Origin of the sequence: Candidatus Pandoraea novymonadis (assembly GCF_003004665.1) — a bacterium.
In the GTDB taxonomy this organism is placed as follows: Bacteria; Pseudomonadota; Gammaproteobacteria; order Burkholderiales; family Burkholderiaceae; genus Pandoraea; species Pandoraea novymonadis.
This window is the reverse complement of record NZ_MUHY01000002.1, coordinates 1-57,671: the sequence shown is the minus strand read 5'-3', so window position 1 is coordinate 57,671 and position 57,671 is coordinate 1. Positions and strand designations below refer to the sequence as shown.

Annotated in this window: 43 protein-coding genes, 1 tRNA gene and 1 pseudogene (1 of these 45 running past the window's edge); 20 read left to right on the top strand and 25 right to left on the bottom strand. The window is 44.2% G+C overall.

What is annotated here, in order from left to right:
- The 6 genes and pseudogenes from lipA to BZL35_RS03745 all read right to left on the bottom strand — a co-directional run.
- A protein-coding gene (gene lipA, locus BZL35_RS03770; RefSeq protein WP_106182921.1) for a lipoyl synthase crosses the window boundary here: on the bottom strand, window positions 1-383 show its 5' portion. The gene continues 628 nt to the left of window position 1, outside the view; only the first 383 of its 1,011 coding nucleotides appear in the window; it begins with the start codon at window positions 381-383; the stop codon falls past the left edge of the window.
- Window positions 380-1,078, bottom strand: a complete 699-nt coding sequence (gene lipB, locus BZL35_RS03765; protein ID WP_106182920.1) for a lipoyl(octanoyl) transferase LipB — start codon at window positions 1,076-1,078, stop codon at window positions 380-382. Before lipB ends, lipA begins: the two co-directional genes overlap by 4 nt.
- A 358-nt stretch (window positions 1,079-1,436) precedes the next feature.
- Window positions 1,437-1,685 carry a DUF493 family protein gene (locus BZL35_RS03760; protein ID WP_338032348.1) on the bottom strand — a complete coding sequence of 83 codons (249 nt, stop codon included), beginning with the start codon at window positions 1,683-1,685 and terminating at the stop codon, window positions 1,437-1,439.
- Between the two features lie 299 nt (window positions 1,686-1,984).
- On the bottom strand, window positions 1,985-3,175 hold the full coding sequence (locus tag BZL35_RS03755; protein ID WP_106182919.1) for a D-alanyl-D-alanine carboxypeptidase family protein: 1,191 nt from the start codon (window positions 3,173-3,175) through the stop codon (window positions 1,985-1,987).
- Between the two features lie 209 nt (window positions 3,176-3,384).
- Entirely contained in the window at window positions 3,385-4,026 is a 642-nt protein-coding gene (locus BZL35_RS03750) for an alpha/beta hydrolase (RefSeq protein WP_106182918.1), read from the bottom strand.
- A gap of 6 nt (window positions 4,027-4,032) precedes the next feature.
- A pseudogene (locus BZL35_RS03745) lies at window positions 4,033-4,358 on the bottom strand ((2Fe-2S) ferredoxin domain-containing protein).
- 594 nt (window positions 4,359-4,952) lie between these two features.
- Here BZL35_RS03745 and BZL35_RS03740 point away from each other — a divergent pair.
- Window positions 4,953-5,888, top strand: a complete 936-nt coding sequence (locus tag BZL35_RS03740) for a biotin--[acetyl-CoA-carboxylase] ligase (RefSeq protein WP_181276553.1) — start codon at window positions 4,953-4,955, stop codon at window positions 5,886-5,888.
- On the top strand, window positions 5,885-6,844 hold the full coding sequence (locus tag BZL35_RS03735; protein ID WP_106182916.1) for a type III pantothenate kinase: 960 nt from the start codon (window positions 5,885-5,887) through the stop codon (window positions 6,842-6,844). The genes BZL35_RS03740 and BZL35_RS03735 overlap by 4 nt, the downstream gene beginning before the upstream one ends.
- A gap of 391 nt (window positions 6,845-7,235) precedes the next feature.
- Here the strand turns inward: BZL35_RS03735 and BZL35_RS03730 are convergent, their stop codons facing one another.
- Complete coding sequence (locus BZL35_RS03730; RefSeq protein WP_106182915.1) at window positions 7,236-8,120, bottom strand: ferritin family protein; 885 nt, start codon at window positions 8,118-8,120, stop codon at window positions 7,236-7,238.
- 1,106 nt (window positions 8,121-9,226) lie between these two features.
- Here BZL35_RS03730 and argS point away from each other — a divergent pair.
- The 13 genes from argS to BZL35_RS03660 all read left to right on the top strand — a co-directional run bounded on the left by argS (window position 9,227) and on the right by BZL35_RS03660 (window position 26,726).
- Window positions 9,227-10,981 (top strand): arginine--tRNA ligase, encoded by a 1,755-nt coding sequence (gene argS, locus BZL35_RS03725; protein WP_106182914.1) that lies wholly within the window; start codon window positions 9,227-9,229, stop codon window positions 10,979-10,981.
- Window positions 10,982-11,053: 72 nt separating this feature from the next.
- A complete protein-coding gene (locus tag BZL35_RS03720) occupies window positions 11,054-11,716 on the top strand; it encodes an SPOR domain-containing protein (RefSeq protein WP_106182913.1) in 663 nt (220 codons plus the stop codon).
- A gap of 110 nt (window positions 11,717-11,826) precedes the next feature.
- Window positions 11,827-12,510, top strand: coding sequence for a thiol:disulfide interchange protein DsbA/DsbL (locus BZL35_RS03715; protein WP_106182912.1), 684 nt, complete (start codon window positions 11,827-11,829; stop codon window positions 12,508-12,510).
- A 616-nt stretch (window positions 12,511-13,126) separates the two neighbouring features.
- The gene (gene can, locus BZL35_RS03710) at window positions 13,127-13,798 is read left to right on the top strand and encodes a carbonate dehydratase (protein ID WP_106182911.1); all 672 of its coding nucleotides are present in this window, start codon (window positions 13,127-13,129) and stop codon (window positions 13,796-13,798) included.
- 575 nt (window positions 13,799-14,373) lie between these two features.
- Window positions 14,374-15,441, top strand: a complete 1,068-nt coding sequence (gene bioB, locus BZL35_RS03705; protein ID WP_106182910.1) for a biotin synthase BioB — start codon at window positions 14,374-14,376, stop codon at window positions 15,439-15,441.
- A 1,040-nt stretch (window positions 15,442-16,481) separates the two neighbouring features.
- The gene (miaB, locus tag BZL35_RS03700; RefSeq protein WP_106182909.1) at window positions 16,482-17,825 is read left to right on the top strand and encodes a tRNA (N6-isopentenyl adenosine(37)-C2)-methylthiotransferase MiaB; all 1,344 of its coding nucleotides are present in this window, start codon (window positions 16,482-16,484) and stop codon (window positions 17,823-17,825) included.
- Between the two features lie 51 nt (window positions 17,826-17,876).
- Window positions 17,877-18,920 (top strand): PhoH family protein, encoded by a 1,044-nt coding sequence (locus BZL35_RS03695; protein WP_106182969.1) that lies wholly within the window; start codon window positions 17,877-17,879, stop codon window positions 18,918-18,920.
- Between the two features lie 2 nt (window positions 18,921-18,922).
- A complete protein-coding gene (ybeY, locus tag BZL35_RS03690; RefSeq protein WP_106182908.1) occupies window positions 18,923-19,390 on the top strand; it encodes an rRNA maturation RNase YbeY in 468 nt (155 codons plus the stop codon).
- A 273-nt stretch (window positions 19,391-19,663) separates the two neighbouring features.
- Entirely contained in the window at window positions 19,664-20,536 is an 873-nt protein-coding gene (locus BZL35_RS03685) for an HlyC/CorC family transporter (RefSeq protein WP_106182907.1), read from the top strand.
- 167 nt (window positions 20,537-20,703) lie between these two features.
- Entirely contained in the window at window positions 20,704-22,302 is a 1,599-nt protein-coding gene (lnt, locus tag BZL35_RS03680) for an apolipoprotein N-acyltransferase (protein WP_245916345.1), read from the top strand.
- 77 nt (window positions 22,303-22,379) lie between these two features.
- Entirely contained in the window at window positions 22,380-23,327 is a 948-nt protein-coding gene (glyQ, locus tag BZL35_RS03675; RefSeq protein ID WP_106182968.1) for a glycine--tRNA ligase subunit alpha, read from the top strand.
- Complete coding sequence (gene glyS / locus BZL35_RS03670; protein ID WP_106182905.1) at window positions 23,327-25,441, top strand: glycine--tRNA ligase subunit beta; 2,115 nt, start codon at window positions 23,327-23,329, stop codon at window positions 25,439-25,441. The genes glyQ and glyS overlap by 1 nt, the downstream gene beginning before the upstream one ends.
- A gap of 547 nt (window positions 25,442-25,988) precedes the next feature.
- Complete coding sequence (locus BZL35_RS03660) at window positions 25,989-26,726, top strand: lysophospholipid acyltransferase family protein (protein WP_106182903.1); 738 nt, start codon at window positions 25,989-25,991, stop codon at window positions 26,724-26,726.
- Window positions 26,727-26,876: 150 nt separating this feature from the next.
- Here the strand turns inward: BZL35_RS03660 and rsmA are convergent, their stop codons facing one another.
- Genes rsmA through BZL35_RS03640 form a run of 4 tightly spaced genes read right to left on the bottom strand, consistent with a single transcriptional unit; the run spans window position 26,877 to window position 32,563 of the window.
- Window positions 26,877-27,722, bottom strand: coding sequence for a 16S rRNA (adenine(1518)-N(6)/adenine(1519)-N(6))-dimethyltransferase RsmA (gene rsmA / locus BZL35_RS03655; RefSeq protein WP_181276552.1), 846 nt, complete (start codon window positions 27,720-27,722; stop codon window positions 26,877-26,879).
- Window positions 27,723-27,780: 58 nt separating this feature from the next.
- The gene (gene pdxA / locus BZL35_RS03650; protein WP_106182902.1) at window positions 27,781-28,836 is read right to left on the bottom strand and encodes a 4-hydroxythreonine-4-phosphate dehydrogenase PdxA; all 1,056 of its coding nucleotides are present in this window, start codon (window positions 28,834-28,836) and stop codon (window positions 27,781-27,783) included.
- Between the two features lie 27 nt (window positions 28,837-28,863).
- Complete coding sequence (locus tag BZL35_RS03645; RefSeq protein ID WP_106182901.1) at window positions 28,864-30,231, bottom strand: peptidylprolyl isomerase; 1,368 nt, start codon at window positions 30,229-30,231, stop codon at window positions 28,864-28,866.
- On the bottom strand, window positions 30,224-32,563 hold the full coding sequence (locus BZL35_RS03640; RefSeq protein ID WP_106182900.1) for an LPS-assembly protein LptD: 2,340 nt from the start codon (window positions 32,561-32,563) through the stop codon (window positions 30,224-30,226). Before BZL35_RS03640 ends, BZL35_RS03645 begins: the two co-directional genes overlap by 8 nt.
- Before the next feature lie 1,187 nt (window positions 32,564-33,750).
- Here BZL35_RS03640 and BZL35_RS03635 point away from each other — a divergent pair.
- The 4 genes from BZL35_RS03635 (at window position 33,751) to purH (ending at window position 38,110) form a co-directional block, all read left to right on the top strand.
- Window positions 33,751-35,040: a UbiH/UbiF/VisC/COQ6 family ubiquinone biosynthesis hydroxylase gene (locus tag BZL35_RS03635; protein ID WP_420837021.1), complete on the top strand. Its 1,290-nt coding sequence runs from the start codon at window positions 33,751-33,753 to the stop codon at window positions 35,038-35,040.
- Window positions 35,041-35,181: 141 nt separating this feature from the next.
- Window positions 35,182-36,210, top strand: a complete 1,029-nt coding sequence (gene dusB / locus BZL35_RS03630; RefSeq protein WP_106182898.1) for a tRNA dihydrouridine synthase DusB — start codon at window positions 35,182-35,184, stop codon at window positions 36,208-36,210.
- Complete coding sequence (locus BZL35_RS03625; protein ID WP_106182897.1) at window positions 36,207-36,440, top strand: Fis family transcriptional regulator; 234 nt, start codon at window positions 36,207-36,209, stop codon at window positions 36,438-36,440. The genes dusB and BZL35_RS03625 overlap by 4 nt, the downstream gene beginning before the upstream one ends.
- A gap of 107 nt (window positions 36,441-36,547) precedes the next feature.
- On the top strand, window positions 36,548-38,110 hold the full coding sequence (gene purH / locus BZL35_RS03620) for a bifunctional phosphoribosylaminoimidazolecarboxamide formyltransferase/IMP cyclohydrolase (RefSeq protein ID WP_106182896.1): 1,563 nt from the start codon (window positions 36,548-36,550) through the stop codon (window positions 38,108-38,110).
- A 576-nt stretch (window positions 38,111-38,686) separates the two neighbouring features.
- On the opposite strand, the gene holA is transcribed toward purH, so the two are convergent.
- From holA to rpoB, 7 genes are all read right to left on the bottom strand, one after another.
- Window positions 38,687-39,748: a DNA polymerase III subunit delta gene (gene holA, locus BZL35_RS03615; RefSeq protein WP_106182895.1), complete on the bottom strand. Its 1,062-nt coding sequence runs from the start codon at window positions 39,746-39,748 to the stop codon at window positions 38,687-38,689.
- Window positions 39,749-39,766: 18 nt separating this feature from the next.
- Entirely contained in the window at window positions 39,767-40,303 is a 537-nt protein-coding gene (locus BZL35_RS03610) for an LPS-assembly lipoprotein LptE (protein ID WP_106182894.1), read from the bottom strand.
- A gap of 11 nt (window positions 40,304-40,314) precedes the next feature.
- Window positions 40,315-42,912 (bottom strand): leucine--tRNA ligase, encoded by a 2,598-nt coding sequence (gene leuS, locus BZL35_RS03605; protein WP_106182893.1) that lies wholly within the window; start codon window positions 42,910-42,912, stop codon window positions 40,315-40,317.
- A 200-nt stretch (window positions 42,913-43,112) separates the two neighbouring features.
- Window positions 43,113-43,910, bottom strand: coding sequence for a 4-hydroxy-tetrahydrodipicolinate reductase (gene dapB / locus BZL35_RS03600; RefSeq protein WP_106182966.1), 798 nt, complete (start codon window positions 43,908-43,910; stop codon window positions 43,113-43,115).
- A gap of 123 nt (window positions 43,911-44,033) precedes the next feature.
- Entirely contained in the window at window positions 44,034-44,381 is a 348-nt protein-coding gene (locus BZL35_RS03595; RefSeq protein ID WP_106182892.1) for an outer membrane protein assembly factor BamE, read from the bottom strand.
- A gap of 909 nt (window positions 44,382-45,290) precedes the next feature.
- Window positions 45,291-49,502 carry a DNA-directed RNA polymerase subunit beta' gene (rpoC, locus tag BZL35_RS03590; RefSeq protein WP_106182891.1) on the bottom strand — a complete coding sequence of 1,404 codons (4,212 nt, stop codon included), beginning with the start codon at window positions 49,500-49,502 and terminating at the stop codon, window positions 45,291-45,293.
- 27 nt (window positions 49,503-49,529) lie between these two features.
- Entirely contained in the window at window positions 49,530-53,636 is a 4,107-nt protein-coding gene (gene rpoB / locus BZL35_RS03585; RefSeq protein WP_106182890.1) for a DNA-directed RNA polymerase subunit beta, read from the bottom strand.
- Between the two features lie 46 nt (window positions 53,637-53,682).
- On the opposite strand from rpoB, the gene BZL35_RS04990 reads away from it, so the two are divergent.
- Entirely contained in the window at window positions 53,683-53,874 is a 192-nt protein-coding gene (locus tag BZL35_RS04990) for a hypothetical protein (RefSeq protein WP_146128575.1), read from the top strand.
- 180 nt (window positions 53,875-54,054) lie between these two features.
- Here BZL35_RS04990 and rplL read toward each other — a convergent pair whose 3' ends face one another.
- From rplL to BZL35_RS03550, 7 genes are all read right to left on the bottom strand, one after another.
- Window positions 54,055-54,429, bottom strand: a complete 375-nt coding sequence (gene rplL / locus BZL35_RS03580) for a 50S ribosomal protein L7/L12 (protein ID WP_106182889.1) — start codon at window positions 54,427-54,429, stop codon at window positions 54,055-54,057.
- Window positions 54,430-54,495: 66 nt separating this feature from the next.
- Window positions 54,496-54,993: a 50S ribosomal protein L10 gene (gene rplJ, locus BZL35_RS03575; RefSeq protein ID WP_106182888.1), complete on the bottom strand. Its 498-nt coding sequence runs from the start codon at window positions 54,991-54,993 to the stop codon at window positions 54,496-54,498.
- A gap of 306 nt (window positions 54,994-55,299) precedes the next feature.
- Entirely contained in the window at window positions 55,300-56,004 is a 705-nt protein-coding gene (gene rplA, locus BZL35_RS03570; protein WP_106182887.1) for a 50S ribosomal protein L1, read from the bottom strand.
- A gap of 2 nt (window positions 56,005-56,006) precedes the next feature.
- A complete protein-coding gene (gene rplK, locus BZL35_RS03565; protein ID WP_106182886.1) occupies window positions 56,007-56,438 on the bottom strand; it encodes a 50S ribosomal protein L11 in 432 nt (143 codons plus the stop codon).
- A gap of 144 nt (window positions 56,439-56,582) precedes the next feature.
- Window positions 56,583-57,137: a transcription termination/antitermination protein NusG gene (gene nusG / locus BZL35_RS03560; protein WP_106182885.1), complete on the bottom strand. Its 555-nt coding sequence runs from the start codon at window positions 57,135-57,137 to the stop codon at window positions 56,583-56,585.
- Window position 57,138: 1 nt separating this feature from the next.
- Entirely contained in the window at window positions 57,139-57,519 is a 381-nt protein-coding gene (secE, locus tag BZL35_RS03555) for a preprotein translocase subunit SecE (RefSeq protein ID WP_106182884.1), read from the bottom strand.
- Window positions 57,520-57,543: 24 nt separating this feature from the next.
- Window positions 57,544-57,619: transfer RNA gene (locus BZL35_RS03550), tRNA-Trp, on the bottom strand.
- Window positions 57,620-57,671 lie beyond the last annotated feature (52 nt).

Sequence of the window (57,671 nt, the reverse complement as noted above, 5' to 3'; positions counted from 1 at the left end):
GGCTCATCGATATCAAGTGGATCAGGACGACCATGTCCGACATCACAAAACGGACAACGGCGTGTACATTTATCGCCCATAATCATAAACGTCGCAGTACCCTTACCAAAGCATTCACCAATGTTTGGGCAGCTAGCTTCCTCACAAACCGTGTGTAAGTTATGCACTCGAAGGAGTTGTTTGATCTCTTGGAATCTTAAATTATTATGAGTTGCCATCTTGACACGAATCCATTCTGGCTTTTTGAGTCGCTCGATGGGAATCACCTTAATGGGGATACGCGCTGTCTTCGCTTGTGATTTTTGCTTCACAGTTGGATCATATTTACCATCGAGAACATTTGTTTTTTCGGAACCGGGTTCGGGGATAATAGTTGTGGTCATGAAGGCTTTCCAGTTAGGAGGTAGGGGCTATCGTTTTTCCACACACATTGCTGTTCGAGATGATATCTGAGTTGTTGCGATAGCCGTTCAGCAACTTCGTCCCAGAGAACGAAAACCCCAAGAGTTGCCATATCTACAGTTTTTAGGCCAGAATAGCCGCATGGATTAATCCAATCAAACGGTCGTAAATCCATAGCAACGTTCATGCTTACTCCATGATAGCTACAACCACCCCGTATTTTTAAACCGAGAGCAGCAATTTTTGCACCTGCGTGAGACGCTGCAGAAACCGCCCTCTGGCTTACATAGATACCTGGAGCACCAGAACGACGCTCAACTTCAAGATTATACGCTGCCAGGGTATCAATAGAGGCTTGCTCGATCAACGTGATCATTTCACGTACTCCCAGCTTTCGGCGACGTAGGTCGAGTAGACAATAAATAACTACTTGACCAGGACCGTGATAGGTAATTTGACCACCTCTGTCAACTTTAACTAATGGGATGCCACTATTGTTTACCAGTAAATGTGTAGAGTCTCCAGCTAATCCAAGTGTATAGACCGGTGGATGCTCCACAATCCATAGTTGATCCGACGTGTTGGAGCTGCGCATATCAGTCATGATGCGCATTGCCTTAAACGTTGTAGTGTAGTCCTCGATACCACGCCAGTAGATTTCAATAGGTATGTTCATAGCTATCTATATCAGTTCACCTAGAGCGGCACCATTCTACAGAGAATATGGTTTTATCAGCTATATTTTCTAGTTCGCAGTTTTTTATACTGTTCCTCCTCGTACGTTTTCTTATCGATAAAGATTGATTCACTGAAAGTAGCGATTTGGATACAGTGCGTCTAGAATTGAAGTGTTTACTATCATAACTAAAGGATTTTTTATCAACACTCGAGAGATATTATTGTTTCCTCATAAAGAGGATTAACTATTCCACGTAGTATCGAAAAGCACCTCGTTTTTTCTCTCAAGAAAACCATCAAAATAACTATAGAACCACAAGTATATGAATACCATGTTTCTTAATATTTTTGGCTCTTCATAACACCACAAGCACCATTGGATGTCTCGATAGACACGAATATATGTCATCCAGGTGAGATTGGCTAAAGGCACGTATAGTAACTGTCAAGCCAATATAGTTACCCGCTCGAGATGAGCGCATTTCCACACATTTCGGATCAAACTCCGCATTAAATGCTTCTAGTAATCCAATTATCGTCTTGGCAAAATCAGCATGCATTCTGCCCATGATCTTTATAGGAAAATCGGCCGGAAATTCCAGCAACGGCTTTGACTTCTGATCGACGCTTTTGATACGACCTCCTTGACCGCATTCATACCCAGCGCTGTCCAAAATAAAAAAGACTATATTTATGATTTTCCTGCTGTGATCATTATTTAATATATCTATCCATAATCCATAGGTTATGCCTCAACCTTATTACATTCTTTTCGCCAAGTACGTCATCTGAAAATAAAAATCATTTAAAGAATTAGATCATTGCGCAGCAAAAAGAATATTTACTCTTTTCTATATCTTAGAAAGCATGAACATTGAGAAGAAATCTAAATAAGACTGTTAAATTATTTTTTGATAAACATCAAGCGTAAAGAATCCCAAGTTCGACCGAGGATACCTGCTTGAACGACTCCAGTTAGTGCAACAACAGGAAATTCTGTTAATTTTTTACCATTAGTAAACACTTTAATGGTGCCGACGATAGCGCCATCAGTTAATGGAGCGATTAACGGGCCATGAAACTCCAGCTCGGATTTTATTTTATCTGCTGTGCCCTTTGGAACTGTAATAAACTGATCATGCTTGGTACCTACTTGCAACTTACCAACCTTGCCTTTCCAAAGTTTTGGCATTGCCACCACCTGATTGGCTCTGTAGATGCGCCGTGTATCAAAATTTTGGTAAGCGTAATTGATTGCTAACAGGCTATCTTGTACACGCGCATGCTCAGTTGGTTCTCCAACTACTATCGACAATATGCGACGAGTTAGTCCAGATTCATTCAACAATGGACGCGAGGCTGAGGATACGAGGCAATATCCCGCCTCTTTTGTATGGCCTGTCTTGAGACCATCAACTGTTGGATCGAGTGTGAGTAAACGATTCCGGTTTGGCTGCCAAATATTATTATAGGTGAAACTCTTCAACGCATGAATGGAATAGTACTCGGGAAAATCTTTAATGATATGGGTCGCCAGTACCGACAGATCAGATACGCTAGTGTAGTGCCGCGGATCTGTTAGACCATCAACATTTGTGTAATTAGTGTTTTTTAAACCTAATCTTTTTGCACAGCGGTTCATTAGCTCCACAAAATTCGCTTGAGAACCACCCACCAGTTCTGCTAAAGCAACTGAGGCATCGTTACCCGACTGGATGACCATTCCGTAGACGAGGTCATCTACTCTCACAGGCTTACCAACTTCAATGAAGGTTCGCGATTCATCCCGACCTACTTTACGCACCGACTCGCTTGGCAGCACAAGCTGCTCCATTGAAATACGTTTATCTTTGAGTGCCTCAAATACGAGGTACGTCGTCATGATCTTAGTCAGCGAGGCGGGCTCAACACGTAAGTCAAAATTTTCTGCGGCTAGAACTTGACCACTGGTTACATCAACAATAGCCCAAGCCTTCGCCATTATTGGTGGTGGCAATATCTCTGAGCGTGTAGATAATGGAAAAAGAGAAAAGAAAGCTGCAAATAAAAAAACTGCAGTACCAATAGAACGATGCAAAGAGAAGGAAAGTTTCATCGAAAAATTCGTAAGCGTTGAAGCATTTAGAAGACGTGATTGTAGGTAACGTTATAAACCCATAATGTATGGGAAACATCAAAATGTGGCAACTCGCGCTAAAAAAATCTTAGCAGAGGTGAAAGCCAATTATAGTCGCGAAAACATCTAAACGTTTCGTTTAAACTACTAAAGCGATATAGTTAAAAAGTGCATACCACCATATAGGATTAATTTGTATTTAATAAAGCCAAGCGATCAACGACTATTTGACGTAATAAAGGCAGCATGCCATGGAAGAAATGCCCACTGTTCGGAATCACAATAACGGGCAGCATCTGGATACGAGCCCAATCTAATACTAATTGCATCGGTACTATCTCGTCCTTCTCACCATGAATTATAACCGTATCGGGTGGTACTGGTGCAACGTTCCAATGGCTAGCAGCTGTACCGACAAAGACCAATCGGCGAGCTGGTGTACCTACATCGGAAAGTGCTTTAGCGACGTGACTTAATACAAAAGTTCCAAACGAAAAACCAGCTAATACCAATGGTAATTTTTCTAAGCCTGTCTGCTCACGTATCCAAGCAATGACATGCATGAGGTCATCTTGCTCACCAATACCTGCATCATGTACCCCCTCGGTTTTTCCAACACCTCGAAAGTTTGAGCGAATTGCTATGTAGCCCAATTGGGTCATGGCGGAAGCAAGGGTTTTTGTCACTTTATTATCGAGTGTTCCACCAAAAAGGGGATGAGGGTGAGCTACTAGACTGATGCCAATTGGAACTCCCGCAGGCCTGTTAACAGCAACCTCAATATGGCCGATGGGGCCATCAATCGTAAAACGCTCAATTTGTGCGTTCATATTCTGTTAGTTAATCTTCAAACGGTTGACCACCTTGCCATTCTTTAGATGGCAATCAACAATTTCCTGGATGTCACTTTCATCAACATAGGTGTACCAAATACCTTGAGGATAAACAACAACAGGTCCTAGCTCACAGCGACCAAGACAATTAGAGTGGGTTAATACGTACTTGACCAGAGCCAGTCAGACCGACTTGCTTCACGTACTGCTTCGCATATACTTGCATCGCTATTCGAACAATAGCTTGCACATGAAGGACGTGCGGCTTCAGGCTCTCGCTGATTCAAACAAAAAAATAGGTGATGAAAATAAAATGGAGAAGTGCTCATCGTAATACAAAAAAATCACTTGATTTTAACTCACATTAAAGACAAGTAGAGCATCCCCAGAATTCTGATTATATTGGTAAATCATACTGCAGATGAATTAGCGATGCTCCCAAATTTGAAAACATAGATTTATTAAGTGTCATGAGAAAATAGCCTCAGGAGGCTCCATTATCAATAGGGTGATCGCTACCTACCTTACCTATTCACCGTGATAATTTAATATCAAAAGCCACAACATTGATATCGTGACGCACGTGAATACTATACCCAACGCTCGATGTTATAAATTGAAAGTTTTCATGAGTAGAAAATCGGATTTTTACTACCGCTGACTTTGAAATTTTTTTGATTTCATCAATGAGAATTGAGAACCGTATAGAGAATCACTACCTTATAAAAATTTTTAATAATTCAAATTCAATATTAAAAAAAGTGTAAGTACTATTAAAAAATAACTCTGAGTTTTTAATCATTGCACGACATGTTGCATTTCCACCTATTTCAAGTTGATGACTCCCAATAAATCTCCGAAAGATAAATTTTGGCCATTCAAGATCAAATTTAGCTCGTTACAATACGCATATGACAATCAGTATGACTACCACTTCGACTTTCATCGGTGCAACCGATTACGAATCTAGTATGCTCAACCCTCGATGTGTCGATACGACCCAACTTGCCAAGAGGCTTTCAAAGAATGTTCGTACTTGGCAAATTACAATTGTCGAAGCAACGGGTTCATCCAATACCGACTTGCTTTTACATTTGCGTAAAAATGGATCAACGCTGATGCCACCGATCGTTCGCCTGGCTTATACACAAACTGCGGGCCGAGGGCAGCGTGGAAGAACTTGGTTAGGTATGCGTGGCGATAGCCTCATGTTTTCTCTTGCCTATCATATGCCAAGAAGTTCAGCCCAACTAGCAGGACTTTCATTAGCGACTGGCGTAGCTGTTGTCCATGCATTAAGTGATTTACCGTTGACATATCCACAAGCTTTAGGGTTGAAGTGGCCAAACGACGTCCTTTTGTCAGGCCGGAAACTAGGTGGGATCCTCATTGAAACGGTTCCATCGGCAGCAACTCACATTAGTGTTGTCATTGGTATTGGAATTAATTTGCGCCGAGCTGATGAGGTAGTGACTGAGCAGATTATTGATCTTGCGAGAGCAGAGAAAACAATGACGTCTGCCACAGCAATACCGGCAGCGCTCGAAGAAATACTGATTGAACCTGACATGACCATCGTGCTCGCCGCAGTGCTCAATCGGCTCGAAACCATGCTAACGCGATTTGCTATCAATGGTTTTTTGCCATTCCAAAAGGACTGGGAAAATATGCATGTGTTCGCTAACGCACCAATATTTTTAATCGAGAGAGGTCAAAATCTCCTACAAGGCATTGCACTCGGCATCGACTCCCAAGGACGGTTACGAATTTCAACCCAAGAAGGGCATCGCATCGTCGTTAGCGGCGATGTTTCGGTGCGTTCAGTAGAACCGAAACACGTGTATGGAGACAAGAAATGAGCACTCCTTGTCTACTAATTGATTCTGGCAACAGCCGCATCAAGTGGGCATTTGCCCCTGGCATCCTCCCAACCAATTGGTCTGCTTCACAGCCCAGATTCCTCGCAAGTGGTTCCATTATGCATGATAATTGGAGCAATCTTGCCAACGATATTGGCATACAATGGCTTACATTAACGGCCAATACGATACAACCTGATATATCAAAACATCCGACCAGAGAGTGCGCTATTGCTGAAACCAATAGTTTCCGAACGGAAGTTAAACCTTCCATGTGTTCTGTGCCACACGGGATATGGTTATCAAACGTTGCAGGCAAGCTTGCAGAGCAGACTGTGCGAATGGCCCTTCGTACGCTCTGGGGAAGAGCTGCGCATGATCATTTGCAGGTTATTCATTCAAGTGCCGAAGCGGCATGTGTCATCAATCACTATACTCCACCATCATGCTTAGGAACAGATCGCTGGGCAAGCTTAATTGGTGCTCATGCTGCTTACCGCGGCGAACATCTGTTAATAGTCACATTAGGCACAACTACCACACTTGATTACTTGAGCGCTACCGGCGAATTTTTAGGGGGTGTCATTGCACCGGGACCCGCCATGATGCTATCTTCACTCGCACAAGGTACGGCACAATTACCATATATAAATATCGAGAATAAGAAAATAGAGCCTTGGCTTCGATTTGCAAAAAACACTCACGATGCCTTAATTGCTGGCTGTCTTGGCGCACAGGCTGGGTTGATCGAGCGGAGCCATGCGGCACTTCAACGTGACCTTGGTGGTCCTGTGCGTTGCATTCTATCTGGTGGTGCCAGAAGCATGATTACGCAGTTGTTATCTATAAAATTTACAGAACACGACTCTCTTGTGCTCGCGGGCCTCTATCAACTTGCAAGTAAACGATTCGATTCGGAAAACATTTTAAGCAAAAGTATTACTGCTGTGCGCTGAACTCTAGACTTCGTGCTTTTTATCAAGTCCACCTTCATCAAAGCAGAGTGAATCCGCCCTTGCTAAGATTGTAATTCTTTATCGTTTCTTCAGAATTACAAAAAACTGAACTGTGAACACAACTAGATATGCTGTGGGGAAATTATATGCACGATAAATGACTGTCGTAGAAGATGGCGTGCAAACACTGTTGATTGATAAAACATTGGTGGATTCATCTTCTCATAGGTCTGCGCAAAACCCTAATCACATAAAAATTAAAAAACAGAACTCCGCAGTTCCTTTTATCACCAGTTGAATTGCAAAAAAATCCTAGACGCGTTTCTCATAAAAAGAACTCTAAAATTTTAAAAACTTGTGGAGTTTTCTCATCCCATGAGAACACCATGAACTAACCCTGTGCATTGATAGGTACACCGACTGTCGTTTTTGATACAGTTAAATGTGAGGTAACTTCCTTCCGATAGCGATTGAGATCCCGTGCTGTGGTGAATGTGCGCTCAAACAACAGTGACAGATTATGAAGAATTCGCTCAATAACTTTTTTCTCCCAGCCATCATCGAACTTAATTTGTTCATCAAGCCAGTGTTCAAGCCATTCGGGATCTGGTAATTTTGACTGCACAGTGTCTTTCGGGAATAAATCTTTGTTAACATGCAAATTTGTGGGATGCAAAGGCTTATCGGTTCTGCGAGCTGAGGCCATGAGTACTCCAATCTTGGCGAATGCAGCACGTGCTGTATCACCACAATGAACCATAGCCTTTTTCATATAACGTAGGTATGCGCCCCCATGACGTGCTTCATCACGCGAAATTGTTTCGTATATACGCTTGATCACGGGTTCTGTATGCCATTGAGCAGCACGCCGATACCAATGATTTAAACGGATTTCACCACAAAAGTGAAGCATTAGCGTTTCGAGTGGTGGAGCTGGATCGAATGGAAAACGCACCGCGTGTAGTTCTTCTTCTGTTGGCACCAGCCATGGCCGAAAACGACGAAGATATTCCATCAAGACCAACGAATGTTTCTGTTCCTCGAAAAACCATACGCTAATAAATGCGGAGAAGTCGCTATCATCACGATGGTCCCGCAAGAACATTTCAGTGGCAGGCAGTGCTGCCCATTCAGTAATCGCATTCATTTTAATAGTGCGCGCCTGCTCTTCCGACAACAAAGTATTGTCAAACTGCTCCCATGGAATATCTTTTTCCATATTCCATCGGGCAGCCTCAAGCGACTTATACAATTCGGGATACAACATACCGTTCATTTAATTAACTCCCAAAGTCCGAGAGACCTAAAACCGCACACTAACTTCAAAATAGTTGATTTTTAGTCTCCCTAAAAGATAGACACGCACACCTAATGGAGTTTTATCTGCGATTCCTTCGGCAAAAAGTCAGAGGTTCTTTCAAAGATCCTAACGAAAATTTACCGCCATGCGCATCCTCAGGTAGCATCATAACGCGAACCAATGTGCGTTAGCATCTATAAAATAACAACGAGTCAAGCGACAAGGCATGGTGCTCGTCACCATCAAAATGACAGAGAACGTACCCAATTAGTATGTAGAGCACTAAAATTTCTCATATACTTAAACTGAATTTTTAAAAATATGAGTCGTATTATAGTGATTTCTAGAACTAAATACGTTACGTACTTTTTATTCAAATTCCTTCCTGATAGATCAACGGCCGTAGAAAATTCAAAAAAGAGAAATATAGTTAGACCTATTTTTATCTATCATGTTTAAAAGAAACTTTTTAAACGACATAATTGTTGGCAAATCAACCTGGAAAGCATAATAAAGGCCACCTGTTTGATCTAATTGTATCCAAAGCGAATCCCATTGAGATTTTTTGTGGTGATGGAGGTGAAAAATGTTTTATACCTCCCTCTTCGTCAAAGGTATTGCTTCAGGTTTTGAAAACCTGACTGTTCATAACTTTATTAAGTTCGTATGTCGCTGCCAGGTCTTGATGGGCTCGTTATATCAAATACAGATATTTATCCAACCTAACCTATTAAATACTTTAATATTCTTCTCTCGGTCCACAATTCCATCACCATGATTTTCTCTCATAAGCACGAAAATTCTGAGCAATGGTATTGTTTTTTTCAATCGTTTTTTACTACCCTAAACATAAAAAAGTAAACCAAGTTGGTTCATAAACAATGAGAGAGTACTCGCAGCTTAAAAACAAGACGAAATATTTTGGATTGCCGCTATTGCCATGGAATCAACACATGTGATTTACATATGAGTCTCCTCGTATTAGTGTTAGCTTCGCGATTGGCATACACCTGCTAAAATGCGGTGCTCATAATTCATTATGCCATCTAGTCTTCAACAGATGATTAAGCTCTATTTCCTTAATGCTACCTACACAAAAAAACACTCTAGTGGCGCTGATTAACGATGTTGTGGATAGCCTTTTGTCTTCCACAAATAAACAGTTTCGGCCTACAGTAATACTAGAACGACCGAAAATTCTGGCGCACGGCGATTTCGCATGTAATATCGCGATGCAATTAGCTAAACACTTAAAGGTCAATGCCCGTGAGTTGGCGAAGCGTATCTCCGATCGCATACTTGCAGATGAACGTGCATATAGTTTTATCGACAGCGTTGAAATCGCGGGGCCAGGGTTTATCAATTTCCGTTTATCTATTAACACTAAGCATGCCATTGTCCCTGAAATTCTTGCACAAGGTATCAGATTTGGACGTCGTACCGACCCGGCAGGGTCCGTGATGATTGAGTTTGTATCAGCCAATCCGACTGGTCCCCTACACGTCGGTCATGGGCGTCAAGCTGTTCTTGGCGATGCCTTGGCTGAATTACTGGGAACACAAGGCTGCAAGGTCCACCGCGAATTTTACTACAACGATGCTGGTGTCCAAATTCAAACGCTCGCGGCGTCAGTGCAATCACGAGCGAAAGGCCTGAAACCTGGTGATGAAAATTGGCCTAAAATAGCCTACAATGGTGTTTATATTGCGGATATTGCTCAAGATTTTCTAGCAGGAAAAACAGTACAAGCATCTGACTGTAAAGCTGTGACTGCTAGTGGCAATACTGATGACATCGAGTCAATTCGCATATTTGCTGTCACGTATCTGCGCCGCGAACAGGATATCGATTTACAAACCTTAGGCGTCAGATTCGATCAATATTATCTGGAATCTTCCCTGTATCAAGATGGTAGCGTCGAAAACACAGTCAGTGCACTCATCGCTGCAGGCCATACTTATGAGCAAGAAGGTGCGCTTTGGCTTCGAACGACAGATTATGGTGACGATAAAGACCGCGTGATGCGAAAAACTGATGGCACATACACTTATTTTGTGCCAGATGTTGCGTATCATACAAAAAAATGGACACGTGGTTTTGATCAGGTAATAAATATTCAAGGCTCTGACCACCATAGCACTATTCTGCGCGTAAGATCTGGGCTGCAAGCCCTTGATATTGGAATTCCAAAGGGATATCCACATTATGTATTACACAAGATGGTCACTGTTATGCGAAACGGTGAAGAGATTAAAATTTCGAAACGTGCAGGAAGCTATGTAACCGTACGTGATCTCATAGAGTGGTCAGGAGGCATCTCATCAGAAATTGCTCCACTCGAATGTCTCTCGCGTGAGGAAATCATACGACGTGGCCGTGATGCTGTTCGATTCTTTTTGATTTCTCGTAAAGCTGACACCGAATTTATATTTAACGTCGACCTTGCGTTAGATCAGAATGATGAAAATCCTGTCTATTATGTGCAATATGCTCACGCACGGATTTGCTCGATTCTGACCCAATGGGGAGGTGATAAAAAAAGCCTTGCAAATGTTAATTTGTCTCCGTTGACAGGCGACCATGCCTCCGTACTATTGAAATTATTGGCTGAATACCCTGATATGTTAACGCGCGCCGCGAAAGAGTTGGCACCTCACGTGGTAGCATTCTATTTACAGAATCTGGCGAGTGCTTTTCACTCCTTCTACAAGGCAGACCGTGTGTTGGTCACTGATGAAATTGTGAAACAAGCACGTTTGGCGTTGCTTGCGGCCACCAAACAAGTTTTGCAAAATGGCTTAGTTATCTTAGGCGTTTCTGCACCAACCAAAATGTGACTAAACTCGGTATCAAAATTTAACTTTCCTTTAACATGCTAATTTCAACCCTGTAAGGATGGAATCGACTCGATGGCAAATAAACGTGGGCCAACCCGCCAATGGGGCGGTACACTCCTTGGTATTGTATTGGGCATGATTGTTGGCCTTGCCATTGCGGTAATAGTCGCCCTATACATCACCCAAACACCGCTTCCTTTCATCGAAAAAGTCCCGTCACACCAGTCGGGAAATACATTCATCGAGCAAATGCCGAGCCCGAACAAAGCACTGCAAAACAAAACACCCTTACCGAATGAGAGTTCGCTCCTTAATGATACAGAAGGGTCTGATTCGACAGTGTTCCATTCTGAACCAGCTCAAACCGCAATGCCTCCCCAATTCGACATTCTGAATGAAAAGGCAAGCATTATTACTAATAGTGGAGGCACCAAACTGACAGTACCATCAGTCGTGCCGAGCCAACCACAATTTATCGAGCCTTCAAATGAAGATAGATTAATTTATTTTCTACAAGTGGGTGCTTATAAATCAAAACTCGATGCTGAGCAGCAGCATGTTAAGCTCGCATTTCAAGGGTTTGAAACACATGTCGAACAACGAGACAATAATGGTCTTTTAATATACCGGGTCCGCACTGGGCCTTATGAAAAAATTGACGAAATGAAACAGGTTCGTCGTCGCTTGCATGATATGGGCATCGATACCGCAGTAATTCGGCTGACCAAACCATAAACTATAAAAATGAATACTGAGAATGTATTTTATATGACCTATGGTGGATAATTTCTGTGAGTCATAATTGCATCGAAGCCATTATTGAAACTCCTTTACACTCATTACTCATGAAAAAAATTCTTGGTTTTGTTCTATTCTCTTTGATATTCGTCACGACTACAGCCCGTAGTGTATCTCTCACCACTACGGAAGTTGGTACCAACTACACAAAATTATCCATACCGCAGATAACCAACTCACCCGGAAAAATCGAGGTCACAGAATTCTTTTTTTATGCCTGCAAGCATTGCCATCTACTTAATCCGCTTATTGATCAATGGGCTAAAAAGCAAAAAAAAGATGTTGTAGTCAAACATATACCTGTAACCTTCGAAGCTCGCTTCGAGCCACACGCTATTATGTATTATGCACTTTCTGCACTTGGGCGTGACACGGACTTAACCCCAAAAATTTTTAACGCTATCCATATTGAGAAAAATTATCTGCTCACAGCAGAAGCGCAAGCAAACTATCTCAATAAATTTGGCATCGACAAAAAAAACTTTCTCAATGTGTACAATGCCTTTTCGACAAAAAATCAGGTCAATCAAGCAAAAAAAATAGCATATGACTACAAGGTAGATAGCACTCCAGCGATTGTGATTCAAGGAAAATATTTATTATCGCCTGATAAGACGGCTGAATTATTAGAGAAAACTGGGAAGTACCCGAAAAATGAGCAAGAATTACTCTCAGCGATGTTATATACCGCGGATGTTATAATCCGACAGATTAGGGAGAAGAAACTCTGATTAAGAACTGATCTACATGCAGATGATGAAACTATTGATACTCCACTGTCTTAGATTAAAGAAAGTCTCTTTTTGAGACTTTCTTTAATCTAAGACATCGGTCTAGTTAACTGCGCGAATAACTGTACATCAAAATACCTTAGGGAAGTCGCACCGTTTTTTGGTTAAACCCAGGTTTCGTATTTTTCGTAAAATCGTACATCAATCACCAAGGTCTGCTTGAAACAAAGAAAAAGTGTCTCAATTGTGAACTTTTTTATATGATGAAATGCGCAGTCCGTCCTCTGAAGTAGAATTCATCACTTCTAAAAGACTATACTCTCTGCAATTAACATCAAAAATTAAATACATAAGATAACATGTTTTTTATGCGCTACTGGACATTTAACGGCGCGTCACATTCATCAACCTTCTGCTATCAATAAATAGCTAATATGCGATGTTTCGGATGCCTGAATGAATATAAATTTCGCAAGATTCTATTGAAGAAACAGCATCATCTGGATTTTTTAGTCCTTTTCCCTCTCCTTGCAATTCAACATAAGCAGAAAGCATTCTCTGTGACAGACTACATGAAATTACCTATGGTTAAATCAACAAGGTGTGTTTTGTTCTTATGAACAACGACCACCAACCTTTGATCCATCTGCTTGATAACAACCGTGCGTGGGTTGCCCGCGTGAATGCCGAGGATCCAACCTTTTTCGAATGTCTTTCTAGACAACAGGCTCCGCAGTATCTGTGGATTGGCTGCTCGGATTCGCGTGTGCCAGCAAACCAGATTACCGGACTTGCACCGGGCGAGATTTTTGTCCATCGAAATATTGCCAATATTGTCGTGCAGAGCGACCTAAACGTCCTTTCCGTACTACAGTTTGCTGTCGAAGTACTTAAGGTACGTCACATCATGGTAGTAGGTCACTATGGCTGCAGTGGTGTTGGTGCTGTACTCGATGACGCCCACCTTGGTTTGGTCGACAATTGGCTACGTCATGTACGCAATGTCCATGAACGTCACCGATCACAGATTGATATTCTCCCATCACCTGAAGCACGTCATGATCGTCTCTGTGAGCTCAATGTAATTGAACAAGTTGTTAATATCTGCCGTACCACGGTATTACAGGATGCTTGGGCTCGCCAGCAACCTGTCACCGTGCATGGATGGGTTTACGGCCTAAGAGATGGTCTGGTACGCGATTTAGGCATGTCAGTCAATACTGCAGAGGCTTTGCTTCATGTGTACAACCGGTGTGTTTCACACATTTTCCATGAACAGCACAAATAATTACTAATCCAGACTAATTTTTTCTATGTCTTCGCATTTTCACTAATTTGAGGAGGTCAAATCTTTATGTGTATCGAAAAATACAGAGTGCACCGGTACCGTTGAAAAAAATCTAGGATAGAACTTGTATGAGGCTCATGTTAGTTGTCATCTGCTAGATAGTCGTATCATGTTAAAAACATGCATTTTTCTAGTGAAGGCTCAAATTGGACTAATTCCGTTGACAATTGGAGAGTATGTCATCTGCTTATTCAATGGATTTCCTACATTTTTGCGGAATGGTTAACCCCAGAATAAGCAAAGCATTTTAACTGTATCCGGGAAATGATCACTACAACCGATGATCGAGAATGCGAGATTGAGTGCTAGTCCAACTCTCTTTTGCAACCAAAAAGACATTGACAAAAATTTTTGAACACTGCAAAACTCTTCTCGTAAGAAAATACATATTCAATGAACCACCTAAAATTAGGCTTACTCGGAGTAACTAATTCCACCAAATGTTAGGATAATTCGAGAAACGTTAACCATCCCTATATTTTCTTGAGTATCAAATCATTTTAGGACTCCATACGATGAAAAAACATCTTCACGCACCAAGCGCTTACGCTCACGATGATTCTGCACGACGCAACTCAATACCTTGGAACGTCGAAAAAATTGAAACATTGTTTGCTTTGCCATTTAATGATCTCATGCATCGCGCACAACAGGTTCACCGTGAGAATTTCGATGCCAATATAGTGCAACTGTCTACGCTGCTATCTATCAAAACTGGGGGCTGTCCCGAAGATTGCGGTTATTGTCCCCAATCGGCTCGCTACGACACAGGCATTAACGCTGAAAAACTCATGCCGCTCAACGATGTCCTCAAGGCTGCACAGAACGCTAAAAATAATGGTGCGACACGCTTTTGTATGGGTGCTGCCTGGCGCAGTCCGAAATCTCATCAAATCAATGCTATTAGCGAAATGGTGAGAGGAGTCAAGGCAATAGGACTGGAAACATGTGTCACATTAGGTATGCTACGTGACGGTCAAGCAGAACAATTACGCGATGCAGGCCTCGACTACTATAACCACAATCTCGATACATCGCCGGAGTTCTACGGAAAAATAATTACGACACGCACCTATCAGGATCGGTTAAACACTCTGTCACGTGTGCGTGACGCTGGCCTCAAAGTTTGCTGTGGTGGCATTGTCGGCTTGGGTGAATCGCGTCGTGATCGTTCAGTCCTAATTACTCAACTAGCAAACCTTGATCCTTATCCAGAATCTGTTCCAATCAACCATCTAGTCGCTGTAGAAGGTACTCCTATGGCAAACTATTCGCCGATCGATCCATTCGATTTTGTGCGTACTATCGCCGTAGCACGCATCGCCATGCCACGAGCTATGGTGCGACTGTCAGCTGGCCGAGAATCGATGAATGATGCCTTACAAGCACTATGTTTCCTTGCAGGTGCAAACTCTATGTTCTATGGAGATAAACTACTTGTTACTGACAATCCTCAAGCTGCCGATGATTGTAAATTACTGGAACGGCTGGGTATGCACATTTTAAACGAAGTACACTCTCTAACCAGTCCTGAGAAGATACCTCACGACCCTCAGTCATATGAGGAAATGTTACATGTTTAATGACATAACGCTCTAATTTTTAATTTCTCATGGGTCAATCAATATTGACGTGGCTAGACTTTTTCAAAATACACATTCTTAATGGTATGGTAATGCTTCATATCTTATCCGTTGATCCTTATTTTTCAATGAATCACAAAGACATACATTTCTTTTCATTGGCCTAGCTATACGAAAAAGTGTCACTCATGAAAAAATCAAATCCTGCACCTCTTGTTTGCAGCAGTATTACTTGGTTTTCTGAGTAATTTTTTAGTTATTTCTGTTCTATTTCAAGTGAAATAGAACAGAAATAACTACCCTATAAAGTAGTATTCTCAAAAAAATAAAATTGCATTAACTATCTATAGATGGTTAATGCAATTTTGACAGTATTTATATATTTTTTACTTTCAAAGAAGCTGCTCAAAAATGGATTTGATCTATACAGTATCTTATTATAAAGATTAATATTTATATATAGTAATAGATAATAAAGATATTTCTTTTCTGTGGATAACTCTCTAAGACTATATACAATAAGGGTTATATAGAAAAAAATTCGATAGGAAAAGGTGGTATGTTGGATGTATAAGTTTGAATAATTTTTGAAATAAAGGCAATCAAAATTAACTTATCCAAATTCAATTCATATGAAATTTATAGGCTTATCCACAAGAAAAAATGTACCCTTTCTACATTTTTAATTTCGTTAGCTAAATTAGCAGTAATGCGGTTTGGATTGACTAATTTGGTCTAACGTACTTTTTTGCGAAAGTACTCAATGAATTTTGTTAGAATGAGTCCTTGATGTGCTCAGGGTAATAAATAAGAGCAAAAGTTGGTAACGTGATCTTTTTTAGAATTTCTTCTAAGAATGAAGAAAAAAGTCCGTAGGACTAAATAGTAGAGATTCCCAATTGACTTTTCTTCGAAGAGTGTACTTCTCTTCCTGGAGAACATTGGTATCTTCTAACCAAACATCGCTGCCCTCGAAAACATTAACATTAAAAGTGAGCCTTTCAGTTTATCGATTCTGATCCACGGTCAAGGTGATATTCATGGTAAAGAAGATTTATATTAAAACGTTTGGCTGTCAGATGAATGAATATGATTCTGAGAAAATGGCAGATGTTCTCTGTGTAGCGGAAGGTGTGGAAAAAACAGAAAAACCAGAAGATGCTGATATTGTCCTTTTCAATACCTGCTCCGTGCGAGAAAAAGCTCAAGAGAAAGTTTTCTCTGATCTTGGCAGAATTAGACAACTGAAGGAAGTTAAACCGGATCTTATTATCGGTGTGGGAGGTTGTGTAGCAGCGCAAGAGGGTAAAGCAATCATCCAGCGTGCGCCATACGTCGACGTTGTATTCGGCCCACAGACACTACATCGTTTGCCACAGTTAGTGACAGCGCGTCGGAAAACTGGTCACTCACAGGTTGATATTACATTTCCGGAGATTGAAAAGTTTGACCATTTACCTCCAGCTAAGATGAATGGACCAACTGCTTTTGTATCTATTATGGAAGGGTGTTCCAAGTATTGTAGCTATTGTGTTGTGCCTTACACTCGTGGTGATGAAGTCTCGCGCCCATTCGATGACGTACTGACTGAAGTGGCTGTTCTTGCTGAGCAGGGTGTACGTGAAGTCACTTTACTTGGACAAAATGTCAATGCCTATCGTGGGTTGATGGTTGATGGTGAAATTGCTGACTTTGCTCTACTCATTGAACATGTCTCGGAAATTCGTGGTATCGAACGAATTCGTTACATGACTAGTCATCCGAAAGAATTTACACAGCGACTTATCGATACCTATGTTAGGGTGCCAAAACTTGTGAGTCATCTCCACCTGCCCGTTCAGCATGGTTCGGATCGCGTGTTGTCTGCTATGAAGCGTGGTTATACAGTACTCCAATACAAATCGATTATTCGTCGCTTGCGACAAATTCGTCCTGAGATATCTATATCATCTGATTTCATTGTCGGTTTTCCCGGAGAAACGGAAGATGATTTCAATAAACTAATGTCAATGATCGAAGGTATTGGTTACGACATCAGTTTTTCTTTCATCTATAGTCCCCGGCCAGGTACGCCTGCCGCTAACCTTCATGATGATACGCCGCATGAAGTTAAACTACGTCGTTTACAGTATCTGCAATCTACTCTCGAAACGAATGTTGTTAATATTAGTCAAAGTATGGTTGGCTCACGCCAACGTATCCTCGTCGAAGGTATATCACGCAAAGATGAAAACGAATTACAAGGCCGAACGGAAAATAACCGCGTGGTTAATTTTCCTGCTGTGCCTGAACAACATTCTCACCTTATCGGTCAAATGATTGACGTCATGATTACTTTTGCTTATTCCCATTCCCTACGAGGTGAACTAGTACTCACCCATTGATATGTTATTCTGAATAGCTTTTCACTTATTTGTCTTACGATCATTTTGAAACTGCAACAATCCTCCCAAAGTTTTATTCCTTTGCACGATGACAATCGGAGGCTCGCAAATCTTTGTGGGCCACTTGACGAGAACTTGCATCAAATCGAGCAGGTACTTGATGTGCTTATATCTCGGCGAGGAAGTCGGTTTACCGTGCGAGGTAAAAATGCCTCGGTTACTGTGCAAGTCCTTGAAAACTTTTATAATCTAGCTATCAAGCCACTTTCTATCGAGGATATTCATCTTGGGCTAGTAAAAATCCGTCATGAGTATATGCCTTCTGTTTGTATAGCCGATGGTAAGAAGTTCCTCGAGAGTAATGATGCTAATGCAAGGCAAGAATCATCATTACTACTAAGCACACGCCGTCCTGATTTGCGTGGACGAACCGCAACTCAGTGTGAATATCTCAATAAAATCCTCTCGCACGATGTTACTTTTGGAATAGGGCCTGCAGGAACAGGTAAGACGTATCTGGCAGTTGCCTGTGCTATTGATGCGCTTGAGCGCGATGTTATCAAGCGCATCATCTTAACACGTCCAGCTGTTGAAGCTGGTGAACACCTTGGTTTTTTACCTGGAGATCTTGCACAGAAAGTTGATCCGTACCTGAGACCACTTTACGATGCGCTCTACGAGCTGTGCGGTCTTGATAAGACTCAAAAATACTTCGAGAAACAAATGATTGAGATTGCACCACTTGCTTACATGCGTGGTAGAACGCTTAATCATGCATTCGTTATCCTCGATGAGGCACAAAATACTACGCCAGAACAGATGAAAATGTTTCTCACTCGTATAGGTTTTGGTTCTAAAGCCGTCGTCACTGGTGATACTACGCAAGTTGATTTGCCGCGTGGTCAGAAAAGTGGGTTACATGAATCTCAGTTTATTTTGAAAGATGTGTATGGTATCGCTTTCACTCGTTTCACTAGTGTCGATGTTGTGCGTCATCCGCTCGTCGGACGTATAGTCGAAGCTTATGATGCCCATGCACTTGCAGCAACATATGATGATACCGAGCACCAAATAAAGCACTGCCTTCGGGGGTAAATATGAAGGCAAAAAAATCTTCTCTCAAGTTGACCATACAGTTCGTCGCACCGCTTTTTACTAATCATAAGGACATATTACCGTCTACTACATTGCGCATCTGGGTGCAGACTGCACTCTTGAATGATGCAGAGTTGACGCTCCGCTTTGTTGATGAAGAAGAGGGAAAAAATCTCAACTACAGATATCGTGGTAAGGATTATGCCACCAACGTTCTAACCTTCGCGTATTCAGAAAACGAAGCTGATCCTATCAGCGGTGACATTGTTCTCTGTTGCCCTGTTGTCGAGCGCGAAGCGAGTGAGAGAAAAATTTTAATCGATGCTCATTATGCGCATCTCATTGTTCATGGTGTGCTGCATGCGCAAGGCTATGACCACAAAGAAGAGGATGAGGCTGCTGAAATGGAGTCTATCGAAATTGAAATACTTGATAGACTTGGTTTTTCGGATCCTTACCATTCTGCTTAGTCTGATCATGCAAGCAAAAAATATTCCATTAAAGAGGAATGAGACATTTGTTTTTTTATAATGTTTCCCATAGAGTGCTTATTCTAACTGGCTTGATCCCATTTGCAAAATATTTTCGCTCGATCTTTATATGTCTAATATACTACCTCGAAGCAAGACTATCTCGTTGAAATGAATGAATCTGTAATGCAAACGGTTAATAAAAGAAGACGTGCTTAGTGTATGCTTAAAAATTCTGTAACTTAGGCGTCCTCCCAAACTGGACGCGCCCTCATGAACGACTCCTATCTTAGTCGAAAATCTACTGAAAAAACTCGCTCCTTGTTTGAGCGTTTGATAGACATCATCTCTCCTGAACCGGGATCGCGCGGTGAGTTATTGGAGATGCTACAAGAGGCTCATGAACGTAACCTAATGGATTCCGATTCCATTGCGATGATCGAAGGCGTTTTCCAAGTTGCTGATTTATGTGCTCGTGACATCATGGTGCCTCGGGCTCAGATGGATGCAATCAACATCGCACATCCTCCGGAAACTTTCATGGCTTTTGTTTTGGAGCAAGGACATTCACGTTATCCAGTATATGAAACTAACCGCGACAATATTATTGGTATTTTGCTGTCGAAAGATCTTTTGCGTTTTTATGCAGGTCAGAATTTTGATGTGCGTGATATGTTACGACCAGCTATCTTTATTCCGGAGTCGAAACGTTTGAATGTCCTGCTGCACGACTTTCGCGTTAATCGGAATCACATCGCTATTGTCGTCGATGAGTATGGAGGCGTCGCTGGACTTATTACTATTGAGGATGTCCTAGAACAAATCGTCGGCGATATTGAAGATGAGTTCGATTTGGACGAGGAAGAAGATAACATCATTGCTACGCCGGACGGTACTTATCGTATTCGTGCTTTGACCGAAATCACGCAGTTTAACGAAACCTTTGGCACACATTTTCATGACGAAGAGAACGATACACTTGGTGGCATGATTACACACCAGTTTGGGCGTGTACCACGTCGCGGCGAACGTTTGCGGATCGATAACCTGTTGTTTGAGGTACTGCGTGCGGATGGCCGTCAAATCCATATGCTACTGATGTGTGATGCAGCCAAAATGAAAAAAGCACAAGCGGAATGCGTTTAAGAAATACTTTGTTGGTGTTGATATTTTTAAAAAAAGTGTCATGAGAGATGACACTTTCATATACCCATGAGGATATTTTTTTTAGCAATGGCCTTTGGGTATTGCTGCTCGTCGTATAGATATTTCAATCGATATGATGTCTTCGTACCTTAAAAATTTTATGTAAATTGAGGATATTTGACTCTACTCTGCGGATAATCAGCTGGCCGAAATGGCGCTCTTATGCGCTAGCTAGTGTTGCAGGGATTGCTCAAGCGCTCGCTTTTGCGCCACTAGAAATATGGTGGCTACAACTATTAGCACAGGCGGGCTTATTCACGCTCATTGATCGTGCCGACTCGGGTCGGCACGCTGCCTGGATAGGTGGTACTTTCGGCTTTACGAGTTTTATCTCAGGTATCTGGTGGCTTTACATTAGCATGCATACATATGGAGGCCTCTTCGCACCGATAGCCGCTGTAGCTGTTGTACTTTGCAGTCTCTATCTCTCGCTCTACATAGCCTGTGCTGCCTGGATCACTCGTGTTTTGTGCGCTACCTATCTTTGGAGTACTTGCGTATTCGCTGGTGCTTGGACTATTTTTGAATGGCTTCGTGGTGTTGTTTTCACGGGTTTTCCTTGGCTATCTTCTGGCTATGCGCATATCGATGGGCCGCTTGCAGGTTTTGCACCTGTTTTGGGTGTCTACGGGGTTGGAGGTATCGCAGCGCTCACCTCCGCGTTGTTGGGGAAAGCGCTACTTCCTATTAACGCGAGTGTTAAAACACCCTATTTTCGAATCAAAATCATTGTTGGCATTTGCGTGATCCTTATTATTGGTATTGGACTCAGGGCCCATGCGTATACCATTCCAATCGGTCAGCCTCTTACTGTACGTTTGCTGCAAGGAAATATCTCACAAGGCATGAAATTCGAGAGGGAGGGTGTTGACATCGCTATGACCTTATACCGTGATATGATTATCGCCGAACCTGCTGATTTGATTATTACCCCAGAAACAGCATTCACCGTGCTACAGCAGCATATTCCGTCCGAGATTATGACCCAGCTACATCAATTCGCGGATACAACAGGTTCTCACCTCTTAATAGGAACAGTCGGAGCAACTTTCACCCCAGAGGGCCGTGTCAGTAATCTGACCAACAGCCTCTTCGGCATTTCTCCTAAAGATTCGACGCTGTACCGATATGACAAACAACACTTAGTACCGTTCGGCGAGTTTATCCCTTGGGGATTTCGTTGGTTCGTTGATCAAATGAGTATTCCATTGGGTAATTTTCTAAGTGGTTCAATGATGTCCACTGGTTTCGCTGTATCAGGTCAACGCGCAGCCCTGGATATCTGTTACGAGGATTTATTTGGTGAAGAAATCGCCAAAACTTTACGTAATATGCGTGAACCTGCAACATTTCTTGTGAATTCGACAAATCTTGGGTGGTTTGGTAACACAATTGCCATTGACCAGCATTTGCAGATTTCCCGCATGCGTACCTTAGAGACGGGGCGCCCGATTTTGCGCGCTGCAAACACCGGCATCACTGCGATCGTCGATAGTCAAGGTCATGTGATTGCGCACTTGCCACGATTTACTACGGGTGTGTTGACTGGTTGTTTTCAGCCAACCATAGGTTTGACCCCTTACTTGCGCTTCGGTAATTTACCCTTGCTTATTTTATCCATCTTAGCCATGTTTAGTGACAAGTTTGCGGTGCGATTCGTGAACAATCCCGCAATGGGAGTAAATTCAGCTACAATATCCGATTAGTCATCTAAGTTTTTTGGATTAACAGATAGAAGTCCAATGAGTGCCGTCATACTTTACGTTATTGTCGAAAATTGATCATACTTACCTTTCAAGAAGTAATCTTGAGATTGCAGGCTTATTGGGATAAGCAAGGTTGTGCTTTACTTCAGCCTTACGACATGGAAATCGGCGCAGGCACTTCGCATACCGCTACGTTCTTGCGTGCCATCGGCCCTGAGCCGTGGCGTGCTGCTTACGTCCAACCATCACGGCGTCCCAAGGATGGCCGTTATGGGGAAAATCCTAACCGAATGCAGTGCTACTATCAGTATCAGGTTGTATTCAAACCGGCCCCAGAAAATATTCTTGATCTCTATCTCGGTTCGCTTAATGCGCTTGGCATTGACCTCACGAAAAATGATGTCCGCTTCGTGGAAGATGATTGGGAAAATCCAACCCTGGGTGCCTGGGGACTTGGTTGGGAAGTGTGGCTAAATGGTATGGAGGTAACTCAGTTTACCTATTTCCAACAGGTTGGTGGTCTCGATTGTAAACCGGTGCTGAGTGAAATTACTTATGGCATTGAGCGTTTAGCCATGTCTCTTCAGCAAGTTGAGAGTGTTTATGATCTGATATGGACAGAATGGAAAGAGAGTTCCCCTAAAGGTCTTGTCAAACGCTCTTTGAGATATGGTGATGTTTTTCATCAGAATGAAGTTGAACAATCGAAATATAATTTCGAGAATTCGAATAAGCCGATGCTGTTTGACTTCTTTAATAATTACGAGTTCGAAACGAAGCGTTTGATTGAATCTGGGCTGGTATTGCCAGCGTATGAAATGCTTTTGAAATCCGCTCACACCTTTAATCTAATGGATGCGCGTGGTGCGATTTCAGTAACGGAACGCGTAGCGTACATCGGTCGCATTCGTACTTTGTCACGTCTCATTGCAAAAGCATACTACGACTCACGTGAGAAGTTGGGCTTTCCAATGCTCGATGACTTCACTTCTGTTTCTAACTCCAAAACATCATCGATCGCATAATGAGTGTTCCACAAAATACTTTGCTCATCGAATTGCTGATGGAAGAACTACCACCTAAGACACTGTCTTGTTTGGCTGAGGCATTTGCGCATGGCATTGTTTATCATTTGCGCATGCGTGGCTTTCTGGATGCCAATGGATGTAGCACGATCACTCCTTTCGCCACTCCGCGGCGACTCGCTGTATCGATTACCAAGGTTAGTGAACGGGTACCGGACGTCGCGATTCGAGTAAAAGTCCTACCTGTCTCTGTTGCCCTTGATTCGAAAGGCAACCCAAGTCGATCCTTAGTAAAGAAATTAACAGCGTTGGGCTTTCCCAACCTTCCAGTGTCTTCACTTGAGCGTGTGATGGACGGTAAGGATGAAGCTTTTTTCTACACCTATATTACTCCGGGCGATACCCTGCATGATGCCCTACAAGCTGTGCTTGATGATACGCTTAGTAAGCTCCCTATTTCCAAGATGATGAATTATCAGCGTCCGGATGGGGAAACAGTGCAATTTGTACGACCTGTTCATGGATTGATTGCTTTGCATGGCAATTGCGTGGTGCCAGTTACCGCCCTTGGATTAACCTCGAGTAATCGCACCCAAGGTCATCGTTTTCTCTCTAGTGGCGAGGTCATCATTGCTCACGCAGATGATTATGCAGATACGTTGCTCACTGAAGGGAAAATTATTGCTAATTTTATGTGCCGCCGCGAGCTGATCCGCACACAATTGCTCGAAGTTGCTGATAACGATTGTGTTGTCATGCCTGATACTTTACTTGAAGAAGTCACTGCTTTAGTCGAATTTCCCGCTGTCTACGTTTGTAACTTTGAGCCGGAATTCCTCACATTACCACAAGAATGTCTGATTCTCACGATGCAGATGAATCAGAAATACTTCGCTCTCACGGACAAGCCCTTGATCGATGGTGGTCGGCTTATCAACCGTTTTCTAATTGTTTCTAACCTTATGACCGATGCTTCTGAGCAAATCGTGATGGGCAACGAACGTGTTGTACGATCGCGGTTGGCCGACGCCAAGTTTTTCTTTGAACAAGATAAGAAAAAATCCTTAGCTGCTCGTGTACCCCTGCTCGGGAATGTTATTTATCATAATAAGCTTGGTTCTCAGCAGCAACGATCACAGCGCCTCGAAGCCTTGGCCGGTGAAATTGCTGTCTTGATGAGTATTGATAAGGTACTTGCTAAACGGGCTGCTTTGTTGGCAAAAGCTGACTTGCTCACAGATATGGTTGGCGAATTCCCTGAGCTTCAAGGCACGATGGGTATGTACTATGCTCGCCACGATGGCGAAGTTGACGAGGTTGCTCTCGCGTGCTTTGAACACTATCAACCACGTTTTGCTGGCGACACATTGCCGACCAGCGCAATCGGCATCGCCGTTGCGTTAGCAGATAAGCTTGAAATACTGGTTGGTATCTGGGGCATTGGCTTGCAACCTACGGGTGAAAAAGACCCATTCGCCCTCCGGCGTCATGCATTTGGAATCATCCGAATATTGATCGAGAAACGTTTATCATTGAAGCTCGATGTATTGTTGAAGATGACATACACTCAATTCACGTCAGGGGTTGCTTCTATCGATTATTTGAAGGACGTGATGTTATTCATCTATGAGCGTTTGCGTGGCTATCTGCGTGAGCGTGGCTACGGGGTTAACGAAATCGAAGCTGTACTAGCGGTTGGTCCGCAGGATTTGTCAGAATTGCCGGCTCGCCTCGACGCTTTATGTACCTTCGTCGCGATGCCGGAGGCGGCGGCATTGATTGCCACGAACAAACGCATTGGCAATATATTGAAGAAAAATCCATTATTTACGCATGACACGATTGATCCATTATGCTTAGTTGAAGTCGCTGAGAGATCGCTTGCTGTTGAATTGGAAAATGTCACGTTGATTGTTGATACGAAATACAGAGCAGGTGCTTATAGTGAGGCACTGCTCGCATTGGTTCAATTGCGTGGGGTTGTTGATGCTTTTTTTAACGACGTGATGGTGATGGTGGAAGATGAAACGCTGCGAAATAATCGTCTGAAACTCTTGAGTGGTGTATATCTCCAAATGAACCGTGTTGCGAATCTCTCTAAGCTTTTCATCTGATGTGCTATGCTGTGCCTTACAGCACATCAGATGACTCACACAAAGATAGACTTTACAACGGAACCATCTCCCGCAAGTTATGCTAATTTTGAATCGAGATAGTCTTATTAAAAATCGACTCTGATCAGTTTATCAAGACATCCGAAAAGTTGGTTGCCATTCCTGGCAGTTTGGAAGAAATCAGTCAGTTAAATTAAGCCGGCTGCCGATTTTTTGTATCGAGTCATCAAAGCGGAGTTGGCCGAGATTTATTTGACGTGAGTGCACTTAGTGCTATCACACGAAGATACCCTCACTGCATGCCGTTATAAGCTGGATTTGAAGAGTATACCAGTTGTTGGTGGTGATTTACTTCGAGATCTCCAAGCTAGGATGTTGTTGGTGGCGCTCAGCATTTTTTTCTTACTGGAAATGGTAAGAAAACTTAGTCTGAAGGTAATCTTCCTAAAGGTACGCAGGCCCATAAAAATCTGGCTTTTTGTGTTTGACTTTCTTTTAATACTCATTCATTGAGATGACTCGACACGGCAATTTTTTTGACACTAGCATGCTGCCACTTCGCTCTGCATTATTTCTCATTTCCCAATTTCTTTTGACGATTCCATACTCTGTAGGGTGCTTTATCCTTTTTCCGTTTTTATCTCATGCTAAACGTTATTGGGTTGCTGTTGGTTGGTGTCGAACTATGCTTTGGATTTGTCGCTGGGTATGTGGTATTCGCTATCGTGTTATCGGTTGCGAAAATTTACCAGATGGCCCTGCTGTGCTGCTGTCAAAACATCAATCCGTATGGGAAACGTTTGCGCTTCCTGGGCTGATGCCACGTCCATTGTGTTTTGTGTTTAAGCGAGAATTACTATTCGTGCCGTTTTTTGGCTGGGCGCTTGGTTTGTTGAGTATGATCCACATCAATCGTAAGAAAGGTTCCGATGCGTTTCAGTCTATAGTCAATCAAGGGAAACAACGCTTGTCGGAAGGTTCGTGGATTATTCTTTTTCCAGAAGGCACGCGCACGCCCATCGGAACACGTAAAAAATTCAAGTCTGGCGGCGCACGTTTAGCGGTTACTGCTAAAGCAGTTGTTGTGCCAATCGCTCATAATGCTGGCCGATTTTGGCCGCGTCACTCATTTCTCAAGTATCCTGGTGAGATTACCATATCGATTGGTCCGGTGATACATACCGCAGGTTGCACTGCTGAAGCGGTTAATAGTGAGGCTCAAGCTTGGATCGAGAAAGAGATGTATCGGCTGGATCCGAAGGCTCACCTGTGTCGTCAGGAGTAGCATCACAATATTAGCCAAGTTTCTTGGAGATTATTCCCTGCTGCTTTGACAGTCCGTGGTTTGACTAAACTGTCCAGAGATTTTCTGGTTAGCAAATGTCTGATTTATAACCTATTTTTTAATCATACTGTGTTGGGGCATCAGCTTTTGTTATAAATTAGTTGTGCTCTTGACAGCACTTACAGCCTGCGCGAGCATAACGTATTCTTCAACAGAAACATCTTCTGCCCGGCGCGTTAAATCGAAACCTAAAACGTCAAAGTCGAACTGATCTCTATAGGTAATCAAAGTGTTACGTAACATTTTTCGACGTTGAGAGAAAGCTTGTGCGACTAACCTTTCGAAGGTTGGTAGATCTACTTTCGGCAATTCTGTCACAGCACGGGGTATCATCCGTACAATGGCCGAATTTACTTTTGGTATCGGCTTAAAAGCTTCAGGTGGGACATCCATAACTTTGTTTATCCAGTAACGATACTGCAGCATCACGGAGAGACGACTGTAATTAGATGATCCAGGTACTGCTGCTATTCTTTCAACCACTTCATTTTGCAACATAAAGTGTTGATCCCGAACAATCAAGGCAAATCGCATGAGATGGAATAGCAGTGGAGTTGAGATGTTATATGGTAAATTGCCGACAATGCGTAGCAGTGTTTCTGCCTGATTTCTATCTTCTGGCAATAAATCTTGAAAATTGAAATCAAGAGCATCACCTGCATGGACTGTCACACGGGTAAGAAAGCGTTTTTTCAAGCGAACCACTAGATCACGATCTATCTCTACTACATGTAGATGAGATAACCAATCGGTTAACGGAGCCGTCAAAGCACCTAGTCCCGGCCCAATCTCTACTACTAAATCTTTTTTTTGGGGGGCAATCAAATGAATAATGCCTGAGATGATATTGGTGTCGACCAGGAAGTTTTGTCCAAAACGTTTATGTGCAATGTGTCCTTGATGGATCCCCATACGTTTACCTGTGCTAATTTTCATTTAAAAAATCCTTATGAATATGGTAATCGTGGGAGGGATTTTTGAAAAAAGGAGAATTTTAATGGATCGGAATGGGTCGCATGCTAATTGCGGTACGATTTTTTGCCATCAATATTGCTATGCGCATCGCTTCGATCAAACTGCCGCTATCGGCACGCCCCGTGCCAGAAAGATCAAGTGCGGTGCCGTGATCAACAGATGTTCGGATGATTGGCAGGCCTAATGTGATATTGACTCCTACACCAAAGCTTTTGTATTTGAGTACAGGCAAGCCTTGGTCATGATACATTGCTAGCACACAATCGGCTCCTTCGAGATGACGTGGTTGAAACAATGTGTCTGCAGGGTATGGCCCAGTTGCGCGAATCCCAAGAGCCCGTGCATTGTCAATTGCTGGTGTAATGATATCAATCTCCTCACGTCCCAAGTAACCCGATTCTCCTGCATGTGGATTTAAGCCGGTGACGAGAATATGTGGAGCTGTGATACCGAAGTCGCGACGTAGACTTAAATCGATAATTTTTAGTGTTGCTAATAGGCTGTGATAGTGGATAGCGTCAGGAACTTTTGCTAATGGCAAATGTGTTGTTGCGAGTGCAACACGGATACCTCCTCCCGCCAACATCATGACGACCTTACACGTTTGAGTGCGCTCCGCAAGATACTCAGTATGACCAATAAAGCATACACCGCTATCGTTTATTGTGCTTTTTTGTAGAGGAGCAGTCACAATCGCGTCATAACTACCGGCCATAGCTCCATCAATCGCATCATCGAGCAACGATAAAACATATCGCCCATTAGCAGGGTCAAGCTGACCTGCTACCACCGGTCTTGCCAAAGCATGTGACACTACCTGCACACGTGTGCTAGATAACAGACGGTGCCAGGAATCTTCTAAACCTAGCATACGAGCACGCGCTGACAACAATCCAGGATCACCCAAAATGCAAAATTTAGCAGAAGAAAAAATCTCTTTTGTCGATATATTGCTACCAGCAACGTCAGGCATCTTATTTTGGAGTGTTGTTAGTGCCTGCAGGGTTAGCTCTGGCCCGATACCAGCAGGTTCACCTGTTGTGATCGCTAATATAATTGGCCGTGTGATACTCATCTGTTTTTCTTCGTATTGCTGTCTGTTTTAAATACGATACTCAACGTAGGCGGTATTGTACAGTTGCTGTAACCAGTCAAGATAGTGTTGTTCCGCCTTACGGACGCGTAGTAAATGTGTAGCAAGGTTGCGCTCCTTATCGACACTGATTTGGCCTTCTCTATGTCCGATTACTTGAATTAGATGATAACCATATTCGCTCATTACTGGGTCGCTAATCTGACCATCTTTCAGTTTCGATAACGCTTGCTCAAACGCTGGCATAGCTTCTCCAGGTGAAAGCCAACCCAAATCATCACTTTGTGCAGCAAAACCATCTGCATAAAGTCGGTTTCCAACGTTACTAAACTCAACTTGACCTTTTTGTAATTGAGCCTTAACTTTTAGTAATTTCTGGCGTGCTTGTTGCTCATGGTGGATACCATTTCCAGTCCGGATTAGGATATGACGGGCATGAATTTGTGGTACCGTCATAGTATTTTGTACCGGTTGTTGCTGACGAGTTGCTAGTAGTTTCAAAATGTAGAAGCCATTACTACTACGTAAAATTTTTGGTACTACTTCTCCTATACGTAACTTACTTACCTCCGTCAGAAAAAAATCAGGAATCCGTTCCGGAATACGGTAGCCCATGTCACCGCCATTCACAGCGTTTGAACTTTCGGAATATTTTTGTGCTAATTTTTTAAAATTAGCACCGGACTTTGCTTTTAAAAAAATTTTTTCTGCCTTTTTTTTTGCTATATTTACCTCCTCATCTGTCGCTATATTAGGCACTTTCACCAGAATTTGTGCCAACCGGTATTCTGGCTCGCTTGGTATGGTTGGCGCGCCCCGTTGCGCAGCTAAGAAGGTATTTATCTCAAATTCACTCACCTGTACTTGACTGTCTATTTCGTTGCTACGCAAACGGTCTATGGTTATCTGATCACGCATTCGTTGACGGAATACAGGCCACTGTATTCCATGTGACTGTAAGTGGCTACGGTATTGATTAATTGACATATGATTATTAGTGGCTGCGCGTTGCACACTATGCTCTACATCTTCATCTGAAACTGCGATACCTCTTTCTTTTGCCGCCTCTAATTGCAATAGTGTGATGACCATCTCCTTCAAAATTTGGTGTTGCAATAAATTACTCGCTGGAGTAGTACGTTTCTGTTGTTTTAACTCGCGCAAGATTTCGGACACACGTTGATCAAGCTCCTGCTTGGTGATCACGTTATCATTGACTAATGCAATAATTGAATCCAGCGGCTCGACCGATAATACTGTTTTTTTTTCCAAAGACAGTATTTTTGTGCTAGTAGATGCTGGTTGGGCTAAGGCTAAATTGGCACCCAAACAGAGAATCGCTAGCAGCGATAGACGTATCACAATGAAGTCATTCATAGTTATTGAATCGAGAAGGAATTTGTTTCGTCGGTGCTGTCATATAATTTGGCACTGCGACTTTAAAGGCTTCTGTCGTGGAAGTCCCAGATTTGGTTAGGCCTTTGAGTTCCATCTGAGCAAGAAATCTAGTCGTTCGGGTCATTGTATTTGTTGCATATCGCTGCATGCCAAAACGAAACGCCCAACAGTTGCTATCATACTCTAAACCGCCTAAGCTATCGATGACGGTTTTGTCAGCGAGGCTGTAGTTCAACCTAGCTACGACACCAAATCGATGTGTGATTGGCCACTGTCCCGAAAGTTCTACCTGGTTGATAGCTGATTCTCCAATAATTGGTGAAGTACGTAAATAACGATAGTGAGCGTTTAAAATTTTACGTTCTCCAGGATGCCATGCGATAGCGACATCTCCTCGGTCAATTTTCGAGTCGTTCGCACTATAACGCAATGCGGTCGTTAAGCTAAGAGGAGGTGCGATAAAGACTGATGCTCCTGCGAATAGATCCGATACCCCAGCATTATTCGGCCTCAAGCTTTTCATCAGCGTGACCCGAGATTCTTGGAGGTTATAGCGTTGTGCTAACCAGAAGTGAGCACGCTGGATACCACTGTTAGCATCCATAAAATGCGACGATATGCCCATAGTTATTCGATTGGCATCAATAATACGGTCGTTGCCGACGAATGAATTCTCACTAAAGATTTCTGATAAGTTACAGCTTGCTTCTGCTGTATCGAACAATGGAAGTGCATTCTGATTACGATAGGGCGAATAGACGTAAAATATCCGTGGTTCAAGCGTTTGAATCATATTCAATCCAAACAAATGAACTGACCGTTCGAATAAAAGACCGGTATCAAGGCTGAATGTTGGTAACGTCCGATTGATGGTGTTCTCTATTCCCCACGTAGAATTTTGGAGCCTGTAAGAAGAAGCATTGAATATAACTCTCGGAATCACGAAGTATCCGGGTCTTAGTATAGGATAGCTTAACGTCGGCTTTATGTACAAGCGTTCACCATTAGGTTGAGGAGTACTAAGTAACCCAATCCGGAAACGTGTATAGTCAACTGGCATTGTGAAGTCGAAACCATGCCAATCTAATTTTGAATAGGTAGCCAACAACTGTGGTACACGTTCGTATGGCGCTGTGCTAGGTGCTAATACTTGATATTTCAATACACGTGCTAATAACGACCAATTTCCCTTAGACCAATTCAGGCCGGCTTCACGATTGTAAAGACGAGTCATACCGGTCGTCTGGAAGGTTTTACCTGATACTCCAAAGTCCTCAGGGTAAGTATTATCCGAAATCTTAGTGAAATTGATATACGTGCCGATGTCGAAGGCCATTGACTGTTGATGTGACCACGTATAGGAATATCGATTGGGTTTGCCGTTCATCCCATGGTCATTTGGCAAATACTCCATATGAAACATGCCGGAATAGTTGGGTTCAAGATAGCGTAGATTTGCATTCCAGATAATGCCTCGCTTGGACGTCATGCGCGGCGTTATAGTTAGATCACGATTTGGCGAAATGTTGAAATAATATGGTGTCATCAATTCGAAACCAGTCGTGCTGGAGTGCGAAAAAGTCGTCGCTAGAAAGCCTGATTTACGTGTATCCGAGGTTGGAAAAGAGAGATAGGGGCTTGCGAAAATTGGTTTTCCTTGGAAGAACAACACGCTGTTGTATGCTTTCCCGGTGCTTGTTTCCATATCGAATTCAAAAACTGATGCACGGATATACCAAGCAGGATCTTCTTGACAAGCACAGCCCGTATATGTGCCTTTTGTGATTCTTATAGTATCGCCCCCAATTATCTCGGCGCGTTGTGACCAACCATTTCCTCGATTGGCTAACTCATAGGTTGGCGTGAGTATATAGCCTTCGCTTGCCCCAGCGTACATATGCAACTCTGATCCGGTAAAGGTATTACCGTTTTCGATTAGACGCACATTTCCCCATAGGGCCAATTCGTCTGAGTCCAGATCATAGGTTATCCTATCAGCCTTGGCTATCGAGCGAAAACGACGAGCTTCGGCCTCTCCATCCACAGTAAAACCACGTCTAGTGCTGCCCTCCATACGTCTACCCCGTAGAAAAAGGGGCATATCTTGGCCAGGCGGCAGGGTGAAATCTGCAAAGGCATCGACTGTACGCAGTATTAATCTATCTGGCAGCATGGCCCAGGCTTTCTGTGCATGTACTAAGGGACTCCAGATGCTTGCAAAGGATAGTATCAAGGCTTGAATAAATGAAAAATTTGGCAGCGCCATTTGTTTAAATGGCATGTGTGCAAACGACATGACAATCGAAGGCATGCGAGTATTTCAGCTGCACTTGTATGAACGAGGTGGTCGATGAAAATCGAGAAGTAGGAGATTTGAAAAGCATATGGGGTTAATTATATTGTAAGATTTTGACGTGTATAAAGCATGAATAAAAAAATCCATGGACATTGTTTTTACAATCCATATCTGCCAGAAGCGGTGATTTTTTGCCAGGTCCTCGTATACAACCATTTCATGAACGGTTTGCCAGCCTCCCCATATGAATGAAAATGAATGGGTAGAAACCAAGGTTTTTCGTTTGTCGGGATTACATACCAACGAATTTAGTAGTGCCAGCTGAGGTAACTTCGGAACCTTGTGTTTTGGATTTCCAAGGGGCCATGATTTTTTTGTCGACCTATAATACTATTTTTCTTGTACGTGACTTTTATTGGTTGAGATGAGCATCATAAACTCGATTTTCTTGCTTACTACTGGAAGTCTTCTTGTAAGGTTGATTTTCCTTTGATTCAAGCTTTACAGAGTTCTACTGCCAGTACGAGTGGAGCCAGAGATTGACATTTTTTCATGTTTTTAGTACATCTGTTTGGTTTTTATTGGTCCGGCGCGATCCCCCGGAAGCACTGGGGTTACTGGCGTTACTCAAAACGGGAAATGCCTTAAGTATAATCCTCGATGAATAAAATGTGTCTTAGGGAAGATGTAAACTTGCTAAAATGGTGCATACTAAAATATAAGTATGCTCTTTAAGTTCCGCTGTATTGTCTTGATTCAGAAGCGCTGAGGAGCGGATGGTTTTTGAGATTTCTGAATAATATGACCTTCGCGTGTTTCGCAAAAGATTCTAATACAAGGATTACTCAAGTTTGAAATATACTCTGACTCTCTTTGAGATCGAAGCATGTAAATTCTTCTCTAAGTCATTTTGGGTTGGTCTATCCATGACTTGGTGATGGATATTTTAAAATTTTGGTAAGAGTTTTTCTTGGGGCTCCTCTTGGTGTGGTGTATTGTGCTTGTGGTTGAGTTAGCCAGTACATACATTGTCTGTGCGCTCTTTACAGAACATCGGTGAGTGTTGGTTGAATACCAACATTTGTATGCAACATTATGCGGTATGTATGCTATCTATATACAAGGCCCATAACTGCTGGCATTTATTATCATTTTAGACACTAGTACGGTTTTAAATCACACAATTCATCGTTATCCTGTCTGTGCCATCTATTCTCAATACTACTGATGCATTGATGCCTCCACACTACGATGTCGCAATTATTGGCGCAGGTCCTGTCGGTATCACATTAACACTTTTGCTGGCCAAGAGAGCTCCACACTTGCGCGTCGCACTAATTGATTCCCGCAGTTTGGAAACTTGCCATTGTGACCCACGAGTTTTGGCTCTCTCTCATGGAAGTCGTCAAATTCTTGACCGTGCCGGGGTTTGGTTTGATTCTGAATCGTACAGCACATCACATACTGCCATTCAGCACATACATGTTTCGCAAGCCAATTATTTTGGTAGTATCGAAATCGATAGCTGCGATTACTCTGTTCCTGCACTCGGTTATGTTGTGCGTTATGCTAGCTTAATGGACGCACTCGACAACTCTCTCTCGCGTTTGCCGATGTTCAAAGCAGATACAAATGCAGATATTATTACTCCGCAGAGATTAATTTCAACATTTCCTCCTACACCTACCCAAGGCCTGACGTATTTTCGACCATACCGTCTGATTGCCCTTCGACAAGAGAGCCAGGAAGTCTTCTTAACGATCGGAGACCAGCAGCAAGAGCATACCAAAATATTGCGTGCATCCTTAGCGATTAAGGCAGAAGGTGGTTTATTTGAACATCAAACGATCAAAACATACAGATATGATTATCAGCAAACCGCTTTGGTTGGGTTTGTCACGTGTACTCGGCCACGCATTGGTTGGGCTTGGGAACGTTTTAGTGCTGAAGGACCACTTGCATTATTGCCACTTGAGGATGGGTACTCTCTAGTCTGGTGTCGCTCACCAGAAGATGCGACTCGCTGCTTGCATACGGAAGATGCTTCGTTCCTCGCGGAACTTCATGCTGCTTTCGGTGATCGGATGGGCGATTTCAGGACGGTGACTGGGCGTGCTTGTTTTTCGTTAGGATTAAATGCCTTGGAGTATGTTGTCGATGGTTGTGTGGCTGTCATCGGTAATGCCGCACAAACATTACATCCTGTTGCTGGCCAAGGGCTTAATCTTGGACTACGCGATGCTTTTGACCTGACTGAAGCAATTGCCATTAAATATGATGCTCTTGGTGCATGCGCATTGCAAAATTTTTCACGCCGACGCCGTCTCGATCGAAGCATAACGATTCGTATTACTGATTGGCTGCCCCGCATTTTCGGCATTGATATTGCTCCTGTTGCGGTACTGCGTGGTCTTGCACTCCTTGGAATGGAGCTTGCTCCACCAATAAAAGCGGCTTTCGTACGGCAAATGATGTTCGGACAACGTAGATAAATTTCCTGTAAAAAATAAACTTATATAACGTCTTATGAGATTTTTAGTGTTGAATATAGTTCACCAAATGGTTTTAAGCGACGTGAAATGCTTTTCACAGTAGAATGACCCTTTTAAATTAATTGTATCCACTACCCTCCCGTGCGCATTGGTTCTCACAATCTTCGTAATAATCTTTTTGTTGCTCCTATGGCGGGAGTGACTGATCGACCTTTCCGTCAGCTATGTAAAAAATTAGGGGCAGGTTATGCTGTCTCCGAAATGATTGTATCGAACGCGCAATTATTGAAAAGCCAGAAAATCATGCGGCGTGCCAATCATGACGGTGAAGTAGCACCAATTTCAGTACAAATCGCAGGTTCTGATCCTGTGATGATGGCCGAAGCTGCACTTCACAATGTTGAACGTGGCGCTCAAATTATTGATATCAACATGGGTTGCCCAGCCAAACAGGTATGTAACGTTGCTGCTGGGTCAGCTTTGCTTCAAAATGAAGCTCTTATTTTTCGCATCCTGTCGGCGGTAGTCGCTGCTGTCGGAGGCTCTGTACCGGTTACGCTTAAGATCCGTACTGGTTGGGATCGGGATCATAAAAATGCACTCACAGTTGCGAAAATTGCGGAAGATTGCGGCATCAGTATGTTGACTGTTCACGGTCGTACACGCGCCGATTTATATCACGGTGATGCTGAGTATGAAACGATCGCAGCTGTCAAGGCTTCTGTGAAAATTCCGATTGTTGCCAATGGCGATATTAGCTCGGCACACAAGGCAAAACATGTTTTAGCCTTTACCGGGGCAGATGCGGTTATGATTGGGCGGGCTGCCCAAGGGCGGCCATGGATTTTCCGCGATATCGAATTATTTCTAAGGACTGGCAAGGAAGCTTTGTCTCCACGTGTTGACGAGATTCAGGAGATAATGAATGAACATCTGCGAGATCATTATGCGTTTTATGGCGAAATTACCGGTGTACGCACGGCACGAAAACATATTGCTTGGTATTCTCGTGGTTTGCCAAAGGCCGCGGCATTTCGAGAGCGTATGAATAAACTAGGTAGCACGAAGGAACAATTATGCGAAGTCAATGAATTTTTTGAACAACAAAAGGCGCATTCGGAGCGTCTCTGCTACGAACAAGAATCTTCGGGGGAGATGTTAGCTGCATGAGCAAAACTAATATAGAACAGTGCGTGCGTGACAGTTTGGATTCATATTTTCGAGATCTCGATGGCTCGCGGCCACACGACGTTTACGATATGGTAGTCTCGGTTGTTGAAAAACCACTCCTTGAGTTTGTGCTTGGCAAGGCAGATGGTAACCAATCATTAGCCGCCGAATATTTGGGTATTAACCGAAACACGCTGCGTAAAAAATTACAACTATACGGATTACTTTAAGTGTCTGTTGGTCGTAGCTGATGCTCCAATTTTCCTATTTCCAGGATAGATGCTGTTCGCGGCGAGTTTTTCGTGCAATTTTACCGTTCTAATCTCACCATCTTATCATGATTAAGCAAGCTCTTATCTCGGTTTCTGACAAGACAGGCATTGTCGACTTCGCCAAGTCGCTCAGCGCTATCGGCGTATCGATTCTTTCCACTGGAGGTACCGCTAGGCTACTAGCAGAGGCTGGTGTGGCTGTCACTGAAGTCTCTGATTACACAGGATTTCCTGAGATGCTTGATGGTCGCGTGAAGACGCTGCATCCGAAGGTGCACGGTGGCATTCTCGCTCGCCGTGACTTTCCAGAGCATATCAAGACGCTCGATTTGTACAATATTCCTACAATTGATTTGCTTGTTGTTAATCTGTATCCTTTTGCGCAGACGATTGCCAAGGAGGATTGCACGCTCGAAGACGCCATTGAGAATATTGACATTGGTGGCCCAACAATGCTTCGATCAGCAGCCAAAAACCATCGTGATGTGACGGTTATTGTTGACCCAGCTGACTACGCTGTTGTTCTGGATGAAATGAGGACTTATAGCAACAGCGTAACCTATGCTACAAATTTTCGGTTGGCAACGAAGGTATTTGCCCATACAACTCAGTACGATGGTGCTATTACGAACTATCTCACAAACTTGGACGAATCAGGCCATAGTGACCGTACGGCGTATCCGGCTGTATTGAATTGCGCCTTTGAAAAGGTGCAAGACATGCGCTATGGGGAGAATCCACATCAAAGTGCAGCTTTCTATCGCGATATAGTCGTACCGAAAGGGGCCTTGGCGAGCTATTGTCAATTTCAAGGTAAAGCATTATCGTATAATAACGTGGCGGATGCTGATGCTGCGTGGGAATGCGTAAAAACATTTGATATGCCCGCTTGCGTGATTATCAAACATGCAAATCCTTGTGGTATTGCGGTGGCAGATACAGTGGCACAGGCCTATGCAAAAGCCTTCCAAACTGATTCAACTTCAGCGTTCGGTGGGATCATCGCCTTTAATCGCGAAGTGGATGAAGTTGCAGCACAGGCGATTGCGAAGCAATTTGTAGAAGTTCTGTTGGCACCATCATTTTCAGAAGCAGCGAAGCAAGTATTTGCTGCAAAAAAAAACGTGCGATTGCTTGAAGTTCCTATGGCTCATGGTCTGAATGCCTTTGACGTCAAACGTGTTGGTGGAGGTTTGCTAGTGCAGTCAGTGGATGCTAAGAATGTACAGCGACACGAACTTCATGTCGTCACGAAGCGTCATCCAACGCCAAAGGAAATGGACGATCTTTTGTTTGCTTGGCGGGTTGCGAAATTTGTAAAGTCGAATGCTATCGTCTTCTGTGCTTGCGGTATGACACTGGGTATTGGTGCCGGTCAAATGAGTCGAATTGATTCGGCACGTATCGCTAGCATTAAGGCGAAAAATGCAGGGCTTTCGCTCAATGGTTCCGCTGTAGCATCAGATGCTTTCTTCCCATTTCGTGACGGCCTCGATGTTGTCGTTGATGCTGGCGCCACATGTGTGATTCAACCAGGCGGTTCAGTGCGAGATGACGAAGTCATTGCAGCTGCCGACGAACGGAACGTTGCGATGTTGATGACGGGCACGCGCCACTTCCGTCATTAATCCGAGACGAGATGGTCACCAAAAAATGGGTGCATGGCCTCACGGGTTGGTCAGTGAAAATCTGATATGAGGCCTTTTTTTGGGGTATTGCCAGAGATAGGTTATTTACATATGCTAGAGCTGATATACATGTAATGTTTTTGACCTAAAAATCAGTACCATCCATCGACCACACTCTCAATGTTACGCAATATTTTGAAGCTTATTAGTCTATTCAGGCCGATTGTATTTTATAAAAAATCTATATTTAATCTCGGCATTGAATACCATCGACGATCTTCACTACGAAAATTTGTAGTAGGTTATTAAGTCGGACACGGATGGATCTATTGGAGTAAATTGTCAGTGTTCGCGGGCCCCTCTCATACATAGATTCATGCTGGATTCTGTAGCAGTGACATCTGACACTGATCATCAGATCATCATCCTTAGACTATCAGCACCGAAAATGAAGCATCGCATAATAAATTAGATGACGAATTATTCTGTCAATGATAATGAATTACTTTTTGATGATTTTTTATGCGTCACACAGAGGATAATAAACCCGGATTTGTACGGTTGGCTGGTCAGTGATCATCCGATGATTATTTCATCGGAAAGTTTTTTGCCAGTTAGTAGTATTAAGCCCAGTTCTAATAAACCATCCCATGGATCGCTGGCCAACCCTTCGACAGTTAAGCCTTTGACTTGACGGTCCAGTAGTGTGGCCAGAAACAAAGCGTTATGCAGCGACACTGGCGTGACTCTTTGCACTGCTTGCCTAATCCAGAGCTCTCGAGGTCCCCATACGCGATATTCACGTAGTAGCGTTGTTAATGGCATTCCCTCCGACATGCGGTAAAAAATACGGGATAGCGTACGGACCTCCTCGGTTAATGCCCATAACACAAGTTGTACAGCTTCTCCCTGGCCACGCAACCCTTCGAGCATACGAGTGAGTCGTTGTATATCGCCTGCCAACACTACTTCCTTGAGTTTAAAAACGTCATAGCGGGCGACATTTAGCACAGCATCTTGCACAGAAGTAAATGTAAGCTCACCTTTAGGATAGATTAGCCCTAGTTTCTGTATTTCCTGATGAGCGGCGAGTAAATTTCCTTCAATTTGATCTACGATAAACTGTAAAACACGACGCCCGTCATCTCCTGCAGGGACACGTTGGCCTTGTGCCATGAGACGTTTTTCAATCCAATCTGCTAAGTTTTCTCGATCAACGGGCTCGATTTTGATTGTGATGCCAGCCTGATTTAGAGCGCTAAACCAGTCAGATTTGGTTGCTGCCGCATCGAGTCTTGGCAAAGTCACAATAGTTAGTACATCTAGCTTTACATTTTTCGCATGGGCTACTAATGCAGATCCTCCATCACGACCAGGCTTTCCAGCAGGTACACGCAACTCAACTAACTTGCGATTTCCAAATAGAGACATGGATTGCTTAGCGTGAAAGAGATTTCTCCAGTCGAAGCCTCTGTCAACTAATAAGACCTCGCGATCGGTGTAACCCGCAGCACGAGCAGCGGCACGCAACTGATCAACAGTTTCTTGTACTAACAAGTGTTCATCACCGTAGATCGTGTAGATTGGTGCCAACGTCTTAGCGAGATGTGTGACGAGCGCGCGAGGTTGAAGTTGCATAATACGAGCTTCTGGAAATTAGTTTCCCAGAAGTGTAGGCAAGACCTTAACTGATTCCAATCGACGGATGATTTGATCAACTGTGGCGCGCATCATATCACGATAAAGTAATATTGACTCTGTATCACGTGCCGCTGCTTCAGAATCGCTATATGGCAAATTACGGCTCATTGTGATTTGACTGCGTTCGATGATTGGTCTGCCATCGGGCGTAACTAGCTGAAACTCCGTGGTACTACGCAACTCATATTCACGTGTTTGGACCGCTGCATTTAAACTGAGCGGTTTGCGTGTTTCCGATATACTTAGAATTTCAAGTCTGGCATCGGCATTTTGTGGGGTATCAACAACGATAGTACTGCGGCTGCCATAGCTAATGTTACGAGTAATATCGAGCGCTAACTGTCTGTTTGACGTCATGATGTACAGGCGTTTGAAAGCATACTCCTTAGCATTGCGCATTTGAAAACCGCATCCATGCAGACCCAAGACGCTAGTGAATGCTACGATTTGGCTGAGGAAGCCTCGACGAGAAAGACTAAAATATTCGCTCATTTACGCCGTCTTCATGAAATTACTAAATTGACCAGACGTCCAGGCACAATGATGACCTTCTTCTGTGTCATACCTTTGCTAAACTTGATTGTCATTTCGTGTCCAAGTGCTGCCTGCTCGATGCTTTGTCGTGATGCATCCCTTGCAATTTTAAGCGATCCCCGTACCTTGCCGTTGACTTGTAAAATCAACTCGATTTCTGCTTGTATGAGAGCACTTGTATCGACTTCTGGCCATGTAGTATCTAGTAGTTCGCCAGACTGTCTGTCATAGCCTAGCGCAGTCCACAAGCCATGTGTGATATGGGGAACCATCGGGTACAATATGCGAAGGAGAATACCGTAGCATTCCCTCATCACACCGGCACCTGAGGTACGGTGATCATTTTCGATAGCGTTTAGCATTTTCATCGCCGCTGATACGACCGTGTTGTATTGTGCGCGCTGGTAATCGTAATTCGCCTGTTTGAGTAGGGTATGAATTTTACGGCGTAGCGACTGGTCTGTTGGATTTGTGGTATCGATATACACATCAGTTGCTGATAATAGTGTGGCATTCGATTGGCCAAAATTCCACAGGCGTCGCAAGAAGCGACTTGCACCATCAACTCCTGACTCCGACCACTTTAGTTGCTGCTCAGGTGGCGCGGCAAACATCACGAACAGCCGAGCTGTATCAGCACCGTATTGGTTAATGAGGGATTGTGGATCTACACCATTATTCTTCGATTTCGCCATCTTCTCGATTTCACCAAGTACTATCTCTTGACCGTCAAGTGAAAGGCTTGCACTTATCGGACGCGCTTTATCATCGAAATGTACATTTACCTCAGATGGATTGAACCATGTTTTTTTGCCTGACATGTCTTCGCGGTAATATGTTTCATTGAGTACCATGCCTTGCGTAAGCAGATTCTTGGCGGGTTCTCCGAAACTCACCAACTTCATATCTCGCATGACCTTGGTCCAGAAACGCGAATAGAGCAAATGGAGAATCGCATGCTCGATGCCACCGATATACTGATCCATCGGCATCCAGTAGTTGGTGCGCGCGTCAACCATAGTATCTGCATCTGGACACGTGTAGCGTGAGAAATACCATGACGAATCGACGAAGGTGTCCATCGTATCGGTTTCGCGGCGTCCTGGTTTATGACACTTTGGACAAGTGCAGTTTAGGAATTCGATCGATGTGGCGAGCGGGTTACCAGTACCATCTGGTACGAGGTTTTCTGGCAATACTACCGGCAAATCTTTCTCTGGTACTGGAACAGCACCACATGCATCGCAATGGATGATTGGGATTGGCGTACCCCAATAACGTTGGCGAGAAATACCCCAATCACGCAGCCGGAACATTACTTGCTTTTTGCCTAGACCTTTAGAATTCAGATCAGCTGCAATCGTGTCGATTGCAGCGTGATAGTTCAGCCCATTGTACTTACCACTGTTGATGCATAATGTTGCTTCTTTATCTCCATACCAAGCTTGCCAAACCTCTATAGAAAATTCTTTTCCAGGGACTGTAATAACTTGTTTGATCGGTAGATTGTACTTATGCGCAAACGCAAAATCACGTTCATCGTGCGCTGGCACGCCCATTACGGCGCCTTCACCGTAGCTCATCACCACGTAGTTGCCGATCCATATTTCAATTGATTCACCTGAGAGTGGGTGTGTGACAAAAAAACCGGTCGCAATACCCTTTTTTTCCTGTGTCGCGATGCTGGCTTCGGTGACTCCTCCTTGTTTACATTCATTAATGAAGGTTTTTAACTCAGGCTTATCTTCGGACAGGCGTTTAGCCAATGGATGCTCGGTAGAAATTACACAAAAGGTTACGCCCATGATCGTATCGGCACGTGTGGTGAACACATACAATAACTTTTGTTCGCCGTCGAGCGTATATGGAAAGCCGAAAGTCACGCCAAAGCTTTTACCAATCCAATTTTGTTGCATCACCTTGACGCGTTCAGGCCAATCAAGCTTATTTAAATCTTGTAGTAGGTCATCTGCATAATCGGTGATACGCATGTAATACATTGGGATTTCACGCTTTTCTACCAATACTCCTGAACGCCAACCCCGACCATCAATTACCTGTTCGTTGGATAGAACTGTCTGGTCGACGGGATCCCAATTGACGATACCCGTTTTTAGATACACGAGTCCCTTTTCTAGCATTTTTAGGAAAAACCACTGATTCCATTTGTAGTACTCAGGCTTGCAAGTTGCCAATTCTCGGGACCAGTCGATTGCGAAACCCATCGCATTCATTTGCTTCTTCATGTAAGCGATGTTCTCGTAAGTCCATTGCGCAGGAGGTACACCATTAGCCATCGCAGCATTTTCTGCTGGCATACCAAAGGCGTCCCAGCCCATCGGCATCAAGACGTTGTAGCCACGCATGCGAAGGTGGCGATACATTACATCGTTTATGGTGTAGTTACGCACATGGCCCATATGCAGCTTACCCGACGGATATGGCAGCATTGAGACACAATAAAACTTTGGTTTTTCCGAACATTCGTTGATTTTATAAGCATCGATTGCCTGCCAGTGTGATTGTGCTGCGGCTTCGACATCAGCTGGAACATATTTTTCTTGCATGATCGGTTCGGGATGAGATTCAGTTCGATATATCCCTCTGTCAATCTCGCGCTATGGCGAAACAGATCGTATTAGGAGAAAATTTGTGAGAAGTTTTTCATTATACCTCCCCGTCGCGGAGAAAAAGCGAAAGAGAGATTGCATGACGGATGCGGTATCCGGCGAAAATTGGAGGCCACTCATACTGCTGCTGTTCGAAGTTAACGTAGCCCCAGTACGTCCTGCATGTCAAATACACCCACTGAACGAGTTGCCAAGAATCGCGCTGCATACAGTGAGCCTTGCGCATACGACAATCGACTCGAGGATTTATGAGTAATTTCGATTCTCTCACCAAGACCAGCGAATAGGACTGTATGATCGCCAATGATGTCGCCGCCACGGATCGTCGAAAAACCAATGGTCGACGAAGCACGTTCACCAGTAATTCCTTCGCGGCTATAAACAGCGCATGTTTTTAAATCTCTCCCAAGCGCGTTGGCCACGACTTCTCCCATATGCAAAGCTGTGCCGGATGGTGCATCGACTTTGTGACGATGATGAGCCTCAACGATTTCGATATCGTAAGAATTATTCAAAATTTTCGCAGCTACTTCGAGCAACTTGAAAGTTGCATTCACCCCGATGCTCATATTTGGTGCGAAGACCAACGCCAGATTTTTTCCAGTCTCTTGCAGTCGTTCCTTCTGCTTTTCGGAAAAGCCAGTGGTGCCAATAATCATTTTCACCCCATACTTTTCAGCAACAGGGAGATGTGTTAGTGTGCCATCTGGACGTGTAAAATCGATTAAAAACTCAGCTTGTCGAAGTGCGACATCGACATCACCTGTAACAGTTATTCCAGTTTTTTGTCCCAGAAACGCACCAGCATCTTCACCTATTGCGCTGCTATTTGGGCGATCAAGCGCGCCGACTAATTTAGCATCGTTTGCAGTAAGAACCGTTTCAATTAGCATTCGCCCCATCCGACCGGAGGCACCAGCAATGGCAATTTTCATCATTATGCGTGTCGACCTTTAGTGAAATCTATACGAACTCGTTGGGGGACCTCCATCCGCCAAGGGTAGAATGACCTGATGATGGTTATTGACTACCACTGCTGGCCCACGTTCATTTGGCTTTTATCCATCAATTTCCTGTATCAAGTCATACTCAGATGGCAATTTTTCGCCGCCAGTCCATTTCGCCAAGGCATTACCTTTGAAATAGGTTGTTAAGTGACGTCTTTCTAAGGTAGATGCATTGTTTCGCTTGAAATAGAAAACATAGTACCAGTGGTTAGCATGAAACATATCAATTAACAGCGGCGTACCAAGCAATTCACGTACTTGATCACGTGTCATACCCGGCTTGAGCTTTTCATAAGCTTCCCTCGAGACGAAGTTGCCCTGAACGATGTTGATACGATATGGGGTGACGGCACTGATCATCTTTGTGCTGATATTATCGTAGGTCGAGCAACCAGCCATAAATAAAAGTACTATAGCCCCAAAGACGGTAAGAGAGGAACGCAAATTTAACTCATCAAAAAATTGTAGCAAAATCCACCCTCTCTTTGCTCAGTTCTTACCGAGCAAAAAAAGAAATTATGTGATTAAGGGTGTATTGTACTCCAGGGGAGTAGGGTAATGCTGAATCATTTGGATCTAAAAATATCCCTATTTTTACACCGAAATTGCATACCATCAAAAAATCATGTCATTAGAGTAAAGCTTGTATCCAAGCAAGGTTTTACTTGGATACAAGCTTTGATGTTAGGATAACGTTTGTATTGCGATAAAAAACTCCTCAAAAGCAGTATTAGACGGGCTTTTTCCGAGCTATCCAATCCTTTTCAGATTTTTCATCGCCAAAAAATGGCTTAGTGTGAAGTCTCGCTTTATTCTCAGGAACAACAGATTTCCTAATTTCGAAAGGGCTTTCCCCTAATGCCGTAGGGAACGGCAAACCTTTTAGCAAGTAGTACTTGCCTAAAAAAGTATAAAATTATTCGGCGATTATTGTTAGTTTGGGACGTTATGCGTCATAGACTGGTTTTTTGAATTATAGATTGTTTGGCATCTGACAGAAACTTCTATGTATTCTGTGTGTGCTTATAGTTACTAAAAAACAGATCTAGGAAATTATTAATACATTCTCAATTCTTTATTTTTTAGAGGAATTTCTTTTTTCTTTTTTGTTCGTTTTATGACACATGAACAGATAATATGTTTTTTCATGAATGGAGATTTTCGAAGAACACATAAGATCTATTTAAACATGCCCAGTGTGCAGGAGTTTGGTTTTATATGTGACGTGGCTACGCAATGGGATAAAAAACTCAACTTCAAGGAAAAAATCGGTTGCGGTTTAAAACCACAACCGATAAAACGAAGCGTCTACTCCGCAGTCGCGGCTTCTTCCGAAGCGGATTGTGGAAGGAATGCTTCTTCTAGCGCAATCTGATTGTGACGCTCGCGATCCGATGTTTCACGTGCTTTACGGGCTTTGTGATAGGCTAAGCCGGTACCTGCCGGAATCAAACGACCGACGATGACGTTTTCTTTCAAACCTCGCAGGTCGTCTCGTTTTCCCATGATTGCGGCTTCCGTCAATACTCTTGTTGTTTCCTGAAAAGATGCTGCAGAGATGAAGGAATCTGTGGATAGTGATGCTTTCGTAATCCCAAGTAAAACGTTCGCGTAGTCAGCCGGACATTTTTCTTTAGCTTTGACTGCGTCATTCTCGTCAAGCATGTCGGAGCGTTCTACCTGCTCACCGGTGATGAATCGGGTATCACCTGAATCAATGATCTGTACACGCCGCAACATTTGGCGAACAATCACCTCGATGTGTTTGTCATTAATCTTGACCCCTTGTAAACGATAGACGTCTTGTACTTCGTCGACGATATAACGTGCCAATGCTTCCGTTCCTTGTAATCGGAGGATATCGTGTGGATCGGCTGGACCATCCACAATCATTTCGCCTTTGTTCACAACCTGACCGTCATGAACTAGCAATTGTTTTTCCTTTGGAATGAGGAATTCATGCTGGTTACCATCGAGATCAGTAATCACAAGACGCTGTTTACCCTTGGTGTCCTTGCCAAAGGATACTGTACCCGTTACTTCCGCTAAAATACCAGCATCTTTTGGTACGCGCGCTTCGAAAAGTTCTGCTACACGCGGTAGACCTCCGGTAATGTCGCGAGTCTTTTGTGATTCGGTTGGAATACGCGCAAGTACTTCACCGATATGCACGTGCTGACCATCTTTAACAGTGATGAGCGCACCAACCTGAAAACCGATTGTTACAGCATGATCGGTACCGGGGATTTTGACTTCTTCATTTTGTTCATCAAGCAACTTGACCTGTGGCCGTACGTTCTTCGATGTCGACCCACGATGCTTCGGATCTATTACGACTAAGGTGGAAAGACCGGTCACATCGTCGATTTGCTTAGCAACCGTAACACCTTCCTCGACATTCTCGAATTTTACAAGCCCACTATACTCAGTAATGATCGGACGCGTCAGCGGGTCCCATGTAGATAGCTGGGCACCTGCCTTCACTTGTACGCATTCTTTTTGAAGTAACGTTGCACCATAAGGCACTTTATGCCGTTCACGTTCACGCCCATGGTTGTCCGTGATCAAGATTTCACCTGAGCGAGAAATCACGATTTGTTCGCCCTTCCCATTGGTTACATAACGCATAGTGCTTGTGAAGCGAACCGTACCGTTTGATTTAGCTTCAATTGCTGAAGCGATGGCGGCACGAGACGCTGCTCCTCCAATATGGAAGGTACGCATCGTTAGCTGCGTACCAGGCTCACCGATGGACTGAGCTGCGATCACGCCAACCGCCTCACCGACGTTCACGCGTGTACCACGGCCTAGGTCGCGGCCGTAACACTGTGCACACAAGCCGTAGCGGGTATCACAGGTAAGTGGCGTGCGGACGCGTACTTCGTCTACGCCCTTGGCTTCAATTTCTTCCACAGCATCTTCATCGAGTAGAGTGCCGGCTTCGAACAACGTGGTTTGTGTTTCAGGATCTACAACATCTGACACTACGACACGACCTAAAATACGATCACGCAGTGCTTCGACGACTTCACCACCTTCAACCAAGGCCTTCATCGCTACACCATTTCTGGTACCGCAATCGTCTTCGACCACAACCAGATCCTGTGTTACGTCGACTAAACGACGAGTCAAGTACCCCGAGTTTGCCGTCTTCAATGCAGTATCGGCGAGACCCTTACGTGCGCCGTGTGTTGAAATGAAGTACTGCAAAACATTCAGTCCTTCGCGGAAGTTTGCAGTAATCGGTGTCTCGATAATTGAGCCATCCGGTTTGGCCATCAAGCCACGCATCCCAGCAAGTTGACGGATCTGTGCACTCGAGCTCCGTGCACCTGAGTCAGCCATCATGTAAATAGAATTAAATGATTCCTGTCTCACCACTGCTCCGTCATGGTCGACTGTCTCTTCTGTCGACAGTTGCTCCATCATCGCTTTACCCACCGCTTCACCAGTTGCACCCCAAATATCGACAACATTGTTGTAACGTTCTTGAGCCGTGACTAGGCCTGACATGTACTGACGGTCGTACTCTTTCACCTTCTTTGAAGCCTCGCCGATGATCATTTCCTTCTGGACCGGCACAAGCATGTCGTCGACACAAATCGAAATACCAGCACGCGTAGCCAGTTTGAAGCCAGATTGCATCAACTTATCGACGAAGATCACAGTTTCACGTAGGCCACAACGGCGGAATGCCGTATTAATTAACTTCGAGATTTCCTTCTTTTTTAAGGACTTATTCAGCATAGAGAAGGGTAATCCTGGAGGCAGGATCTCTGAGAGTATCGCTCGGCCGACCGTTGTTGCATAAAGAGTAATTTTCGGTATCTTTTCAGATGTTTCGGTATTGATTGTGTATTCTGTGATGCGGACATTCACGCGTGAAGTGAGTTCTACTTCCCTGTTGTCGTAGGCCCGTAGTACTTCTGAAATATCGACAAAAGATAGCCCTTGTCCTTTACCATTGATTTTTTCACGTGTGGCAGCATAGAGACCTAGCACGATATCCTGTGATGGCACGATCGACGGATCACCGTTCGCGGGGAACAGTACATTGTTTGATGCGAGCATGAGCGTACGTGCTTCCATCTGTGCTTCCAGCGATAGCGGTACGTGAACGGCCATTTGGTCACCGTCGAAATCGGCGTTAAAGGCAGCACAGACTAGTGGATGTAGCTGAATTGCCTTACCTTCGATTAACATGGGCTCAAACGCTTGTATTCCAAGACGGTGTAGCGTTGGCGCACGGTTGAGCATGATTGGATGCTCACGGATCACCTCTTCCAGGATATCCCATACAACTGGTGTTTGGTTTTCGACTTCTTTCTTGGCTGCTTTGATGGTGGTGGCTATGCCCATCAATTCCAGCTTGTGAAAAATGAAAGGCTTGAAGAGTTCAAGCGCCATCAGTTTAGGTAAACCGCACTGATGAAGCTTGAGTGTTGGACCCACGGTAATGACGGAACGACCAGAATAATCAACTCGTTTACCGAGCAAGTTTTGGCGGAAACGACCACTCTTACCCTTGATCATATCAGCTAAAGATTTGAGTGGTCGCTTGTTCGCGCCTGTCATAGCTTTACCTCGACGCCCATTGTCTAGCAGTGAGTCGACGGACTCTTGTAGCATGCGTTTTTCATTACGCACAATGATGTCGGGTGCTTTGAGCTCGAGCAGACGCTTCAGACGGTTGTTACGGTTGATAACGCGACGATAAAGATCGTTTAAATCCGAGGTTGCAAAGCGACCACCGTCCAGTGGTACTAGTGGGCGAAGCTCGGGCGGAAGTACTGGAAGGACTTCGAGCACCATCCATTCGGGTTTAATACCGGAGCGCTGGAATGCTTCTAGTACTTTTAAACGCTTAGCGTATTTCTTGATCTTGGCCTCTGAACCAGTCACTTGAAGTTCCGCTCTTAAACGATCAACCTCCGAATCAATATCGATTGAACGCAGCAGCTCGCGCACGCCTTCTGCACCCATTTCGGCACGGAATTCATCACCATACTCTTCGACCTTAGCATAATAATCTTCTTCCGTCATGATCTGGCAGCGTTTGAGCGGTGTCATACCTGGGTCTAGGATCACATAAGCCTCGAAGTATAATACGCGCTCGATGTCACGTAACGTCATATCGAGCACCATGCCCAGCCGTGACGGCAGGGATTTCAAGAACCAGATATGTGCCACTGGTGAAGCGAGTTCGATGTGGCCCATGCGTTCACGACGGACCTTCGTCAGAGTTACTTCCACACCACATTTCTCGCAGATCACACCGCGATGCTTCAGCCGTTTATACTTACCACATAAGCACTCGTAGTCTTTGATTGGGCCAAAGATCTTGGCGCAAAATAGACCATCACGCTCGGGTTTAAAAGTGCGGTAGTTGATTGTTTCCGGCTTTTTTACTTCACCGAACGACCACGAACGGATCTTATCCGCTGAAGCTAGACCAATTTTGATCGCGTCAAACTGTTCGTCTTGTTGAACTTGCTTGAATAGATCGAGCAAAGCTTTCATTGCTTTCTCCAATTTGCCTGCGCGCGATTACTCGCTTGCGAGGTCGATATCAATACCGAGCGAACGGATTTCCTTCACCAATACATTGAACGATTCCGGCATGCCGGCATCGATCACATGATCACCCTTCACGAGATTCTCGTACACTTTAGTTCGACCTGTTACGTCATCTGACTTCACAGTCAGCATTTCCTGTAGCACGTATGATGCACCGTAAGCCTCTAGAGCCCACACTTCCATCTCACCGAAGCGTTGACCACCGAACTGGGCTTTGCCACCTAACGGTTGTTGTGTCACGAGCGAGTATGGACCCGTTGAACGTGCATGCATCTTATCGTCAACCAAATGGTGCAACTTCAACATATGCATAAAACCTACGGTGACAGAACGTTCGAAAGCTTCGCCTGTGCGGCCATCATGCAACGTAACCTGGTTTTTTGACTTTGTCATACCGAGTTCCTTCGCAATGTCATCGGGATACGCGAGATTTAACATGCGCCCGATTTCTTCTTCATGAGCACCATCGAACACTGGTGTGGCAAATGGCACACCATTTTTTAGGTTACGCGCTAGCGTCATAATTTCGTTGTCGGAGAACCCTTTGATGTCTTCCTGATTGCCGCTCTCGTTATAGATTTTCGTTAAGAATTTACGTATCTCTTCCACTTGCGTTTGACGCTTTAGCATTTCGCCAATACGCCAGCCTAAACCCTTGGCTGCCCAGCCTAAATGCACTTCGAGCACTTGCCCCACGTTCATTCGTGAGGGCACACCTAGCGGATTCAAAACAATGTCAACAGGACGACCATCAGCCATGTACGGCATATCTTCAATAGGCACAATTTTTGATACAACACCTTTGTTACCATGACGTCCAGCCATCTTATCACCTGGCTGCAGCCGGCGTTTGACCGCTAAGTGTACCTTCACCATTTTCAAGACGCCACGGGGTAGTTCATCGCCTTGAGTTAATTTCTTGCGCTTTTCTTCGAAAGCCAGGTCGAATTGATGACGTTTTTGCTCGATGGATTCTTTCATTGCTTCGAGCTGTTCCGCTGCATCGTCTTCCGAGACGCGTATATCAAACCAATAATAACGATCCAAATCAGCTAAGTATTCTTTGGTGATTTCTGTACCTTTAGCCAACTTCTTTGGACCTCCATTAGCATTCTTGCCGACGAGGAAACGCTCCAGGCGTTCAAAAGCATCACTCTCTACAATACGTAGCTGATCGTTCAGATCAAGACGGAAACGTTTTAGTTCATCGTCGATAATCTGTTGTGCACGCCTATCACGCTCGATACCTTCACGTGTAAACACTTGCACGTCGATGACCGTGCCGCTCATCCCTGAAGGGACCCGCAACGAGGTATCCTTTACGTCCGATGCTTTTTCACCAAAAATAGCACGCAGCAGTTTTTCTTCCGGTGTCAGTTGAGTTTCACCTTTTGGAGTTACCTTACCAACTAGGACGTCACCTGCCTCGACTTCAGCACCTACGTAGACAATGCCCGCCTCGTCGAGACGGCTCAACTGAGCTTCTGCCAGGTTCGAGATATCACGCGTGATGTCTTCGGGTCCGAGCTTCGTGTCACGAGCGACAACATTGAGTTCTTCTATATGGATTGACGTGTAACGATCTTCTGCTACTACGCGCTCTGAAATCAGGATGGAATCCTCAAAATTGTAGCCATTCCAGGGCATAAAGGCGACTAACATATTCTGACCCAACGCTAACTCACCTAGATCGGTTGATGCGCCGTCAGCGATGACATCCCCACGAGAAACCTTGTCACCCACTTCGACGATTGGACGTTGGTTGATATTGGTGTTTTGGTTGGAACGTGTATATTTAATGAGGTTGTGGATCTCTACACCGACTTCACCAGCTTGGGCCTCATCATCGTTCACACGAATGACCACGCGGCCAGCATCGACGTAATCGACTACTCCTCCACGAGAAGCTTGCACCGTTGTGCCTGAGTCTACTGCCACGGTGCGCTCAATGCCTGTACCAACCACAGCCTTTTCAGGACGCAAGCAAGGTACTGCCTGACGCTGCATATTTGAGCCCATTAAAGCGCGGTTCGCATCATCGTGTTCCAAGAAAGGAATTAGTGATGCTGCCACTGACACGATCTGCGACGGTGCGACATCCATGTATTGGACACGCTCGGGTGTAACCATCATAGTTTCACCTGCTGCACGTGACGAAACTAATTCATCGACGAGCATACCATTGTCGTTCACCGTCGCATTTGCCTGAGCGATAACATAGCGACCTTCTTCAATTGCTGATAGATATTCAATTTGATTGGTCACTTGGCTGTCTAGCACCTTGCGATAAGGTGTTTCTAGAAAACCATATTCATTTAAGCGAGCGTACAGCGCTAGGGAGTTGATTAGGCCAATATTTGGACCTTCAGGTGTTTCAATAGCGCAAACACGTCCGTAGTGTGTTGGATGTACGTCTCGCACTTCAAAGCCAGCACGTTCACGGGTTAAACCGCCTGGCCCCAGGGCTGACACACGACGCTTGTGAGTAATTTCCGATAATGGATTAGTTTGGTCCATAAACTGTGACAGTTGTGATGAACCAAAGAATTCACGAATTGCCGACGAAATTGGTTTGCTATTGATTAGGTCATGCGGCATTAGATTTTCGGATTCCGCTTGACCTAGACGCTCCCTGACCGCACGTTCAACACGTACAAGACCTGCTCGAAACTGATTTTCAGCTAACTCACCGACACAGCGTACACGCCGGTTACCCAAATGGTCAATATCATCGACTTCTCCTCGGCCATTGCGCAGATTTACAAGAATCTTAATAGTCGAGAGTATGTCGTTGTCTTCCAGAGTCATTGGTCCAAGCTCTTCTTCTCGCCCCACACGGCGATTGAACTTCATTCGACCTACTTTCGATAGATCGTAAGCTTCTGCATTGTAAAATAGACGGTTAAATAGGGCCTCCACAGCGTCTTCAGTCGGTGGTTCACCTGGACGCATCATGCGATAGATCGCGATACGTGCAGCTGTGCGATCGGTTGTTTCATCTATACGTAACGTGTTTGAAATGTACGGCCCTTGATCCAAGTCATTGGTATACAGCGTTTGGATTTCTTTGACACCACACTCACGCAGTTTGGCTAACAGACCTTCGGTGATTTCGTCGTTGGCATCTGCGATCACTTCTCCGGTATCGGCATCGATTACATTTTTTGCTAGAACATGACCTAGCATATAATCTTCTGGTACAGAGATAAACTTCGTGTCAGCGTTTTCAAGATCGCGGATGTGCTTTGAGTTAACCCTCTTGTCCTTTTGGACAATGATTTTCCCTTCGTGATCCAAAATATCAAAACGAGCAATTTCACCACGTAGACGCTCTGGTACAAACCTAACTTGTGCACCTTTTGACATTAGTGAAAGGTCATCAAACACGAAAAAGTTTGCGAGGATCTGTTCCGGCGTGAGGCCAATGGCCTTGAGCAGAATTGTGACAGGCATCTTTCGGCGACGATCAACACGAAAATACAGAATATCTTTTGGGTCAAATTCGAAATCTAACCATGAGCCACGATACGGAATAATCCGTGCAGAGAATAAGAGTTTTCCGGAGCTGTGTGTCTTTCCCTTGTCGTGTTCGAAGAAGACTCCTGGTGAGCGGTGTAGCTGTGAGACGATGACACGTTCGGTACCATTGATGACGAATGAGCCCGTCGAGGTCATGAGCGGAATTTCGCCCATATATACTTCTTGTTCCTTTATTTCCTTAACTACAGGTTTGTTTGGAGACTCCTTGTCGAGAATCACCAGACGGACCTTCGCACGCAATGCGGAGCAGAAAGTCAAGCCACGCTGTTGACATTCTTTGACGTCAAATGTTGGTGCGCCGAGAAAATAACTGACAAACTCGAGACGGGCAAAGCCATTATGAGAAACGATTGGAAAGATTGAGCTGAATGCGGCTTGTAGGCCTTCATTTTTTCGTTTTGCTGCAGGTGTTTTTTCTTGCAGAAATGCTGTGTACGAGGCGAGCTGAGTAGCCAGCAAAAAAGGCACCTTGTGTACGGTGGGACGCTTCGCAAAACTCTTGCGAATACGTTTTTTTTCGGTGAAGGAATAGTGCATTACGATCTCCGAATCACTACATTGATGCTGACGGTAGAAATCATCAATGTGTATTCATCAACTGACAACAGACGTTGCTCGATGGCGAGTTTGCCATCGAGCAACGGGGGAAGCTTGGTGGTTGGCCGCTACCAACCGCTGGCTGACGACGATGAATGGCTGTGTTGCCGATCGCCCGACCAAACCCTGCCTTCTGCAGTCGCTTCAGAAGACAAAGAAAAAATCACAAGTTTGGTGATTTTTTCTTTGACCTCTTCTTCCATATGTGAGTGATTACAAGATGAACTCCCGAAAACTATAAGTTAACTAGTATCACTTTACGATCTCAAAGAGAGTTCTCTTGAAATTTCATCCAGAAAGCGGAAAAAGGCTGACGACATACAAGAAGTCGCCAGCCTTCCTAAGGCTTGAAGTTGACTTACTTAATTTCCACTTTAGCACCAGCATCTTCGAGCTTTTTCTTTGCTTCTTCAGAAAGTGTTTTATCGACACCTTCCTTGATAACTTTCGGAGCACCATCAACCAGGTCTTTAGCTTCTTTCAGGCCAAGTCCTGTAATTTCACGCACAGCTTTGATGACAGAAACCTTGTTAGCACCGATTTCGGCCAGGATAACGTCAAATTCAGTTTGCTCTTCTACAACTGGTGCTGCTGCGACACCAGTGGTGTTGGCTACTGAGAGAGCGGCAGCCGATACACCAAACTTCTCTTCAAATGCTTTGACCAGATCGTTCAGTTCCATAACACTCATCGAACCGACAGTGTCTAGAATCTCTTCTTTCGAAATTGCCATTTTTTAAAACTCCTAAATTGTGTGCGGACCCGTAGTCAGCGATCGTGCGATGGACACCTCCGAGACTTAAGCCACCTCGGCTTGTTTTTTCTCGGCTAGGGCAGCTATGGCGCGAGCAAAACCGGAAACCGATGATTGCATGACACCCAGCAGCTTCGCGAGCAGTTCGTCGCGGCTCGGGATGGTTGCTAACGCTTGCACGCTTGCTTTGTCCATCGTTTTGCCATCGTACGAGCCGGCCTTCAAAATCAACTTGTCGTTACCCTTTGAAAAATCATTCAAGACTTTCGCAGCGGCTACGGGATCGTTTGAGATCCCGTAGATCAGGGGTCCGGTCATCTGATCAGCCAGATCAGCAAACTGCGTGTTTTCTATGGCGCGACGTGCTAACGTGTTTTTCAACACACGCAGATATACACCTTGCTGACACGCACTTGCGCGAAGCTTCGTCAGATCGCCAACCGTGATACCGCGATATTCAGCCAGTACAATGGTCTGGGCGGCGGAAATTTTCGCCGAAACCTCTGCCACGACCGCTTTCTTATCTTCTAGATTAAGTGCCACGGTTAACCTCCAAAATTAGCATCACCGAATGGTGATGCCGTTTCACCAACGGCGTCCGACTTGTTAAGAGCTTTATTGTCGTCGCTTATCGCGGCACAAATTCACTGCGTAACTTGTCTGGGTTCGCCATCTGCGTTGGCTGGCGTATTAAGGAAATATTACTCATTCCCGCCAACGGTCTTTGATAACCGGCAGTACCGACGAAAATCCGTACTACCGCCCAAAGCTTTCCCTGTGTTTTCCAAGCGATTATTTTCCGCGAGGAGCTTCATCAGAATGATTAGTTCGGATGACAAAGATTTATTACTATACGAGTATGCTAGTCAAGCTCGCCTGATCTACACGTAGCCCAATACCCATCGTACTCGACACGGCGACCTTGCGTAGGTAAATACCCTTACTCAAAGCTGGCTTAGCCTTCGTGAGTGCATCTAAAAGTGCCAACAGGTTCTGTTGAAGAGCAGTTTCCTGAAAGGAGGCACGACCGATTGTCGCGTGCACGATACCAGCTTTATCAACACGGAACTGAACTTGCCCTGCTTTGGCATTTTTCACAGCCGTAGCAACGTCTGGAGTTACAGTACCCACCTTGGGATTGGGCATTAAACCTCGCGGACCAAGTATTTGACCGAGGGTACCGACAACGCGCATTGTATCTGGTGAAGCAATCACTATATCGAAATCCATTGTGCCAGCTTTAATTCGCTCAGCTAAATCTTCCATACCCACGATTTCAGCACCAACAGCCCTGGCTTGCTCGGCCTTTTCGCCCTGTGCGAAAACAGCGACGCGAATTGACTTACCTGTACCTGAAGGCAAAACGACTGATCCACGAACTACTTGATCTGATTTCTTGGCGTCAACGCCAAGTTGTACAGCAACATCAATCGACTCATCGAACCTAGCACTTGCACATGCCTTGACTAGGGTCAAGGCATCACTGATAGAGTAAAGCTTAGTGCGATCAATTTTGGCAGCGAATGCTTTTTGGCGTTTCGAAATCTTAGTCATCACTACAGACCCTCCACCGTGATTCCCATCGAACGGGCGCTACCTGCAATGGTGCGAACTGCAGCCTCCAAATTCGAGGCTGTAAGGTCGGGCATCTTGATCTTTGCAATTTCTTCGGCTTGTATATGGGTGATACTACCAACCTTATCTGTGTGTGGCTTTGCCGAGCCCTTATCCAATTTGGCTGCTTTTTTAATCAAGACTGTTGCTGGCGGTGTTTTTAGTACAAACGTAAAGCTCTTGTCAGCAAAGGCGGTGATTACAACTGGAATTGGAAGGCCCGATTCAAGACTTTGAGTTTGTGCATTAAATGCTTTGCAGAACTCCATGATGTTGAGGCCACGCTGTCCAAGAGCCGGACCTACAGGAGGCGATGGATTGGCTTTGCCGGCAGGAATCTGTAGCTTGATAAAGCCGATGATTTTCTTTGCCATGGTTTACTCCGGAACGAATATTTGGCACATATTCGGGGTTGAGTGATAACGCGTTTTCACCAAAAAATTGACTACTGACGCTCCTCGGTGACAATTCATGCCACCATGATGAAAAAATCTGGACATTGGATCAGCTGACTAAACTCATGTTTTTTCAACCTGTCCGAATTCTAGTTCAACTGGTGTGGGTCGTCCAAAAATAGTGACTGACACCCGAAGGCGTGACTTTTCATAATGCACTTCTTCGACTGAGCCATTGAAATCTGTAAAAGGACCATCTTTGACTCGTACCAACTCACCTACTTCGAACAGTGTTTTTGGACGAGGTTTTTCCACCCCTTCCTGTATCTGAGACATAATTTTCTCAACTTCTTTTTCAGAAATTGGCGCGGGGCGGTTACGCGTCCCACCGATAAAACCTGTTACCTTCGCGGTATTTTTTACCAGATGCCATGAATCATCCGTCATATTCATTTCTACGAGCACATATCCTGGGAAGAAACGACGCTCGGTTACTGTTCTATGCCCGCTTTTAATTTCCACAACCTCTTCGGTCGGCACAAGAATTCGCCCAAATTGCGATTGCATTCCCTCACGATTGATTCGCTCTTGGAGTGCATGCATTACGTTTTTTTCCATACCAGAATAAACGTGAACGACATACCAGCGCTTTGTATTCTTTGCAGCGATATCCGTCATGTCACTTCCAGCCTAAGATGAGAGAGAATACCAGCCACTCGATCGATTTGTCAGTTAACCAAAGGTAGAGCGACATAATGAGAACGAACGCAAACACAATTGCTGTTGCTTGAGTGGCCTCTTTGCGGGAGGGCCACACAACCTTCCCAACTTCACGATATGCATCCTTCGTAAAGGACACAAAGTTTTTTCCAGGCTGTGATATCAGTGCAATGCCAGAAGCTATCAATATGGAAAAAATCAACACCCCTACACGTAAAAAAAACGCTTTTTGTGAGAGCATGTAAAATAGCATCACACCGAGAACCACAAGAATCACTGATAATGGGAGGAGTAATTTATCACGAGTGGCGCGAAAAGCTTCTACAGATGAATTAGACATTTCCAGGATATAGACAATTAAGTTTGGCAGGGGCAGAGGGAATCGAACCCCCAACCTTCGGTTTTGGAGACCGACGCTCTGCCAGTTGAGCTATACCCCTAAAATAGCAGCAGGGTCATATGACTGACCCCTAACGCGATCCAAATACGCTT

Coding starts and splice junctions, on each gene's coding strand:
- BZL35_RS03595 (WP_106182892.1), bottom strand. CDS start 44,381: ATGGCTGGTTGCTCGACCTACGATAATATCAGCACAAAGATGATCAGT.
- BZL35_RS03735 (WP_106182916.1), top strand. CDS start 5,885: ATGAGCACTCCTTGTCTACTAATTGATTCTGGCAACAGCCGCATCAAG.
- BZL35_RS03740 (WP_181276553.1), top strand. CDS start 4,953: ATGACTACCACTTCGACTTTCATCGGTGCAACCGATTACGAATCTAGT.
- BZL35_RS03610 (WP_106182894.1), bottom strand. CDS start 40,303: ATGAGCGAATATTTTAGTCTTTCTCGTCGAGGCTTCCTCAGCCAAATC.
- BZL35_RS03645 (WP_106182901.1), bottom strand. CDS start 30,231: ATGAATGACTTCATTGTGATACGTCTATCGCTGCTAGCGATTCTCTGT.
- ybeY (WP_106182908.1), top strand. CDS start 18,923: ATGAAGGCAAAAAAATCTTCTCTCAAGTTGACCATACAGTTCGTCGCA.
- glyS (WP_106182905.1), top strand. CDS start 23,327: ATGAGTGTTCCACAAAATACTTTGCTCATCGAATTGCTGATGGAAGAA.
- BZL35_RS03715 (WP_106182912.1), top strand. CDS start 11,827: ATGAAAAAAATTCTTGGTTTTGTTCTATTCTCTTTGATATTCGTCACG.
- purH (WP_106182896.1), top strand. CDS start 36,548: ATGATTAAGCAAGCTCTTATCTCGGTTTCTGACAAGACAGGCATTGTC.
- miaB (WP_106182909.1), top strand. CDS start 16,482: ATGGTAAAGAAGATTTATATTAAAACGTTTGGCTGTCAGATGAATGAA.
- BZL35_RS03685 (WP_106182907.1), top strand. CDS start 19,664: ATGAACGACTCCTATCTTAGTCGAAAATCTACTGAAAAAACTCGCTCC.
- BZL35_RS03750 (WP_106182918.1), bottom strand. CDS start 4,026: ATGAACGCACAAATTGAGCGTTTTACGATTGATGGCCCCATCGGCCAT.
- BZL35_RS03720 (WP_106182913.1), top strand. CDS start 11,054: ATGGCAAATAAACGTGGGCCAACCCGCCAATGGGGCGGTACACTCCTT.
- BZL35_RS03660 (WP_106182903.1), top strand. CDS start 25,989: ATGCTGCCACTTCGCTCTGCATTATTTCTCATTTCCCAATTTCTTTTG.
- pdxA (WP_106182902.1), bottom strand. CDS start 28,836: ATGAGTATCACACGGCCAATTATATTAGCGATCACAACAGGTGAACCT.
- rplK (WP_106182886.1), bottom strand. CDS start 56,438: ATGGCAAAGAAAATCATCGGCTTTATCAAGCTACAGATTCCTGCCGGC.
- argS (WP_106182914.1), top strand. CDS start 9,227: ATGCTACCTACACAAAAAAACACTCTAGTGGCGCTGATTAACGATGTT.
- BZL35_RS03730 (WP_106182915.1), bottom strand. CDS start 8,120: ATGAACGGTATGTTGTATCCCGAATTGTATAAGTCGCTTGAGGCTGCC.
- dapB (WP_106182966.1), bottom strand. CDS start 43,910: ATGAAAATTGCCATTGCTGGTGCCTCCGGTCGGATGGGGCGAATGCTA.
- can (WP_106182911.1), top strand. CDS start 13,127: ATGAACAACGACCACCAACCTTTGATCCATCTGCTTGATAACAACCGT.
- secE (WP_106182884.1), bottom strand. CDS start 57,519: ATGTCTAATTCATCTGTAGAAGCTTTTCGCGCCACTCGTGATAAATTA.
- rsmA (WP_181276552.1), bottom strand. CDS start 27,722: ATGAAAATTAGCACAGGTAAACGTATGGGGATCCATCAAGGACACATT.
- BZL35_RS03640 (WP_106182900.1), bottom strand. CDS start 32,563: ATGCCTTCGATTGTCATGTCGTTTGCACACATGCCATTTAAACAAATG.
- rpoC (WP_106182891.1), bottom strand. CDS start 49,502: ATGAAAGCTTTGCTCGATCTATTCAAGCAAGTTCAACAAGACGAACAG.
- BZL35_RS03625 (WP_106182897.1), top strand. CDS start 36,207: ATGAGCAAAACTAATATAGAACAGTGCGTGCGTGACAGTTTGGATTCA.
- nusG (WP_106182885.1), bottom strand. CDS start 57,137: ATGACGGATATCGCTGCAAAGAATACAAAGCGCTGGTATGTCGTTCAC.
- BZL35_RS04990 (WP_146128575.1), top strand. CDS start 53,683: ATGTGTATTCATCAACTGACAACAGACGTTGCTCGATGGCGAGTTTGC.
- bioB (WP_106182910.1), top strand. CDS start 14,374: ATGAAAAAACATCTTCACGCACCAAGCGCTTACGCTCACGATGATTCT.
- rpoB (WP_106182890.1), bottom strand. CDS start 53,636: ATGCACTATTCCTTCACCGAAAAAAAACGTATTCGCAAGAGTTTTGCG.
- leuS (WP_106182893.1), bottom strand. CDS start 42,912: ATGCAAGAAAAATATGTTCCAGCTGATGTCGAAGCCGCAGCACAATCA.
- holA (WP_106182895.1), bottom strand. CDS start 39,748: ATGCAACTTCAACCTCGCGCGCTCGTCACACATCTCGCTAAGACGTTG.
- BZL35_RS03755 (WP_106182919.1), bottom strand. CDS start 3,175: ATGAAACTTTCCTTCTCTTTGCATCGTTCTATTGGTACTGCAGTTTTT.
- rplL (WP_106182889.1), bottom strand. CDS start 54,429: ATGGCAATTTCGAAAGAAGAGATTCTAGACACTGTCGGTTCGATGAGT.
- rplA (WP_106182887.1), bottom strand. CDS start 56,004: ATGACTAAGATTTCGAAACGCCAAAAAGCATTCGCTGCCAAAATTGAT.
- lipB (WP_106182920.1), bottom strand. CDS start 1,078: ATGAACATACCTATTGAAATCTACTGGCGTGGTATCGAGGACTACACT.